This window comes from Parapedobacter sp. SGR-10, assembly GCF_011030405.1.
Classification (GTDB): Bacteria; Bacteroidota; Bacteroidia; order Sphingobacteriales; family Sphingobacteriaceae; genus Sphingobacterium.
This window is the reverse complement of sequence record NZ_JAAJTJ010000025.1, coordinates 1-57,671: the sequence shown is the minus strand read 5'-3', so window position 1 is coordinate 57,671 and position 57,671 is coordinate 1. Positions and strand designations below refer to the sequence as shown.

The window sequence follows — 57,671 nt, the reverse complement described above, 5'->3', positions numbered from 1 at the left end:
GCACTTTTCTATTTTTATATCCTTATAGCCAATGCTTTTCATTTGCCGACTATCAAAGGACAGGCATTGTTTCCATCAGAAGCGGTTTCTTGGATGGGAGCATTGACCTGTTTTATTGCACTTGTGTTTTTTCTATGGACAATGATTTCGTTCAGTAAAAGTTTTCGTGTCGGTTTGGTCGAAAACACTGAACAGGGATTGATTACAACAGGTGCTTTTGCCGTTAGCCGAAATCCTATTTATGTATCTTTCGCTATTATGCTTATCGGACAGTTCTTAATTTTTCCGAGCTGGATATTGCTGATATACATTGTTGTTGCTACTTTAAGATTTCATACGCAGGTATTAAAAGAAGAAAATTTCTTGCAAGAACAATACGGAGAAGCTTTTAATGCCTACTGTAAGAAAGTAAGGCGGTATTTTTAGAGCCTGTTTAAATTTGTATAGTAAAATTTAACGAAGTCACAGCCAAAATTTGCAAGTAGGCAAGGAAGCATAAAAAACGAGACGCTAAAAGCGTTGAGCCCCCATCAATCATTGGAAAGAAAAATGATGATGAAATTATTGGATAAATTTTAAACAGTCCCTAAGTATCTTTACTAAATTTTCTTTGTATATGGAACAACTGGAGCAGATTACAGAATTTAAATCTTCGCCCGAATTAGTCGAAAAACTACAACAGTACAGCATACGAAAAGAGTATAAAGCCGGAAGCATTATCCTGAATGAAAATGCCTCTATCCGTTCTATCCCCATTGTCACGAAAGGAACATTGAAAGTGATCCGAACGGAAGACGACGGCAAGGAAATTTTGCTGTATTATATCAAAGCTGGAGAAAGCTGCATCATGTCTTTTCTGGGTGGCATGCACAATGAAACCAGCAAAGTCAAAGCCGAGGTAGAAGAAGATGCCGAAATACTTTTTCTGCCTATGGATAAAGTAACGTTGTTCATCAAAGAATATCCGCAGTGGCTTGATTATATTTTTCGTTTGTATCACAAACGTTTTGAAGAGCTATTGGAAATTGTCAACGCCATAGCCTTCAAGAAAGTAGATGAACGGTTATTGGATTTACTGTACAAAAAACAGGAACTCACAGGCAATAATACGCTAAATATTACCCACGAACAACTCGCCAACGAACTGGGTACAGCAAGGGCCGTCGTATCACGTCTCTTGAAGCAGTTGGAAGAAAATGGAATGGTCAAACTGGGTAGAAACAAAATCGTGTTGGTGGAGAGTTGAAAGTGGAGAGTTGAAAGTGGAAAATCGTAAAAACACATTTTATGGAAAATGGAATAGCTGATAAAAGTCTAAGGTTTGCTATAAGAACAGTAAAGTTATATCAATATTTGTCTGAACAGAAAAAAGAATTTGTGCTATCAAAACAGTTCCTAAGAAGCGGAACAGCAATTGGAGCTTTGGTTAGAGAAGCTGAACACGCCCAGTCAAAGGCAGATTTCCTTAACAAGATGAACATTGCACTAAAAGAAGCCAATGAAACACTGTATTGGGTTATTTTACTTAGAGAAACCGCCTATTTGTCTGAAGACGAATTTCAATCCATACATAATGATGCTGAAGAGCTTGTAAAAATATTGGTCTCCATAGTAAAAACCACTAAACAAAAACTTAATAGAATTTAGTTGAAAGTTGAGAATGGAGAGTGGAAAACGGTCTGTTTTATCACTTTCAATTTTCAACTCTCCACTCTCAACTCTTATGTGACTAAAGTAGCTGTACAAGATCTTGGATTGATGCAAATTTGCAGTATCAATTCAAACAACTATGGATACAGCAGGATATTTAGCTTCCATTTTTATAGGCATAGCATTAGGTTTAATCGGTGGAGGAGGCAGTATCCTTACCGTTCCGGTATTGGTTTATCTCTTTAACCTAGATGTTGTCTTAGCAACTGCTTACTCTCTTTTTGTCGTCGGTACAACGAGCATTGTCGGTTCATTTTCTTTTTTCAAAAAAGGATTGATCAACATCAAAACCGCAATTGTTTTCGGTATCCCATCCATTATATCCGTCTTTCTCACAAGGGCATATATTGTTCCTGCTATTCCGCAGGAGGTTTTCAGTATTGGAAATTTCACCGTTACCAAGAACATGTTACTGATGTTGCTGTTTGCTGTGCTTATGATCTTCACTTCTTACAGTATGATCAAAAAAGAGAAAGACGTAACGGATGAAGCTCCACAAAAACAGCAGTTCAATTATCCCTTAATTCTTATGGAAGGAATACTTGTCGGCATACTGACAGGACTTGTAGGCGCAGGAGGAGGTTTTTTGATTATCCCAGCATTGGTATTGTTGAGCAAGCTACCCATGAAAGAAGCCGTGGGCACGTCATTGGTCATCATAGCCGCAAAATCATTGATCGGCTTCTTTGGCGAAAGTGGCGAAACGGTTATAGATTGGGTTTTTCTTTCAAAAGTTACCGTCTTTGCTATTATCGGTATTTTCACCGGAATGGGACTTTCCAAACGTATCAATGGAGATAAGCTAAAGCCCGCATTCGGGTGGTTCGTATTGGTCATGGGTATTTATATTGTCCTCAAAGAAACTGTTATCCGATAATCAAAAAAAACAAATATTATGTCACAAACACATTTTTACGAAGTAGACATACAATGGAAAGCAGGAAGGATCGGAAAGCTATCATCACCTGTTTTAGAAAAAACCATTGAATGTGCTACACCACCCGAATTTCCCCATGGTGTTGCGGGAATATGGTCGCCCGAACATCTATTTGTCGCATCGATCAACAGTTGCTATATGGCAACATTTCTGGCCATTGCCTATAACTTTAAAGTAGAAATAGAAGATTTTAGCTGTAAAACGACAGCAAAATTAGAAATGCTGGACGGAAAATACCTGATCACACAGGCGGAAATGTTTCCTACGATCACGTTAACCCATCCCGATAAGGATACAGATAAAGCCCAACGCATCGTTGAAAAAGCAAAAGCGGGGTGCTTGGTCACCAATTCGATGAAAACGGAAATACGGTTGATCCCAAGTATCAGCTAATGTGACCAAAGTAGCAGTACAGGATAAATAAGTAACTGAAATTTGTAATATCAAAAGAATAATTAACGACTAAAAATAAAAGAGTATGTTTTTTCAACACGTTTATGACAAGAGTTTAGCACAGGGCAGCTATGTAATAGGCTGCCAGGCTACGGGCGAAGCCATCGTGATAGATGCCCAACGTGATATAGATGTATATCTCGACATAGCAAAGCAGAACAATCTGCGTATCACACACATTACCGAAACGCACATACACGCAGACTTTCTTTGCGGCTCGAGAGAATTAGCAGCCGTTACAGGAGCAACGATGTATCTTTCGGACGAGGGTGGCGAAGACTGGCAGTATCAGTTCCCGCACAAAGGGCTGAAAGACGGCGATGTGATTAAAGTAGGCAACCTCACATTGGAGGTTGTGCACACGCCCGGACATACGCCCGAAAGCATCAGCTTCTTACTGACCGACCATTCGGCTACGGACAAGCCTGTCATGATATTCACAGGCGATTTTGTCTTTGTGGGTGATATTGGCCGTCCCGATCTGTTAGAAAAAGCCGCAGGGCTTATTGGGACAAAAGAAGTCGGGGCAAAACAGATGTTTCAGTCATTGAAAAAGTTTGCTGCCCTTCCCGAATATGTCCAAATATGGTCTGCACATGGAGCGGGCTCGGCTTGCGGAAAGGCTTTGGGAGCGGTGCACAGTTCTACCGTTGGTTACGAAAAAATCCGAAATTGGGCGTTCCAATATGGCGAAGACGAAAAAGGATTTACCGATTACCTGTTGGCCGATCAACCTGAGCCACCGAAATATTTTGCGATGATGAAGCACCTCAACAAAGTGCCACGTACTTTATTGATTGAAGTTCCGAAGCATCCAAGGCTATCCAAAGAACAGTTTCTCTCTGCCTACGAAAAAGGCATCAAGGTCATCGACACCCGAAATAAGGTAGATTTCGCTAAAGGCTTTATTCCCGGAACACTGAATATTCAGGGCAACAACTCATTTTCTACATGGTGCGGTTGGCTATTGAACTATCAGGAGCAGTTCATATTGGTAGCCGATGACAGCCAGATGGAAGATTTGACCCGTAAGCTGATGCGTATAGGCTTGGATAACATTTACGGCTACATATCAGATGTAAACGATCTGGGCATCGCGTTACAAACAGCGAGCGTAATTTCCTTGGACGAGTTTAAAACCTACATCGGTAAAGATAATGTACAGATAGTTGACGTTCGGGGAGCATCAGAGTATGAAACTGGGCATGTAGAGGGTGCTGATCATATTTTTGTGGGAACCATACAGGACCACTTGGATAAAATCAGTAGGAACAAACAGGTCGTCATTCACTGTCAGGCAGGCGACCGTTCGACTATAGCATATTCTATACTGGCTAAAAACGGTTTTGAAAACGTGAAGAATTTTTCCGGAGGATATGCACAGTGGAAAGTGGAAAGTTGAAAATGGAAAGTACAACATAATCCATAACTTTCAACTATCCACTTTCAATTTTCAACTAAATAAAAATGAAAAATTATTTAAAAAACTGGAACTTTATACGATTATTGCGATTGGCATTGGGTATTTTCATTACTGTGCAGGGTATTATGGCCAAAGAATGGTTGCTCGTAGGATTGGGTGGTTTATTCTCCCTGATGCCGTTGATGAATATAGGTTGTTGCGGTGTATCGGGATGCAATACATCCATCCCGAAAAGCAATAAAAAGATAGAAGATATATCGTATGAAGAAGTTCGTTAAGAAATATCTATTCACAATTATCGGTATATTTGTTGGAGCAACGGCAGGCTATTTGTATTGGAAATTTATCGGGTGCAGTACGGGCGGTTGTGCCATTACTTCCAATCCGGTTAACAGTACCCTGTATGGTGCAGTCATGGGCGGACTTCTATTTTCAACATTTAAAAACAGTGGAGAGAGGAAAATTGAAAGTGGAAAATGAATTTCACTAACTTTCAACTCTCCATTCTCAACTTTCAACTAAATAAATATGACATTTCAGGAAATAATCAGCAGCGATAAACCGGTATTAGTCGATTTTTATGCCGAATGGTGTGGTCCATGCAAAATGATGGCACCGATTTTAGAAGAATTAAAACAGCGCGTAGGTGATCATGCAAGCATCATCAAAATCGATGTGGACAAAAACCCACAGGCAGCAGCAGCCTACCAAGTACGTGGTGTACCTACACTCATCCTGTTTAAAAAAGGGGAAATACGCTGGCGGCAATCCGGTGTATATCCAGCAAATGAACTGGAAAGATTGATCAACGAAAACTTATAATAATGGAGAGTGGAAAATTGAAAGTGGAAAATGAATTTCACTAACTTTCAACTCTCCATTCTCAACTTTCAACTAAATAAAAATGATAGAATTTCTAAAACAACCTTGGCCTTGGTATGTAGCCGGGCCGTTAATAGGGCTTACTGTCCCCCTACTTTTAATCATTGGCAACAAATCATTCGGTATCAGTTCATCGCTTCGGCACATCTGTGCCTCTTGTATACCGGCCAATATTCCATTCTTCAAGTATGACTGGAGAAAAGAAGCATGGAATCTATTTTTTGTATTCGGCATATTTTTAGGCGGAGCAATCACCGTCAACCTATTGTCAAACCCGGTCCCTATTGAAGTCAATCCCAATTTAGCACAGGAGTTAGCGGGATATGGTATCACCAACTATGACAATTTAATTCCCGAAGATATCATCAACTGGCAATCTTTGTTTACGCTAAAAGGTTTTATCCTCATGGTTATTGGCGGTTTTTTGGTAGGCTTCGGTACACGTTATGCCGGAGGTTGTACAAGCGGACATGCCATTATGGGATTGTCCAATTTACAGTTGCCTTCGCTGATTGCCACAGTCTGTTTCATGATCGGAGGCTTCATCATGGCAAACCTCATTTTACCGATTATTCTCTCTTTATAGTTGAAAATTGAAAGTGGAGAATGGAAAGTTATTTAGCACTTTCAATTCTCAACTTTCAACTTTCCGTTAACACAAAATAGAAATGAAAAATATTGACAACAAAAATATAGGGATTGAAGAAAAACTTTCAACTTTCAATTCTCAACTTTCCACTGATAAAGAGCTTCGTGAGCTGGATGCCATGTGCGTGAACGAAAGCAGTTTAGAACACAAATGGTATCATAACCTCAAATACCTGTTGATTGGGATCATGTTCGGTATAGTATTCGTGAAATCGGAAGTAATAAGTTGGTTTCGCATACAGGAAATGTTCCATCTACAATCGTTCCATATGTACGGTATTATCGGAAGTGCAGTCATTACAGGTATGGTTTCCATTTTTCTGATAAAAAAATTCAATATCAAAACCATCTACGGCGAACCCATCAAAATCGCACCTAAAACATTCAACAAAGGACAGATCTATGGTGGTCTGATTTTCGGGTTTGGGTGGGCAATGACAGGAGCTTGCCCCGGTCCGTTGTTTGCACAGATCGGCACTGGCGCTACCGTTGTCGCCGTGACATTATTGAGTGCCATTGCAGGCACTTGGGTATATGGATTGATAAGGGAGAGACTTCCGCATTAAATTACGATTATGTAGCCGATACCGAACAGCTTTTCCGCCTTTTGTAGTCTGTTCCACCCAAAAAAGCCGAACCGTTTAAGCTGTGGTTAGCCAAAGTGGGCAGGAAAAGAATTTCTAACACTGTACAAACAAGAAAAAATCTGGCACTTATCGACAAATTATACCTCAATTCGCCGTTTTTCGGGTTAAAAAGTTATAAGTACAATTTTGTTACTTGCTCACTTACGTAAATAAATCTAATTTAGCATATTGATGAACAGGATCATATTAAATATAGCTATGATTTGTAAACGGTACTTTTTGGTATGCGCTACGACGTTTTTAGTATTGCTCACGTCCTGTGCTGTCAAAAGTAGTCTTAAAAGTCTTGCAGGTATTCCCACAAAAACAGAGCAGGGTTTACCTAAAGCCATACCTAATTTTTCGATAAATACTGTTGAGAAATGTACCGTTAGCTCACTCTCAGATATGCAAATCGTTCAAAAGAGTTTTCTCAATGCGAACGATTTATTGCCCGTGATTATTTTTACGGCAGCCTTTCTTTTTCTACTTAGCTTTGTGCCTGATAAGGCATCATCCCATCCCCTTTATGGAAACTTAAAAATACCCGGTACTTTACCCATATTTTTACGGCACCGAAAACTCATCATTTAATATCCTTTCCACTTCTCTTGTTCTCCTATTGAAACAAGGTGTCAATAGGCAACAATCCTATTGTTTTTAATAATTCATAAGAGTTTCCACATCTCACCTTAGAAACAGTTTAGATTTAGCAAAACTGAGCAAATTGTCATGTTGAGGCCTGCCGAAACATCTGTACACTATATCCTAACAGATGCTTCCTATCGTCAGCATGACAAAAGAATGCTTTGAATGATGTTTTTAAACAGTCCCTTAGGTGAGAGGCTCGGTTTCATTTTAAAATAATCTAAGGTCGCTTTGTTCGGCCTTTCCAAAAATTGTACAGTAATATGATAAAGCATATTAGGACAACCGCGGTATGGTGGTTATCCATTGTTGCCGTGTTTCCACTATATGCACAGCAGCAACAAGAAAATACTTTGGGCAGTCTGTGGTCTAAAGTCGAGGAAAACTATGTGGGTATCGGTGCGAAAACGGCTTCCGTTGATGCCGCCAAGCTCCATGAACGAGCTGTAAAAAGCAATATGCTGCCACAGGTAAAAGCACAGGCACAGAATACCTACGGAACCTACGAGGGAAGTGCCGGAGCATTCTTTCCGCAGGCAGGTTTCTTTAACGTGAGCGGTTCCACCGCAGGATTGGGCGGCAGTTCCACAACTGCCAATACCTTTGGTTCTGCTCTTGTGGAATGGGAGCTCTTTTCTTTCGGAAAACAGCAGAAGCAGAACGAAGCCGCCAGAGCATTATATAATAAATCGGTAAGCGATAAAGATGCCTATCTGCTCAATCTGAAAAAGCTATTGTCCGAACGGTACATTATCCTTTTATATAACGATGCCAAACTGGATTGGACGGAGAAAAATGCCGAACGCCTGAACGATATTCGCAAAATAACCTCGGGCCTGTCCGCATCGGGATTACGACCTGCGGCAGACAGCTTGCTCGCATCATCATCGTATGTTCAGGCGATGGGCGAATACGATAAATGGAGCGGTTTAAAAAACGCTTCGCTTATCAAGTTGCTGGAACTGTACGGCGATGGAGCCATTGATTATACGACTTCTGCCGGGCGGTTCGGCAATCCTTCGTCAATGGACTTAGACAGCGAAAGCATCCTAAGCCCCTCGCACCCTATTTTAAATGCGCTGGATGAGCAATCCGATTATTATATGCGGAGCGGTCAGGCACAAAAAAGGGCTTCCTTGCCGTCCATTGATATTTTGGGGGGCTATGCACATCGTGGTACGGGGATCGGCCCGAAAGGAACGGTATCGGGTGCTTGGAAAGACGGCTTTAGCAACACCACCAATAATTTTTTGGCAGGTATCGGCATTACGTGGAATATCACAAGCCTGCACACCAACCGGCTGAAAGGCGAACAACTGTTTAAAGAAGCGGAAAGCACCAAATTATTGCATTCGCAGTATGAACAGGCAATGCAGGCGGATTTGTCAGCCTCGCAGACCAAAATCCTGCAACAATACGAGCAGTTACAAAAGACGAAACTTGCCGTACAGCAGTCGCAGGATGCGTACAATATGTACCTCGCGAGGTACAAGAGCGGTCTGATTACGTTGAGCGAACTGTTGCAGATACGCATTTTGCTCGAACAGGCGGAAAACGCCCATATCGAGGCTTCCCGTGATTATTGGCTGTTGCTCGCTTACGAGGCAGAGCTTACTGCCGATTTCGATTTTTTGTTTAACAACCTTTAATTAATCGTATATGAACATTATAAGATTTGCGTTAAGGAAACCAATTGCGATTATGGTTGTCGTACTGTCGATAGCATTCTTTTCCTATAACACCGTAAAAAAGATAAACGTAGATATATTCCCCGAAGTGGAATTGCCTGCGATATACATCGCTATGCCCTACGGGGGATTATCCCCAGCCTATATGGACGGGTTTATGGCGAACGAGTTCCAAAAAGTGCTTTTATTCGTCAGTGGCGTAAAGAACATTGATTTTAAAAGTGTACAGGGATTGACCCTGATGAAGCTGACCTTTTACCAGGGCACGGATATGGCACAGGCTGCCGGAGAGGTATCTACCTTTACAAACCGGGCAATGGGCTTTCTGCCGCCCGGAGCGGTTCCGCCTATGGTCGTCCGGTTTGACGGTAGTTCGCTACCTGTCGGACAGTTGGTTTTCGAGAGTGAACAGCGTTCGGTCAATGAATTGCAGACACTCGCCATTACACGGATAAGACCGATGTTTACTGAAATTTCAGGGATTACTTCGCCAGCACCTTTTGGCGGTAACGTCCGTTCAATCGTGGTCAATATCAACCCCGAAGCCATGCAGGCCAACGGGCTAAGCCCCGAAGAAATAACGACCGCTATTACCAAGAACAGCCTGCCGTCGCCTGCCGGAAATATCCGTATAGGCGATGAAAACCTGATGGCTCCGATCAACTCGATTGCCAAGAACCCCGAAGAATTTCTGAACACACCTGTCAAAACAAGCGATAACAGAACGGTCTATGTCCGTGATGTCGCAAGCGTATTGGACGCAGCAGACCAGACCGTAGGTTATGCCATCGTTAACGGCAAAAGGTCCGTTTATCTGCCGATTATCAAAAAGGCGGATGCTTCCACATTGGATGCCGTAGAAAACCTAAAGGCTTCCATTCCGATGCTGAAAAACCAACTGCCCGAAGATGTGGACGTCCGCTATGAATTTGACCAATCGACGTATATCGAAAGGGCACTCTCCACCCTTATCCACGAGGGCATATTGGGAGCGGTTTTCACGGGATTGATGATATTATTGTTTTTGGGCGATAAACGGGGAGCATTGATTGTGGTATTGACTATTCCGATTGCCATTCTTTCAGCCGTTACGGTATTGCACCTTTTCGGGCAGACCATCAATATAATGACGTTGAGCGGTCTTGCCCTGTCCATCGGTATTCTCGTCGATGAAGCCACCGTAACGATAGAGAACATACACCAGCATTTTGAAATGGGCAAGCCCAAACAGCGAGCCATTTTGGACGCTTTGCTCGAAATCTCTATCCCTAAATTGCTGATTTTGCTCTGTATTCTTGCCGTACTGACACCAGCCTTTATCATGACAGGTATTCCAAAGGATATGTTTATGCCTTTGTCAATGGCAGTAGCATTCGCTATGATAGCATCATTTTTGGCATCACAGACCTTTGTGCCGATTTTGGCCAACTGGATGATGAAGAACAAGCATAACAAGGAAGCCAATACACCGAGAAAAAGGGCTTTCTTTGAAAAATTCCGTGTCAATTATTCCTACCGTATGCGAAAATGGGGAAAGAAATCACTTGTACTCTTCATAGGTTATGTAGCCGTTGCCGGAGGCATTGCCGCACTGTTGCTGAATGTGGTCGGAACAGATGTCATGCCTGTTTCCAACAACGGCGATTTTCAGTTACGTATTCAGGCTCCGCAGGGGAGCAGGCTCGAAAAGACCGAGAAAATCGTCAGTGAAATTACCGATGAAATCCGTGGGATTATTCCCGAAAACGGTATCAACCTTACCTCTGCATTTGTAGGAACTCATTCCGCAGGAACACCTATAAACCCTATCTTCCTCTTTACGAGTGCTTCACACGAGGCTGTTTTGCAGGTCTCCGTCAATCAAAAAGTTTATACAGGATCCATAGAAGATCTGAAAGAAAAAATAAGGGTAAAATTAAAAGAAAAGCACCCTGATGTCGCTTTCAATTTCGAGCCAATGGAATTGACCGAAAAGATTATGGGACAGGGCGCAATGACACCGATTGAGGTAAAAATAGGTGCAAGGCAGATCAACGGCGCTTTTGCACACGCATCGAAGATCGAAGAAAATTTGAAGAAAGTACCTTACCTGCGTGATGTCCGAATTGCAGAAGCGGTTGCTTATCCTACATTGGAAATCAACGTAGACCGCGACCTCGCAGGACAGTTTGGGCTGACCATGCAGGACGTAACCCGAAGCCTTGTAACCGCTACTTCGTCTACACGGTACACGGATAAAAACCTTTGGATCGATCCTAATTCGGGATTGGTGTTCCAAACGCAGGTGCAGATCCCGGAGGCGACCATGAAGTCGGAAGAAATGCTACGGTCAATTCCATTAAAGAAAGGCAGTCTTCGTCCTGTACTGGAAGACGTGGCGACCATACGCAAGGTTACGTCTCCTGCACAGGTGAACCGTAAAGGCCCAAATCGCTACGTTACCGTTGTGGCCAACGTGTACGGTAAAGACTTGGGAACGGCTTCGAGGGCAGTCAAGCAAGCCATTAAAGATGCCGGAGAACCGCCACGAGGCACAACCGTTTGGACTGAGGGAACATTACAGCTATTGGACGATACGTTAGGCAGTCTTTTGGCAGGTCTGGGTGTAGCCATTATTGTGATTTTCCTAATGTTGTCAGCCTATTATCAATCGTTTAAAGTACCGTTGGTCATCCTTTCGGTACTACCTGCCGTAATTGCGGGAAGTCTGATCCTACTCTACCTTACAGGCAGTACGCTCAACCTGCAATCCTATATGGGTATCATTATGTCGCTCGGCGTATCGGTATCAAATGCCGTGCTGTTGGTCAATCAAGCGGAATATTATCGTAAGAAATTAGCATTGAAACCCGCCAATGCCGCAAGGCTTGCCGCTTCTTCCCGATTAAGACCCGTGTTGATGACCGCCGCAGCAATGTTTGCAGGTATGTTGCCAATGGCAATGGGGATAGGCGACGGAGCCGAGCAGGTTGCACCATTGGGCAGGGCGGTTATCGGTGGGCTTATCGCTTCCACAGTTACCATTCTGTTATTGGTTCCGCATTTCTTTTCCTCTCTAATGTCGAGGACTTCCATTGTCAGTCCGTCATTAGACCCTGACGATGACGAAAGCAGATATTATGCAGAGCAATCAGAGCAACAAACGATATAATAAACTTTAAAACAATAAATACAATGTATCACAGCATTTCAATAAATAGAAAATCAACAGCATTATTGGCTATGGCAACCTCGTTGGTATGGGTTCTTTCTGCCTGTTCGCAAAAGGAGGAGAAAAAGGAACAGCCACAGAACGAGGAAACGAAATCGGTTAGTTACCCTACGGCTCCTGTACAGTTCATCAATCCCGAATATGAAATATCGGTTCCGGCAGAGCTGAAACCTTACGAACAGGTAGCGGTATACGCAAAGGTCAGCGGATTTGTACAGCGGTTGTACGTGGACAGAGGCGACCGAGTTCGCAAAGGACAGCTTTTGGCAGTATTAGAAGCTCCCGAAATGGAACAGCAGTACCTTTCGAGCAAATCATCGGAACAAAAGGTATATAACGATTATCTGTACGCAAAACAGGCGTATGACCGATTGGTTGACGCTTCCAAAACAACGGGAGCAGTAGCGGATATTGAATTAGACAGAGCCAAAAGTGCAATGGAAAGTGCCAAATCGGCTTATGATGCTTCCAAAGCAGGTACGGCACATTCCTCACAGTTACAGCAGTATTTGCGTATCACAGCACCGTTTGACGGTGTGATTACGCAGAGGAATGTTTCGGTCGGAGCATTGGCAGGAACGGGAAGCAACACGCCCTTGTTTATGATGGCACAGGGCAATAAGCTCCGCCTAACTTTATCCCTGCCTGAAAAACACGCCGCATCGGTAAGACAGGGAATGCCTGCCACATTTACCGTAAGCTCACAGCCCGACAAGGTATTTGATGTCGTACTTTCCCGTACATCGGGCTTGCTCGACCAACAAGACCGCTCCCTTACATTGGAGTTTGACGTGGACAATCCGTCAGGCGAATTGCAGGGAGGCGATTATGCACAGGTTAAGTTGAAGTTACAGCGTAAAAATCCCTCACATTGGGTACAGAGCAAATCGGTCTTAAATACCCAATCAGGCACTTTCGTACTCACATTGAATGACAACGAGATAAAAAGGGTTCTCGTAAACGAGGGCATTCGTTTAGATACGCTGACAGAAGTCTTTGGAAATCTTTCGCCCGAAGACAACATCATTCTGAAACCATCGGAAGAAATCAAAGAGGGGAAAACCGAGCTTTAGCGAGCTCATCGAAGATAATTAAACTAATAAAACATTAAGGATATGAAAGTAAGATTGAATAAAAGAGCAATGCTCACGTACATTTTAGTAACAATGGGAGGCTTCTGTTTTGCGGGCTGTAACAACAATGAGCAAAATAAAAACGTGGAGCAATCCGTACCAACCGCAATAGCGGAAGAAGAAACAACATCATTACCGGAACAGACCGGTAATGATGTAGCATTTAAAGACAAGGACGGAAAAACCGTATCGTTAAAGTCCTTAAAAGGCAAGGTCGTATTCATCAATTTTTGGGCGACGTGGTGTCCGCCCTGTATTCACGAAATGCCCTCTATCAACGAGTTGAAAAAAACGTTCAAAGGCAATGACAACATTGTTTTTTTAATGGTAGATGTGGACAATAACATCAAAAAATCCAAAGCTTTTATGAAAAATAGAAAATTTGATCTACCGGTATACACGCCAGCCAGCGATATTCCAAAAGATTATTTGGAAAGTTCTATTCCGACTACGGTTATTCTTGACAAAAATGGGGTTATGGTAGGCCGTATAGAGGGTAGCAGGGACTATGCTGATCCGAAGATGATAAAGGCTTTACATGAACTGGCCGAAAGTGATTAACTTAGCTAACACGTAATTTTAAGGAGTATGTCAAACAATAAAAGTATCTCAAAAGAAAAACAGTCTGCAAATAAGTTTTGGCAGTATATTCGGAAAAATAGTTTTTCTATAGTTATGGGTACTGTTCTGCTCACTATGTTCGTCAGCCCGGATGCAAAATCATTCGTACTTCGACAATTAATGGCAACAGGGCTTTTTAATGCAAGCATGGACAAAAAAAGTGCGGATACATCGTCTGCCAATGATTTTGATTTTACGGACGAGAAGGGAAATATTCAAAATACTTCGTCCTTGCGGGGAAAAGTGGTATTCATTAATTTTTGGGCCTCGTGGTGTCCACCTTGTCGAGCAGAATTTCCGTCCATTGAAAAGCTATACACCCAATTCAACGACAACTCGGATATGTTCTTTCTGACAATCAATGAGGACAGCGATCTTCCCAAAGGGCGAGCCTATTTGGATAAAGAGAATTTTTCAGTTCCGTTATATACAACGGTTGGTAATGTTCCGCAAGAGGTGTACTCCGGAGCATTACCCACCACAGTGGTACTCGATAAAAAAGGGAAAATCAGATTTCATCATACAGGATTTGCTAACTACGCCTCCACAAAATTTATCCAACAAATGGAAGAATTGATTCGGGAATAACAATCATCGTATAATATAAAAACTTTACCCCTCATTCCCCTGTCAAAAACACTTTTATTTGCTTAAATTTGCATTCTTATTTTTATCAAGTCAATAATGAGTTTAGCAAAGACGTACAATCCCAAAGAAGCTGAAAACAAATGGTATGCCTATTGGATGGAAAAAGGTTTTTTTCGTTCCACGCCCGACCATCGTGAACCGTACACCATCGTGATGCCTCCACCCAACGTGACGGGCGTCCTGCATATGGGACACATGCTGAACAATACCATACAGGATGTACTGATACGTCGTGCCCGCATGCAAGGCAAGAATGCCTGTTGGGTGCCTGGTACGGACCATGCCTCCATTGCTACCGAGGCCAAGGTCGTCGCTATGCTCAAAGAGCAGGGTATCGACAAAAAATCCTTGACACGTGACATTTTTCTGAAACATGCCTGGGAATGGAAAGAAAAATATGGTGGTATCATTCTGAAACAATTGGAGAAATTGGGGGCTTCCTGCGATTGGGAGCGCACCAAATTTACGATGGATCCTGACCTTTCGGATGCTGTGATCGATACCTTTATCCGCTTTTACAAAGAAGGATACATCTACCGTGGTGTACGCATGGTCAATTGGGATCCCCAGGGCAAAACAGCGCTATCCGACGAAGAAGTCATCCGTAAAGAAGTCAACCAAAAGCTTTATTACGTTCGCTATAAAATCAAGGACAGCAACGAATATATCGTGATTGCAACCACCCGCCCCGAGACGATCATGGCCGATACTGCTATCTGTATCAACCCCAACGACGAACGCTATACACACCTAAAAGGCAAAACCGTATTGGTTCCGCTCATTGATCGTGAAATCCCGGTTATCGAAGATGACTATGTGGAGATGGAATTTGGTACAGGCTGTCTGAAAGTGACGCCAGCACACGACTTGAACGATTACGAACTGGGCCAAAAGCACAACCTCGAAGTGATCGACATCCTCAACGACGACGGAACACTTAACGAGAAAGCTCAAATCCTGATCGGCGAAGATCGCTTCATAGCCCGCAAGACAGTAGCCAAGTTGTTGGAAGAAGCTGGGCAGATCGAAAAGATCGAAGACTATAAGTCCCAGGTTGGATTCTCCGAGCGTACCGATGCCGCGATCGAGCCCAAACTGTCCATGCAATGGTTCTGCAAGATGGAAGAATTGGCCAAACCGGCTTTGGAATATGTAGAAAACGGCACCATCAAACTCATTCCCGAAAAATTCTTTGCCTCCTACAAGCATTGGATGGAAAATGTCAAGGACTGGTGTATCTCCCGTCAGCTGTGGTGGGGACAGCGTATACCGGCTTGGTACAATGAAAAGAATGAATGGGTCGTGGCCAAGACGGAAGAAGAGGCCGTACAGGAATTTGAAAAACAAGGAAAATCCGCTCAAGGCATCCGCCAAGAAGAAGATGTATTGGATACCTGGTTTTCTTCCGGTCTATGGCCGATGTCCGTATTTGACGGAGTACGAAATCCCGACAACGAGGACTTTAAATATTATTACCCGACCAATGATCTGGTTACAGCGCCCGAAATCCTGTTTTTCTGGGTGGCACGTATGATCATCATGGGACACGATTATACACAGCAACCTCCGTTTCGCAATGTTTACCTGACAGGGATCGTACGTGACAAACTGGGTCGCAAGATGTCCAAATCTTTGGGCAACTCGCCCGACCCTATCGAACTGATGGAGCAATATGGCACCGATGGGGTGCGTGTAGGTATGCTCCTGTCCTCCCCTGCCGGCAATGACCTCATGTTTGATATATCCTATTGCGAGCAGGGACGCAACTTTGCCAACAAAATATGGAATGCTTTCCGTCTGGTCAAAGGATGGGAAACGATAGAAGCTCCGGCCACTGTCGCACAAAAAAGTGCTGCATATTGGTTTGAAAACCGTTTCAACCAAGCCGTCGTCGAAATAGACGAACATTTCAAAAGCTACCGTTTATCGGATGCTTTAATGGCTACGTACAAGTTGATATGGGACGATTTCTGTGCATGGTATCTTGAACTGGTCAAACCAGCCTACCAGGCACCTATCGAATCCGAAACCCTCGCTACCGTCAAGCTGTACTTCCAGAAAGTATTGGCATTGGCACATCCATTCATGCCTTTCCTGACCGAGGAACTATGGCACGATGAGCTATTTGGCGAGCGCCAGCCCAAAGACTGTGTCATCGTAGCGACTTACCCGGAGATACGACCTTTTGACGAGGCCATCATCAAGGAATTTGAGATCGTACAGCAGATCATTTCCGAAGTACGCAATATCCGTAACTCCAAAGGTATATCGCCCAAAGTTGCTTTGCCTTTGGCCATCAACACTACAGACGTGGACTTGACCAAGTTCCGGGACGGCATCACCAAACTGGCCAATATCGCCGACTTATCTTTTGTACAGGAGAAAGTGACCGGAACAGTAAGTTTTCTAGCCGGAAAAAGTGAATGCTATGTCAGGCTGGACAACGAAAACGTCGATATTGAAGCCGAACGCGAACGCATCACCAAAGAAATCGAATACCTAAAAGGCTTCTTGGTATCGGTAGAGAAGAAGCTTTCCAACGAGCGTTTCGTACAGAATGCCAAACCGGAAATCGTACAAAACGAACAAAACAAAAAGGCGGATGCCGAAGCCAAAATCAAGATTTTGAAAGAGAGCCTAGCCGGGTTGGAATAGATAGTAGAGACGCAATGCCTGTCTATCCGACAGGTAGACATTGCGTCTCTACCTATTAACCTATTTCTTCTCATTGATCAATAGATCCGTCTTATATCGTACATAGTGCTCATATGTGCCGTTCATCCACATTAAGATGGGTTTTCCCGTATAACCATCCACCACATAGGGACGAATATTATTGGCCGACGAATTGGCCGTAACCGCTTTTTTATTCCATCTTCTTCCCTTTAGCTGCCAATGTTCGATTTCAAACACGCCATTCACCTGACGGGACAAAAATACATTTTGAGGATGATGGTGATCCAACACTACCCCACCGGAATAATGTTCTTCCAATACCTTGCCACTTTTCTCAGGCTTCGTAATGTAGCCTCCGGAATTTAACAATTCCTGATCCTGCCATTGCCTGCCATCCCAACGGGCATAGTGATAGATATGATCACTCACCGAAGGATAACGGGCATATGCCACAACAGGATATCCTTTCTTATCCAATGCAATATCCCATATCCACGATCGGGTCTTGCCCTTATCCGAATCATACAGCTTATTTATACGAGCTATATCCAACGGAGTCTCGGTAAATGCGGCAATAGGTTCCCCTCCGGTCTGATGAAACTTTCCTTTTTCATAGTACATGTGGTACACAGATGACAAACCCAGTTTTGGATGCCCATCAGTAAACAGAAAATGGATTTTTGATTTATTGTCCGAGACAATCTTCAAATATGGTATTTTATTATAACTCCCACCACTGTTTAAATAGCTTTGCGCATTTGACCATGTTTCTCCCAAATCGTCACTAAACGCATAATTCTGTTTCCAATTTACCTCTTTTCCCTGTTTTTCGTGGCTTCTGAAAAACATATAAATACGATTGTTTTCATCCGAAAGCATCACCGGATTGGAGTAACAGATTCGGTCTTTAAGACCAAAAGTCAGTACCCTTTCTTCCTCCCAAGCACTTATATCCTCGGAATTTTTGCTTTTACGCATAAAAAATCTACCATTGTGCTCGGTATAAAATGTCAAGATCTTACCATCGGGCAAAAACAAAATTGACGGCACGTTGTGATCATCTATCTGCAACTTTTCGTGCAAGACAAAAGTTTCTACCACCTTGCTACGCATATCGCGGGCGCTGATGACCACATCCCCTTTTGAATTAATGTAGCCATAATAGATACGTTCCTGCTTTGCTTTATAATAGACGGCTCGAGGATCCGCATACCAACACCAGGTGCCGTCTTCAGCTGCAATGCGATAGGTAGATGCAACAGGCGCATTAGCTTGTGCGGTTACGTTAACGAAATAACATAAACCTATAAAAAACAAGAAGATAGGCTTTACATTTACGGTACAGTACATATTAAAGTTTTCTTTCATAAGATTTGTATTTTAGGCTACAGTTTTATTCAACTACGATTAAAGTGCTTCAGATTAGATTTTTAATCTCCTACGTTTAAAAGTACAACTTTTTTCAAAAAAATCATAGACTTATATAGACGGCAACCCCAATTCCTTCAAAAATTCATTGTGCCTGTCCGTAGCTTCTTTTATCTTTTTGTTGATATCGACTAGTTCTTCGTTTACCTTTTTTAAATCTATCTTTTCTTCTTCAACCGCTGTGCTTACATTTCGCTCCGACCCTCGCAACTAAAATATGGTCACCATTATAACTTGGGTTTTTTGATTTACCAATAATTCCTGTAGAACCATAAAGCTCAAATTCTCCTCCTTCGTAATTTTTGTCTTTTCCAGACGAAATATTAAAACAAAAATTTCCTAATTCACTCTCCTCCCACTCTCCCTCATTCTTAAATTCAGGAAAACGCAAATCGGGTATTAGTTTTTGCCTACTCATTCTCCACCGCCTTTAAAATGTTTTCTACCGAGTTTTTATCTATTTTAGAAAAGGCAAACCATTTTTTACCCAAATCTTTGAGCGATGCCCCCAAATGAAACACGTCTTTGTGGTCAATAATCAAAAAGCGGTCATGACTTTTGGTAAAGGTCTTGAGCTCAAAATAGCCGTATTGTGTGTTAGCTTTTTCAATGTCTAAGGTCAATTGTTTGCTTGTGTTTTTAGAGAGCAATAACACCTTTACGTTTTTATTTTTCTTGGCTAAATGCGTAAGGGTATTTTCATCAATATAGTTGTCGATTAACACAATACTTTTTTTTGCCGAGCGAATAATTTTCGAAGCCAATCCGTAAGCATCAAACACTTGTCCGTCAAAAAACACGCCTTGGTTGGGCAGTTCAGCTGATTTGATTTGAAAAGAAATCTCGTTCACTCGACCCGCAAGATGTTCTACTGTGTTTTCAATGCGGTTCATTCGTTGATTAAGTGCATATCCTTTGAGTAAATAATCTCTTAAAACATTGGTCGCCCATATTCTAAACTGCGTACCTTGTTTGGACTTTACACGATAACCTACTGAAATGATGATATCAAGGTTGTAATATTCTAACTTACGTTTTACGTTTCTGTTTCCTTCTTTTTGAACCGTCAAGGATTCCTTGACAGTTGCCTTTTTTTCCAACTCGCCTTCTTTAAAACAGTTATTAATGTGCAGACTGATATTTTGCTTAGTTTGCCCAAAAAGTGCAGCTATTTGTACTTGAGTCAACCAAACGGTTTCTTCGTCAATTCTTACCTCAATGTGTTCGGCAAGTTCGTTTGGTTTGTATAATATTATTTCGTCTTTCATTTCCTAACTCTATTATTTTGAGTGTCGCCACGGTAAAACTGCTATGCGCTGTAGCGGCTTTGCATCTTCTTGAGCATAACACTCATGAAAGCGTTTCCTTATTCATAAGCCTTCAATCCACTGATTTCACGTCCATCGGCTTGTTTTTTCAACAATGGGATCAAGTCGGTCATCAGTTCCTCCTCTTTGATACTACGCTCCTTCCAGCTCAGTTCCAACGGCTCCAATAAATCGGTAAGCTTCTCACCATCAAAAATCAATCGACCAATAATATTTTCCGTAAAATTCATCAAATCGGCTGTCTGCAATTGATGCCTGTGGGCAATTTTGGCCAACTCTTTTTGATATTTTTCTATTTTAAAGGTCTGGTAACCTTGTTTGAGCTTATCGACATCCTGTCCAGTGTGCCAATCCAAGCTATGGATATAATCTGTCAGATCCTCCTGCTCTTCCATCAGATTTGCCGTAGAACTCAACAAACGGATGATTTCGCCCTTGGTCATTTTCTGCTTCGAAGGCTTCATTTGCAGATTATTTGCGACCAGGTTCATGATATAATCGTAGTCTATCACCGCAGAAGCAAACAGTACAAACTCAAAATCCAACTGTTGTATATCAGCAGGGGCATTGTCCCCTTCCCTATCCTGTATGGCTTTAAATTGTTTAGCCGTTTCTATATAGGAGCTCCTGAACGACTGCAAGCGATCGCCTGGCAGGATATATTCGATTTGTCGTTTTTGATTTTCGTCCAGATCGGTGTATTGGTCGAGTTGGGTTTTAAGCCGCTGTACTTCTTTGAAGTTTTTGACAAAAGCAATCTTGGCACTATCTCCCCTTAAGTTATGCACTTCTTCGGGTTCGCACGCCAGGTTATTTGCTTTCATAAAGTCACCCAAGGTTTCTACGGCTTCTTTATACTTCTCAATGACCACAGATGCCGGCTCGACCATCCATATCTTGAATGCCTTTTCGGTACTTTCTCCGGAGAACAATGCAATAGCCTGATTTACCTGCTCTTGTTGCGAACGGAAGTCCATGATATTTCCATACGGCTTGGTATCGTTTAGCACACGGTTGGTACGGGAAAATGCCTAGATCAATCCATGGTATTTTAGGTTTTTGTCTACATACAGCGTATTCAAAAACTTGGAATCAAAACCTGTCAACAGCATATCCACGACAATGGTAATATCTATTTTATTATTGTGCGGGTAATCTTTGTTACTGTATTTTTGGTCTTTGATACGTGCCTGCACATCCTGATAATATACATCAAACTCACTGATGCTGTGGTTGGTTCCGTATTGCTTATTGTAATCACGGATAATCTCGATCAACGCCCACTTCTTTTCTTCCGGATTCTGCTTATTGTCTTCTTTCTCCTGCATTAAATCCTCCTGTATCTGCTGAATATCTTTATTTCCTTCAGCAGGAGGCGAGAATACACAGGCAATATTGAGCGGAACATAGTTCCTATCGGATTTTTTCCTTAATTTCTGTGTCTCTTTAAACAAACGATAGTATTCTATCGCATTATTGATAGAAGCTGTGGCCAGAATGGTATTGAATTTTCGATGATTCGTCGCCGAATCATGTTTTTCCAAAATGGCTTCCACTACAGCCTGTTGGGCAATGGCTTCCCCCGGCTTGGGATCTATATCTCCTTTGCCCTTGTAATAGTCTATATGAAAGCGCAACACATTTTTGTCTTCAATAGCATGCGTAATCGTATAGGCATGCAATTGCTTCTCAAAAATAGATTCGGTAGTTTTATAGCTTGCCTCTTCTCCTTCCCGAATCGTATAGGAGGAGTTGTCCGAAAAAATGGGGGTTCCTGTAAAACCAAACAATTGTGCGTTCGGGAAGAACTCTTTTATCGCTTTGTGGTTTTCTCCGAACTGCGAACGATGGCATTCGTCAAAGATAAATACGATCCGGCTATCCTGAAGTACTTGCAACCGTTCTTTGTAATTGTTTTTGCTTGAATCGTCCAATGCCAATCCCAATTTTTGAATAGTGGTCACGATTACCTTGTCCGCATAAGCCGTAGACAACAATCTTCTGACCAATGTTTCGGTATTCGTATTTTCCTCCACGCTTCCTTCCTGAAACTTATTGAACTCTTCCCTGGTTTGCCTGTCGAGGTCTTTTCTATCCACGACAAACAGGCATTTGTCAATATCCGGGTTTTCTTTCAGCAATGTAGAAGCCTTAAAGGAAGTCAATGTTTTTCCGCTTCCTGTTGTATGCCATATATAACCGTTACCACGATTCTGGTTGATACATTCTACAATAGCCTTAACTGCATATATCTGGTAAGGACGCATGACGAGCAGTTTCTGTTCGCTTTCCACCAGTACCATGTACTTGCTGACCATTTCGCCCAAAGTACATTTGGTCAAAAACTTTTCGGCAAATAAATCCAGATGTGTAATTTTCCTATTGTTCTCATCCGCCAACTGATACACAGGCAAAAACTGTTCATCGGCATTGAATTGAAAATGTTGGTTTTTATTGTTTGCGAAGTAATAGATCAAGGTATTTTAGCATCTCCTTATGTTTGTCCTGTCCATGTTTCCTCGAAGATGAACGTTGTTCAGGCGTTTTTGCAGACGGAATGAGACAATTTGTGTCAAATAGTACCAAATCGTCTCAAATAGTCTCAAAATTTCATTTTATCGGATCCCTGTCTTTACGTTTGTCTTGTTCATACATCTCGCGAGAAGGGATACCTGCCGGCAAGTAGGGAACAAAAATGGTAAAGGAAAACACCAATGGAAAGAGCTCACCAAGGTGTAACAATCCAATACCAACAAACATTATGGTTTAACTTTTAAATTTTAGTATCATGTCTATTAAATTTAATGTTCAAGGAATCGGCAATCCGCAGGATGCGAATGCCCCTAAAAAGTTCTATGCCCGTCCGATCAGCAGTGGTGAGATCACTTTGGAAGATCTCGCCTCGGACATCTCACACGCTTCGTCTATCAACGAGGCTGATGTGATGGCAGTACTCTACAGTCTCGTACGCGAAATCCCGCGCAATCTCTCTCATGGCTATATTGTCCGTTTGGGCGGTCTAGGTTCGTTCCGTTTGGGAACAGGCAGTCTCGGCAGCGACACCGCAGAAGAAGTGACAGCGGCTAATATCCACCGCAAACGTGTACTGTTCCATAACGGCAAGCGTATTAAAAACGCCCTAAGCAGTTTAACTTTCCAGAAAAACGAGTCCTAAGATCAAAGCTAGGACAAACAGACAGGCCGGCATCCAAAGATGCCGGCTTTTTTTTGTGCCCAAACGCCTCAAAATGACTACGGCAATTCCAGAAAAACAAGGTTTGTTTTTACAAAAAGAAACTTCGTTTTTCCAAAACGGCCACCGCCGTTTCCCCAAAACAAACCTTGAGTCGAAAAAGTTGTCACGGCCATTTCTAGACCTTACTTTTTTCATCGGACAGATACCAAAAAATATTTTCGTGAAAAATTTTCCTTTTAAAAAAACTAAAAAATCAAGAAGTAAATCACGAAAACAAAACAATACCTAACACAATCCCAACAATCATAATAACGTATAACAAGATTTCGTTTTTAGCGAACCTTTTATATCTCGTCCAAAAGGAATAGTCTTCTTTCTGTTGTTGATTTTTCATAATTATTGCTTATAACTCTACCCCTAACTGTGCTTTCACGGCCTGTAAATGAACTTCTTCTTGGGTAGTGAGGGCAAACACAGCATAACGCAAAGCCGAGGCGGAATGTCTTTCAACCGCTTGTTCAAAAAGTTTATCCCACACCCTTCCTCCATTTCGCTCGTATACAGTGATAAGTTCTCGGAGACTATCCTCGCCAAATGCAGCAATATGTCCTGCAAAATCCATAGAAGGGTCATTCCCCTGCCCTTCAGACCAATCGATTATACCAGTCACTGTAGCTTCGGTATTGACCAATATGTGTCCCGCATACAAATCGCCATGCACAAAAACCGTAAAATCTGGCCACAACAAGTCGTTATCTACCCATTGAAGCCAACGCTTTTCCAATGAATGAGCCATTCCCAATTCTCGCTTGACCAACTGAATCTGTTCCAAAAGCTCTTGACGGCTTGTAGCAATAGTCGAAGATTTGACACCTTTCTTAGCCAATTCATCAAGAGAGATTCGATGCAGTTCGACCAATGTGTCGGCCAATGAAGTCACATATCTGGGATCTTGCATATCCATATTCCAGGTCACGGCATAGGTCCGGGCATCGAATGTCAACGCCGGCGGATCAGGCAATAGTGGATATGCAATAAATTCATCGCTCACAATCTGCCAATCGGGAACAGCTACCGAAAGATATTCTTGTGCCAATTGCAGTATATTCTGCTCCCCCCGAATCTGCGCAGACATATCGGGGCGCCGAGGGATACGCAACACCCATTGGTCGCCATTGAGATCCGTCGCAAAACCAACACTAAAATCTATACCCATCTCGTTGAAATGAATATCATCGGTAATATGTAGGCCATGACGGGCCGCCAAGGCCACTATTTCGTTATTCTTCATCGTAAATAAATAATAAACCACAAAGACGAGAAAATTCAGCTATTTTTCCCAACTACTTCCCGATACAAAACTTTCCAAAAATAGTACCCAAAATATCCCTGTCTATATCGATATCACCTGTGATACTCGATATATGACGTAAAGCCGTACGCACCTGATGGGCAAGCAAATCACCAGACATACCGGAAGTTATACCCAATTCAACTTCTTCAAGGGCACCATACGCCAGCTGCAAGGCTTCCAGATGACGTGTATTGGTAATGATCTGCTGACCTGCTAACTGTGTATCTTTGATCACATCGACCAGAATATTTTTCAAGGGCTGGACACTTTGCGGATCTTTGGCCGAGATGGCGACTATCGTATCCGTATATGCCGTAAATAACGCAGATTTAAGAGCTTTATCCATTTCGTTTTCAAAGTAGCCTCCCTTAAGATCAATTTTGTTACGGACAAGTACAACTTTCAAACCATCAAAATACAAAGATTTGACCTGATCGATCACTTCATCCGCCGTATTGTCATATTCGTCATACAGGTATAGCAAGACTTTGGCTTGTCTGACTTTTTCTTTGGCTTTGATCACTCCGATAGCTTCGATGGTATCCTGCGTGTCACGAAGCCCGGCTGTATCGATAAAACGAAAGGTGATTCCGTCGATATTGAGTGTCTCTTCAATCGTATCACGGGTTGTACCTGCAATATCGCTTACGATGGCCCTTTCTTCATCCAATAAAGTATTGAGCAAAGTAGATTTTCCGGCATTGGGCTTCCCAATGATAGCTACGGGTACACCGTTCTTAATGGCATTGCCGTATGCAAAAGAATCCATCAAGCGGCGAATATGTGTCCTTAGCTCTGCTACCAATTGTAGAAACTGATCCCGATCTGCAAATTCTACATCTTCCTCCGAAAAATCCAATTCCAATTCCAATAATGCAGTGAAGTTAATGAGCTTGTCACGCATTTCCTGCAATTTATTACTTATCCCACCACGCATTTGGTTCATGGCCACTTCATGCGAGGCTCTATTCTCTGCAGCAATCAGGTCAGCTACCGCTTCGGCTTGTGCCAAATCCATACTACCATTGAGAAAGGCCCGTAAGGTAAATTCTCCAGGATTGGCCGCACGTGCCCCCTCGCGGATCAGCAACTGGATGACGCGTTCTATGATATATTTAGAATTGTGTGTAGATATTTCGACTACATCTTCCTTCGTATACGAATACGGGGCAACAAAAAGAGAGACCAACACTTCATCCACAATAGTTTCTCCATCCCGGATAGTACCAAAATGAATAGTATGTGAGACCTGTTGAGCCAAATCCTTTCCCTTAAATACCCTATTCGTAATGGAAATAGCTTGAGGACCCGACAACCGTATCACTGCTATGGCGCCATTCGCACCCGGTGAAGTAGCCAAAGCCACAATGGTATCTTGAGAAAGCAATGCTGATGTAGACATGCCACAAAAGTATAAAAAAAGCTGAACACAGTGAAGTCCCGAAAAACGAAGTGAATCGGGATAAAACGGGAAAAGCGAAATAAGGCTACGTTCATAACATTATTATAAGGATTAAGGATGATTGATTTATTCCTCCCCTTTTTCCTGACAAAACAACCCCACCATTACAAACCATCTTACCAAACACACATCTCTAACTCACCAATCTATAAAAACCACATTTAGAACTGAAATAAACACAAAACAAATATACTTGCAAAACAAAACACACCATGAAAACACCATAAAAACCTAAATTTAAAACGAAATCACCAACACAAATCAATATTTTTCATCAAAAACACAAAAACATTCAATTTTTTATATGATTTTTTCAAAAAAAATTACAAAAATTCAAAAACATAACTTATTTTTGAATCGAAATAAGAAAAAAAACTCAAACATTATCAAAATAACCCAAATGTCAAACATCAGATTTGCATCAGTAAATGCAGCCGCAGCAAGACATGTATCTGCAGAAGAAAAAGTAGAGACAAAAAGAGCGTTAAACATTTATGGCAAGAACGTATTTACCATTGCCAAAATGAAGGACTATCTCCCGAAGACAACCTACAAAGAGTTGACCAAAGCCATTGAAGAAGGCGAACCCATTACACGTGAAGTAGCAGAATTTATTTCCCAAGCCATGAAAACATGGGCTATCAGCAACGGTGTATCGCATTATACCCATTGGTTTCAACCCTTGACAGGATCTACGGCCGAAAAACATGACGCTTTCTTCGAACCGGATGATAATGGAGAAGCTATCGAAAAATTCACGGCCGATGCTTTGGTTCAACAAGAACCCGATGCATCGTCCTTTCCTAACGGGGGTATCCGCAACACATTCGAAGCCAGAGGTTATACCGCTTGGGATCCTTCATCTCCGGCGTTTATCTACGAGACTACTGCCGGCAAGACACTTTGTATCCCTACAGTATTCGTTTCATACACAGGTGAATCATTGGACTACAAAGCACCATTGTTGAAAGCAATCAATGCAGTAGACAAAGCTGCTACCGATGTCGCACAATATTTTGACAAATCAGTCACTAAAGTAAATGCGTCGTTAGGTATCGAGCAGGAATATTTCTTGGTTGATCTGGCACTATACTATGCCCGTCCGGATCTACAACTGACCGGACGTACCTTATTCGGACACATGTCTGCCAAAGGACAACAGTTGGAAGACCATTATTTCGGTGCGATTCCAGAGCGTGTATTAGCCTTTATGGTAGATCTGGAAAACGAAGCCTTAAAACTAGGCATACCTTTGAAAACCCGTCACAACGAGGTCGCTCCTTCTCAATTTGAGTGTGCACCGATGTACGAAGAAATCAATTTGGCCATCGACCACAACCAATTGCTGATGAACCTAATGGAACAAGTGGCTATCCGCCACAATTTCAAGGTATTGTTGCACGAAAAGCCATACAGTGGTGTCAACGGATCGGGCAAGCACAATAACTGGTCGTTGATCGCCAACACAGGCGTAAACCTGCTTTCGCCAGGGAAAACACCGAAAAACAACCTGATGTTCCTGACATTCTTTGTCAATACGATCAAAGCAGTTTACGAACATGCAGACCTGCTTCGTGCCTCTATCGCAAGCCATAGCAATGACCACCGTCTTGGAGCCAACGAGGCACCTCCGGCGATCATTTCCATCTTCTTGGGTTCTCAATTGGACGAGTTACTCGAAGAAGTTGAATCTGCACGTGTAGCGAAAAAAGTAAAAGCCGAAGCCAATCTATGGCATGGTATCCCTAAGATTCCGGAACTGAAATTGGACAACACAGACCGTAACCGCACCTCTCCTTTTGCATTCACGGGCAATAAATTTGAGTTCCGTGCTGTGGGATCTTCCGCGAACTCGGCTTTACCGATGACGATATTGAACGCGATCGTCGCGGCACAATTGATCGAATTCAAGACGGAAGTAGACAAACAGATCAAAAAGGGCACCAAGAAAGACCTGGCTATATTGAACGTCATTCGTAAATACATCAAAGATTCGAAAGCCATCCGCTTCGAAGGCAACGGATACAGCGAGGAATGGGCACAGGAAGCAGAAGCCAGAGGTTTGTCCAACATCAAGTCCACACCGAAAGCATTGGATGTGTATGTGACAGAAGAATCACTGGATCTGTTCGAAAAGCTGGGCATCTATTCAAAACGCGAGTCCGAAGCACGCCACGAGATCCTGTTGGAAAATTTCTACAAAAAACTGCAAATAGAAGCTCGTGTGATAGGCGAAGTCGTCAACAGTCAGATTGCCCCGGCTTGTTTTACGTACCAAAACGAACTGATCGAAAATGTCAAAGGCCTAAAAGACCTCGGACTGTCCAAAGAGGCATATTCCTCACAGATCAATCTGGTAGAACGTATCTCCAAACATGCCAACACCATCCTAGAGAAGTCGGAAGAAATGCGCCAAGCACGCAAGAAAGCCAATACAATCGAAGATGTAAGGGAGAAAGCTATTGCTTATGATGAAATCGTCAAACCTTACTTTGACGAGATCCGCTACCACGTCAACAAACTGGAAAAAATCGTCGACGATGCCAAATGGCCACTTCCAAAGTTGCGTGAATTGCTGTTCATCCACTAGTAACTAATCAATCACTTATATGCCAAGCTGCCCCCTAAAAAGGGCAGCTTTTTTGTTTCCCTCTCATTATCTACCCTTAGTGTCCGCTACGCTAAACACTAAGGATAGTAAGCAATAAAAAAGGGCCGCCTCAAAGAGACAGCCCATCATCTAACTAAATAAAGCGATGATTATTGCTTACTTATTAGCCACCAAAGTAACTTTAAAATTAATTTCTTTCGAAATCAAGTCATCTTGCTTACCTTCATAATTGACACCCCAATCTTCTCTGGCAATATTGAAATCAGCAGACGCTTTTACTGTCGTATCGGTGATCTCTTCTACCTTTGTGTCAAAAGAGATGTTTTTAGAAATTCCTTTGATCGTCAAGTTACCCGATACCACTACATCATTGGCAGTAGCACCTGCCTTGACCTCAGTGATATGAAAAGAAGCCTCAGGGAATTTAGCTACATCAAAGAAATCTTCACTTTTCAAATGTCCATCCAATTTCTCTTTCCATTCGCCTTCTTGGTCTTTGGAATCGATGGTCGTCATATCAAACACGAAATCTCCACCCGTGATAGTACCATTTTCTACAGCAATCGAACCCGATTTGATGTTCACAGTTCCGTAATGCGAACCTGACACTTTGTTTCCTGTCCATTGCAATTGGGACTGTGTCGCATCCACCGTGTAAGTTGAACCTTGCACTTCAGCTACTTCAACAGCCTCTGAAGTTTCTGCTTTTTTTCCTTCCGGATTACCCACGCATGAAGCTAATACCATAGCCGCTGCCGCAGAGAATAAAATAACTTTTTTCATTTTCGATCTTTTAGTAATAAATATGTGTTTAAACTTCTATTTCGTAACAAAAATAAAACAATATTGCTTTAGTCAAAGGTGCATTTTATTTATTAACATTCAGCAGACAATTCTTGTCTAATGGCCCGATGGTTGTGCATCCACTCGCTTGATGTTTGCTCCCAATGCCTTCAAACGCTCCTCGATATCCTGATATCCCCGCTCGATCTGTTCAATATTCAGAATCGTAGACTTTCCCTGTGCCGATAATGCTGCAATAAGCAAGGAAACGCCTGCACGGATATCCGGAGAAGACATTTGTATTCCTCTCAGTTGCGTTTGTTTGTTCAGGCCGATGACGGTTGCTCTGTGTGGATCACACAGGATGATCTGTGCCCCCATATCGATCAGCTTGTCAACAAAGAACAGACGGCTTTCGAACATTTTCTGGTGGATCAGCACATTTCCTTTGGCCTGTATAGCCGTAACCAATACAATACTTAATAAGTCCGGAGTAAAACCCGGCCAGGGCGCATCCGCAATAGTCAGTATAGAACCATCGATAAAAGTATCAATTTCGTACGAATCCTGTGCAGGAATAAAAATATCATCCCCCCTTAACTCCATTTTAATGCCCAAACGGGCAAATACCGAAGGAATAATACCTAATTCCTTATAACAAACATCCTTGATCGTAATTTCTGATCCGGTCATAGCCGCCAATCCGATAAATGATCCGATCTCGATCATATCGGGCAACATGCGGTGTGTGGTTCCTCCCAGTTCCTTTACCCCTTCGATGGTCAACAGATTCGAGCCTATGCCCGATATCTTTGCTCCCATACGGTTCAGCATCTTGCACAGTTGCTGTAGATAAGGTTCACAAGCCGCGTTGTACAAGGTCGTTGTGCCTTCCGCCAATACCGCAGCCATAACGATATTGGCTGTACCCGTGACCGAAGCTTCGTCCAAGAGAATATACGTTCCCTTCAACGCTCGTGCGTCAACATTGAAAAAATGTTTTTCAGCATCATAGACAAACTTAGCACCAAGCTTTTCAAAGCCCAGGAAATGTGTATCCAAGCGCCTGCGACCGATCTTGTCTCCTCCCGGTTTGGGAATAGCAGCTTTGCCAAAGCGTGCCAATAATGGCCCGACAATCATGATGGATCCCCGCAAGCCCCCACCTTTTTGCTTGAACTCGTCCGAAGTAAAATAATCTATATTGATATTTTTCGCCTCGAATTCATAGGTGTCTTTGCTCAACCTCGTCACAGTCACACCCAACGAACGTAACAGGTCGATCAAGTTGTTGACATCCTTGATATCAGGTATATTGCTGATGGTCATCTTTTCGGCTGTCAGCAGTACAGCAGACAGGATCTGTAAGGATTCATTTTTTGCTCCCTGGGGAATGATTTCCCCTTTCAAGCGCTTACCGCCTTGTATCTCGAATGCATTCATGGTGTGTCTCTTGATAAAAAAAACTTAAAAAAATGGAACTTGCAAAAACAGTTTGAGGCATGCAAATCCTACCCGGCTGTAGCCTTATTTTTTGTAATTACTGTGCTGAAAGCTTTTTTTACCGTTATTTTGATGCTGCTTCTTTTTATTATTGTTGGTGTTTTGCTTCTTGTTCGTAGCACTCTTCTGGTTACTCTGTGTATTTTGTGTGTTCTTCACACGGCTACCCGGAGGAGGTGTTTTAAAGTCTAGCTTGGTCAATACTGTATCTTCTGGTAGACGCAATATACCTCCAGACATATCAGCCAGATCAAGGATGATCTGCAGGTCATTGACCGAATCCTTATTCCATGTCAGGTAAGCCATCTTCATGAAATTCGCTATGGCCAAAGCCATCTTGGCCCTTGATTCCTCATCGGCTTGGGCCACGGCCTTTTGGATCATTTTCTCGGCGATATGTCCATAGTGCTTGAAGCGTATCCTGTTCTGTGGATACGGGATAGGTTCGGGTTTATGATGTATTTCACCTTTCTTGGGTATCGGATACGGCGAATCTACATCAATCTTAAAGTCCGAAATGATATAAAGATGGTCCCATAGCTTGTGCTTGAAGTCCGAAACATCCCTCAAATGTGGGTTCAGGACACCCATCATGTCGATCACGACCTGCGCCAATCGGTTTCTCTCCTCCTTAGAAGGTACCGTACAGATATAATCTACCATATTCTGCACATTTCTTCCATACTCCGCTAGAATAAGCTTAGGACGGGTACTGTTGTAATCAAAAGTCATATTACTGTGTTTTTACGTTTTGAAACGTTTTATTTTCTATTTTATTTTAAAATTATGATCGTTAAATAGGTTATGGAAGTCGTAACCATTATAACCTTTCATCACTACCATCACCTTATTTACTGCACGATTCTTAATTTGGCAAATTTAAGCAACAATTGCTTCTGTCCCAATTCTTTGAACTGAATTGTGGCCTTGATGTCAGGTTTGTTGCCCTCCAGCTCTACGACCTTACCAAAGCCGAAGCGTTCGTGCTCCACTTCCATCCCCACCTGCAAGCCACTGGTATCTGAAGGGGCAAATCCCGCAGTAGGTGTATGGGCCTTCGGCAAAATGGAAGTCGTCTTGACCAGTTTAGGCTTGGGTTTGGAAAAAGTATCCTTCTGCTGCCAGGCTATCCTTTCTGAGCTGAATCCCATATTATCTTCTGCCATAGGTACCCTCGGTTTGAAGTCCAGCTCCAGACATGAAGGGTTCAGCTCATCCAAAAAACGACTGGGCTCACAATTGTTGAGCGTGCCCCACCTATATCGCGAAGTCGCATAGGACAGGTGCAGCTTCTTCTCCGCACGCGTCACCGCCACATAAAACAGCCTCCTCTCCTCTTCCAATTCCGAACGTGAGTTCAGCGAAAGTTGAGAAGGAAAAAGATTTTCTTCCAGACCGACAATATACACATGCGGAAACTCCAACCCCTTGGACGAGTGTATAGTCATTAAAGACACGGTATCCGCATTGGGATTTTTGTCATTATCATCGTTGGTCAATAGGGCTACGTCCTGCAAGAAGATATCCAATCCATGCTCCTCTATGTCTTCTCGTTCGGAAAACTCCTTGATCCCATTGAGCAACTCCTGTATATTCTCGTAGCGGCTCAATCCTTCTACCGACTTATCCTCGTATAAGTCCTTCAAAATACCTGAATGTTGAGCTATGTGCATCGCCGTATCGAAAGCATTGTGGCTATGGCCTACGGCTTGAAAACTCTGTATCATCAAGGCAAAATTGCCTACAGCAGCCGCACTTCTCCCGTCCAAAAACGTCTGGGCATTGGATACGACATCCCACAAGCGAAGCTGGTTTTGATCTGCGGCTACAATGATCTTTTCGACCGTCGTGTCCCCTATTCCGCGACGCGGATAATTGATGACTCTCTTGAGTGCCTCTTCGTCATTAGGGTTATAGGTCAGACGGAAATAAGCAATCAGATCCTTGATTTCCTTGCGTTGGTAGAAAGAAGTACCTCCATATATCTTGTAGGGCACCCCCAACTTACGAAGTGCCTCTTCCATCGCACGGGACTGTGCATTCGTACGGTACAGAATAGCAAAATCCTTGTATTGTAAACTTTTTAGTGATTTTTCCTGCACAATGTTTTCTGCCACAATCTTGCCTTCCTCGTTGTCCGAAAATGCACGGGCTACCTTGATCTTATCGCCATCTTCGTTATCGGAAAATACATTTTTTTCCAACTGGTTTTTATTGTTGGCAATGATACTGTTGGCAGCCTTCACGATGGTTTTCGTCGAGCGGTAATTTTGTTCCAGCTTAAAGACCTTCACATCGGGATAGTCCTTTTGGAAGTTCAATATATTCTGGATATTTGCACCACGGAAAGCATAGATACTCTGTGCATCGTCACCTACCACACAGATATTCTCATTGACCGCAGCCAAGCGCTTCACGATCAGGTACTGCGAAAAATTGGTATCCTGGTACTCATCCACCATCAAATATTTGAACTGATGCTGGTATTTGTACAAGGTCTCTGGAAATTTATTCAACAGCACATTAGTCTTGAACAACAGATCGTCAAAATCCATCGCACCCGCACGATAGCAACGTTGGGCATAGGTCATATAGATCTGTCCGAGCATACTGCGACCATTCTCTCTGTCCTCTGCCAGAATAGCCTCATTTTTATTGTATTCCTGCGGAGAGATCAAGTTGTTTTTTGCAGAAGATATACGTCCAAACACATGATTGACATTATAGAGCTTGTCATCGAGGTTCATCTCCTTCAGGATAGACCGAAGCAAACTCTTGCTATCATCTGTATCGTATATTGTGAAATTGCGCGGATAACCAATCAATTCTGCCTCTACCCGGAGTATACGTGCAAACACGGAGTGGAAAGTGCCCATCCAGATATTTTTGGCCTCGCTTCCCACCACTTTCATGATACGCTCCCGCATCTCCTTGGCAGCCTTGTTCGTAAAGGTCAGCACCAAGATATGGAAAGGATCCACACCTTTTCGTATAAGGTGGGCTACCCGATACGTAATAACTCTCGTCTTACCCGATCCTGCACCGGCTACTATCATGACAGGACCTTCGGTCTGCTCTACCGCTGCACGCTGTGAGGGGTTTAATCCTGCTAAATAATCCAAAGTGTCGTGTTTTTTATATCCGTTAAGAAATAGACTGCAAAGATACAAAATACATTCTAGAAATGCACGGATGTTTGCTATCTCCTTGCTATAAACATATCTTTAGCCTAAATTTTCAAGCGTATGAGACCTATACAGATCCTCCTCGCCTGTCTTGTCTTTACAAAGATACTCGGACAGCCACGAACTTCCAAACTACCGGAAGGTTTTGTTTATGTCACAGACAAAATAGACAATATCTTAGTCGACCTACGATATTGTGGGCACCACAATTTTGTGGGTGCACCCGTAGATGGCTATCATGAACCCAAGCTCATATTGACCGAAAAAGCTACAGAGGCACTGCAAAAGGTACAGCAAGAGCTCAACGGATCGGGATTAGGGCTGAAGGTTTTTGACGGCTATCGTCCGCAGACAGCGGTCAATCACTTCAAACGCTGGGCATTACAAATCAACGATACGATCGCAAAACCTGTCTTCTACCCGGCCATAGACAAACGTCTTTTGTTCAAAGAAGGGTATATAGCCTCCCGCTCCGGACATAGCCGGGGAAGTACGATAGACCTGACCATCATCGATCTATCTTCAGGAGTAGAAATGGATATGGGTGGAACCTTTGATTTTTTTGGAGAAAAATCCGGACATGTCTTCAAAGGTATTTCAAAAAAGCAACAGGAAAACAGAAAGTTCCTCAAGGTTATTATGCAAAAACATGGCTTCCAGCCTTATGACAAAGAGTGGTGGCACTACACTTTGATCGACGAATCTTTTCCCGACACTTATTTCGACTTTCCAGTAGAGTAATTTGTTAAGGGTAATTAGAGGAATAATATAGCCCCCTTTATTCTTATCAAATTAAAATTGGCGATTATATACTTTAGCAACCAGCCCGTCATTTCGACGAAGAAGGAGGAGAAATCTATGGATGAATTGGATTAATGTACTATCTGGCCATAGATTTCTCTTCGTCGTACCTCCTCATCGAAATGACGACAAAGTTTGGTTAAAGAAATATATAATTACCTTAAAATTATAAATAATAATACTAAAAATATTAGTATTTTTGTTTTACGATGGAAGAAAAGAAACACATCAAAGGCCGTGGAGCACAGTACAACCCACATAACAAGTTCAAAAAGGACATGTATGGCCAATACCATGTCGAAGGCATCGATGAGTGGGAAGAAGAAAACAAGAAAACCATTTTCATACCTTCATTGGCCAAAACACTGGTACACAAAGTAGATAGCCCCGATGTAGGTATGGGCTACTCCGCCAATCCTTATCAAGGTTGCGAACACGGCTGTATTTACTGCTACGCGCGCAATTCGCACGAGTACTGGGACATGAGCGCCGGCTTGGATTTCGAACAAAAGATCATTGTCAAGACCAATGCCGTGCAGTTATTTAAAGCGTTTATTTCCAAAAAGAACTGGCACTTTGACCCTATCCATCTTTCCGGCAACACCGACTGCTACCAACCTGCAGAGCGAAAGTTTCAACTGACCCGACAGATCCTCCAAACGGCATTGGACTACCAACAACCCATCAGCATCATCACCAAAAACAGCCTCATCCTACGGGATATGGATATTTTGAGCGGCTTGGCTAAAGACAACCTAGTCAAAGTATTCCTGTCCGTGACCACATTGAATGAAAAAACAAGGCTAAAGTTGGAACCCCGTACGGCTACCGCCCAACAGCGATTAAAAGTCGTCGCCGAGCTAAGCGCTCACGGCATCCCCGTAGGAATCAACATGGCACCTATCGTCCCCGGACTGACAGACCATGAGATTCCGGTAGTCCTCAAAGCGGCAAAACAACATGGTGCAATCTGGGCACACTACATCATTGTACGCTTAAATGGACAAATCGGGGCGGTTTTCGAAGATTGGCTTCATGCTTCCTATCCGGATAGAGCACAAAAAATATGGCACAGCATCCAAAACTGCCACCACGGAAAGGTCAACAACTCCACTTTTGGCGAACGTATGCGAGGCGATGGTAAAATAGCTGAAATCATCCGGGACAATTTCAAGTTGCATTGCAAAAAAAACAAGTTGAATCTCATCCCATTTGAATATGGAAAACCAGACCGAAACAGAAATAAGTCTATACAGCTATCTTTGTTTTGAAATAGGAGAAAATATCTGTTAAGCCAAAACTGGCACACAAGTCCGCTCGTGTGTCTAAATAAGAAGCGTTAAAAAAATGTTAAAAATCCAGAACAGCCTATATTGGCATCGTATTTGTTACTTTTTCAGTAATTCATATTTAGGTTAATAATTGGTTTGGTTAAAAAATCCTGAGGCTCCCCGCTTCAGGATTTTTTTTGAAGCTTTCCAGTTACTTACACCTCTACGGGATAATACACCTTACCCAATACGTCCATATCATCCAGATTGATCTCCTCCTCGAAAATACCAAATACTGCTGACCCCGATCCGGACATCGCCGCATACAATGCTCCTTTTTTATAAAGCGTATGTTTGATCTTTTCCACCAAGGGATACTTTTCAAAGGTACCCAACTCAAAATCATTGACCAGATGATATTTCCATTCCTGTATTGGTAGCCGGATAGCCCTCCGCAGATCCGCGGTTGGTGTCTGGGGAGTGATGTACTGGTAAGCTTCTGCCGTCGAGATATGGATATCGGGTTTGATAAGAACTATATAATAGGCCGACAAGTCGACATGTACGGATTCAAACGTAGTACCTATACCCGAAGCAAACATGGGTTGGTTATCAATAAAAAAGGGACAATCTGCTCCCAGCTGTGTAGCGTATGCTTTCAACTCCGTATTCGAAAGCCCCAATTCGTTCATCCCGTTCAGCAGTTTCAATACATGCGCACCATCCGAAGATCCTCCCCCCAAGCCGGCTCCTATAGGAATATTTTTCAGCAGATCGATCGTGACAGGCTTTAGGTCAAAGTCTTGCTGCAAAAGACGATATGCCTTCTCACACAAATTTTGACCATCCGACGGAATGTCCAGCCCCTGCGTCCGAAAACGAAATTCTTTCGATACATTAACTTCTATCACATCGTACAGTTTTACAGGGTAAAATATGGTTTCGATGTTATGATACCCGTCCTGACGTTTTTCTGTGACCAAAAGGCCTAAATTGATCTTGGCGTTGGCAAATGTAAGCATGCTACAAGGTAATAATTATTCCATATACCTGTCAATAGGCTGAGGTGTTTTGATTTTTGGAAGAAAATGGGGCTTTTTTTGAGAAGTAGTTGATGATAAACGGGGGATTAAATTATGCATTTTTATGCGCCTCTATCGCCGGCGCAGGGCGACTTAGTTATGTGTTCGTGTTTTTTTTCATAGGCACACATGCTTTCGCTTCGCTCAGGTTGGTTTGTCCCAAAGTAAGCAAAAGACAAGACTGTGATTAATTTGTTCCAGCCGCCACGCTCCATTCCCGAAGCGTCATACAAGGTCTCTAACCCACGATCCCCTCGCGCTGGACTGTGTATGAACTTGCATACTGCAAAGTGTAAGGCCGTCAAGACAGGATCTCCACGGGCTTGCTGTCCAAATGAATCAAGGTCGGTGGAGGATAGTGCTTCTTACTCTGGCTTGCAGATAACGTATTGATGTGCAGGTAAAGCTAACCGTTGTGGACAGCGCTCGCCCATTTCACCAGCATCGGCAGGAATAGCCCTGCAACGGGAGGCTGTGTGGTGGGATGCCCCTGGCTCTGTTCAGTCCGACGTCGTGGGATGAGCTATGGGGATGTTCGGACCAAGGGCAGCAGTTGCGGGGCTATTGAGCTTGTGGATGTGCGACAAGATGCCTTGAAATGGGCCAGCACCTTGGATACTTTGGTGCCTCCAAGTATCTGGCCCGTCTGGCCAAGAAGACGGAGAGGTGGTGCGGTCGCCAAAAGATAGAACTGTATAGATTATACGGGCATTTTTCCTAACAGCAATAAAATAACATTACGGAAACAGCTTTAGAAATTTTTTCCGATCCACTTTATAAAGACGTGCAGCACGATAGGACACACCTGTCTGGCATTCGTCCAGTTCCTTCAGATATCCCAAGTTGATTATTTTTTTCCTAAAATTCCGTTTATCCAAAGGCTCGCCCAAGATAGCCTCGTACACCTGCTGCAACTGCGTCAATGTAAATTTTTCGGAGAGCAGTTCAAATGGCGTCAATGTATAAGAAAGATTTTTTTTCAGTTTTTTCAGTGCCAGCCGAAGGATCTCATTATGATCAAAAGCCAGTTCGGGCAAATCACTTGTTGCAAACCATTTGGCCTGTCTCATATAATTGGTCACGGGTTTGACCTTGTTTTTCACCTCATCATACCGTACAAATGCCATGTAAGCTACCGTGAGGATACGTCCTTCAGGATGTCGCTTTACCCCTGCAAATGCCGCCAATTGCTCCAGATAAATATCTTTCAATCCGGTCATTTCGTAAGTGATACGTTTCACCGCATCTTCCATTTCTTCGCCCTTCTCCACAAAAAAACCTGGCAACGCCCACCAATCCTTGTAAGGATATTCGTTCCTTTCGGTAAGTAACACTTTAAGATGACCTTCGTGAAAGGTGAAAATCACACAGTCAATGGTAAAATACGATAGCAAAACCTTGGTATTAAAGTTATTATTTCTGTAAAAACTAAGCAATAATGGGCAAAATTAGTAAAAGAAGCAAAAAAAATGATCAAAAAATTTAATAGTGTAAAAAATACACACTATATTCGTATTCCACAATTTGAACGAATCTTGAAAAGTATAAGGAAAATAGGTGTTTTTACTTCAGGAGGAGACGCTCCTGGAATGAACGCGGCCATACGGGCCGTCGTTCGTACAGCGGTATACGAAGGCTTACAAGTGACAGGTATCTATAGAGGGTACCAAGGCATGATAGAGGCTGACTTTGTTGAGATGAATCGTAGATCCGTCAGCTCTATCATTCAAAAGGGCGGTACCATATTGAAATCTGCACGGTGTCCCGAGTTTAGGACCAAAGAAGGCCGACAACAGGCCTACGACAATATACTCCGCCAAGGGATTGATGCCCTAGTGGCTATAGGCGGCGACGGAACCTTTACCGGAGCAGATCTTTTCTCCACAGAGTTTGACGTTCCCGTCATGTGTATCCCTGGCACGATCGACAATGATCTGTATGGATCGGACTATACATTGGGATATGATACAGCCAACAATACAGTCATCGAAGCCATCGACAAGATCAGGGATACAGCTTCTTCTCACAGCCGGGTATTTTTTGTCGAGGTCATGGGGCGAGACTCAGGTTGTATCGCACTGAATGCCGGTGTGGGAGGTGGAGCCGAATCCATCTTGCTACCCGAAATAGATTCGGGCATAGAAGGACTGATCGAAGAACTTTCTTTGGCCAGAGAGAGACAGAAAAGCTCGATGATCGTCATCGTGGCCGAAGGCGACAAAAACGGGGGTGCATACAACGTCGCCAAGGCTGTGAAAGAAAAATTTGAGTATTTTGACGTAAAAGTTAGTATATTAGGACATTTGCAGCGCGGAGGCGCCCCCAGTAGCTTTGATCGGGTACTTGCGACCAGAATGGGCTACAAAGCTGTCAAAGAATTGCTAAAAGGCAATAACCGCTCTACTGTAGGTCTCCGTGGGACGGAGATCATAACTACTCCACTGGAAGAAGCGCTCTCCAACAAGGAATTCAAATTGGATGAAGAATTATTGGAAATTGCCAATATAATGAACAAGTAACAGATGATTTTAGTTATTTTCACAGGATCTCGATACGCCGACTGGCGGTTGGCCGAAAAAGGAAGGGTACTGCACGGTTTCAGGACTGCCGGTATCAATTCGTATATCCAGGATGAAAATTTCATCAATCAGTTATTAAATAAAAACACGGAATTGCTCTACAATGCCGAAAAGATCAAACGTATCTTTTTCTTCGGTGCGGGAGCTTCTTCCAAAGAAAGACAAGAAAAAATAGCCAAGGTATTCTCTTCGTTTTTCAAAAATGCCAGAGTCAAGATTTCCCACGATCTGGTAGCCTCAGCACTCTCTACTTTTGGAGATGAGAAAGGCATAATAGGTATTATAGGGTCTGGATCCAATGCTGCCTATTACACAGGCAGAAAGATCGTCGACAACAATTACGGATTGGGCTATATCCTGGCCGACGAGGGTTCTACCAATTGGCTGGCCCGAATGATGCTGAAAGATCTGCTCACGGACGCCATGCCCTCCGGCATCAAGGAAAAACTACTGGAAAAGCACCCTATCGATAGAAAACTCATTCTCGAACGTGTGTACAATAGCCCTAACCCCAATATCTTTTTGACCTCTCTGGCCGATTTTATTTTCGACAACAAAAGCGACCCTTACATTGCAGCATTGGTCAAGAGAGGGCTTAATCTGTTTGTAGACACGTACCTTCTCCCCTTGGCAGATCAATACCCCGATTCAACCATAAACTTTACCGGATCGGTAGCCCACAATTTTCCCGATTATTTGAGAGAGATCGGAAGCGAAAATGGTCTGCACATCGAGACAATCATCCGAGAACCCATACAGAACTTAATAAAATATTATATAAATAAAAATTAGTAAAATGAAAATTGGAATTAATGGATTTGGTCGTATTGGCCGACTAGCATTTAGAGCAGCAGTAAAACGTCAGGACATCGAAGTTGTCGGGATCAACGACTTGGTAGAGCCGGATTATATGGCATACATGTTAAAATATGACTCTACACATGGTCAATTTGACGGTACTGTCGAAGTAAAAGACGGCAATCTCGTCGTCAATGGAAAAACAATCCGTGTCACAGCCGAAAAAGATCCTGCAAACTTGAAGTGGAATGAAGTAGGTGCTGAGGTGATCATCGAATCAACAGGCCTTTTCTTGACACAAGAAACCGCACAGAAACACATTGAAGCCGGTGCAAAAAAAGTCATCATGTCTGCACCGGCAAAAGACGACACCCCTACTTTTGTCATCGGTGTCAACCACAACGAACTAAAAGCTGACCAACATATCGTGTCCAACGCTTCATGTACGACAAACTGCCTAGCACCTATAGCTAAAGTATTGAACGATAAATTTGGTATCGTCGAAGGACTGATGACTACCGTACACGCTGTGACAGCTACACAAAAAACAGTAGATGGCCCTTCCGTAAAGGATTGGAGAGGTGGACGCGGTGCTTACCAAAATATCATTCCATCATCTACAGGAGCAGCCAAAGCTGTAGGATTGGTATTGCCGGCACTAAAAGGAAAATTGACAGGTATGTCTTTCCGTGTACCGACAGCCGACGTATCTGTAGTAGACCTGACGGTACGTTTGGAAAAAAGTGCTTCGTACGAAACCATCAAAGCCGCGATGAAAGAAGCTTCGGAAGGCGAGCTGAAAGGTATATTGGGCTATACAGAGGATGATGTCGTATCGACAGATTTCTTAGGCGACGCGCGCACTTCTATCTTTGATGCCAAAGCCGGAATCTCATTGAATGACAACTTTGCCAAAGTGGTTTCTTGGTATGACAACGAATGGGGTTATTCCAACAAAATCATTGACCTTGCACAAGCAGTAGGCAAGTTTATTTAATAAACAAAGAGTCCCGAAAATTCGGGACTCTTTGTTTATTAATAATTCTGATGTATATACGTGACGATACGTGCCAATTCACGACGTACCACCGAAGCAGGTAGCACGAAATTATTGTTCAGAAAAGAAAATGCAAACCGCCGTCCCGACTTGGTGAGCAGATATCCCGATTGGCAATAGACTGAACTTAGTGTACCTGTCTTTGCCCATACATAAGGACCACTTTTATCTACTGTATAGGTCCGTTTGAGCGTTCCATCCACACCTCCTGCCGGAAAGAACATCCGCAATAGATACTCATCCCCAATTTCCTTTTCCAGCGTAAGCAATAGCGAGATCATACTATTTGGGGTGACCTTATTGTAAGTAGATAGACCACTGCCGTCAAAGAGACGGATCGAATCATTAAATTGGGCATAATACTGCTCATTCATTTCGTAGCGTAGCGAATCCGTCAAAAACGCATGAAATCGTTGGTGAGCAGCAACCATCGTCAGATGTTCGGCCAAAAAATTATCACTCGGCAACATCATCTCCCGAAGGACCCTATTTTTGGGAACAGAATATAAGGTCTTCACATCATCGGGTCGCAGATAGGAAGGCAACAGGACCACTTCCCTACCCAACGTGTCCGAAAGCAACTGTACAAACAGTGAATCTGACCAAAGGAAAGGCTTACGCGTTCTATAACTTTTGGGTATATTGGCATTGGATAGCTCAAATACATTGCTCCCTATCTGCCTGTCGATCGCAAAATGCCGGGTTGAAAACTTCCGCATAGCAAGAGCATGTTCGAAATAGCTTGGCATGGCCTTTATGCGACCTTCATCACTCCTAAAATACACCAGGTTACCATATATTGGAAAAGGAACGATATCCGTCTGATAATCATACTTGTAGTCCTCTATCGCCCAACCATTCCTGTAGCTCCCATCCACATTATCTTGTGGTACATAGTAGAGTGTTTTATCCGAATATTTCAAGAAATCATACACACGGCGATTGTCCAGCTTGGGGTGTAGGAATGTCGGATCTCCTGTTCCCCAAAAGATCAGTGAGTCTCCCCTTTCCACATATTCGATTCCCGGAATGGAATCACCAATATGCTTGAGCGCCGTAAACAACGTAAAGACCTTTGTATTCGATGCCGGAGTAAAGTATCTATCGGCATTCCGCCCATAGACCATGCGGTTACTGTCCAGATCATAGAGATTGAATCCATAATAATGTTTGTTGAGGATAGAAGACTGTACAAGCTCCTTGTCCAAAGCCTCAAACTCCTGTCCAAAGGAACTCCCCGGCCACAAAAGCAGCGAAGACGAGAAAACAATATAAAAGATACGAAACATCCGGCCAAAGTAAGAAAATAATTAAATAAACCCAACCTCAGACAGCCCTTATCAATACAAACCATGGCATTCCACATCTCGACAATAAACCGTATCTTTGCGCCATGATTAATGTATCCAATCTATCTCTTCGTTTCGGTAAACGTGTACTGTTCGAAGACGTCAATTTGAAATTTACGCCCGGCAATTGTTATGGTATCATCGGAGCCAACGGTGCAGGCAAATCTACATTTTTGAAAATTGTTTCGGGAGAAATAGACCCCAGTACAGGTTCGGTGTCCTTCACACCAGGAGAACGCATGTCCGTACTGAAACAAAACCACTACGAATTTGATGAATTCTCGGTCATTGAGACCGTCATGATGGGCAATCAAGATCTGTACAAGGTCATGAAAGAAAAAGATGCCATCTATATGAAGGAAGACTTTTCCGATGCAGATGGTGAACGTGCAGGAGAACTGGAAAGTATTTTTGCTGAAATGGATGGATGGAATGCCGAGAGCAATGCCGCCACCCTATTGAGCAACCTGGGCATACAGGAAGAACTGCATTACAAATTGGTCCAAGAATTGGACGGTAACGAGAAAGTCCGTGTCCTCTTGGCACAAGCTCTTTTCGGAAATCCCGACATCCTTATTCTCGATGAGCCTACCAACGATTTGGATATAAACACGATTGCCTGGCTGGAAGATTTCCTGGCCAGCTACGAAGCCATTGTATTGGTCGTCTCCCACGACCGTCATTTCTTGGACTCGGTCTGTACACATATCGTAGACATAGACTTCAGTAAGATGACCATATACACCGGAAACTATACTTTCTGGTATGAGTCATCCCAACTGGCGTTGAAACAACGTACCGACCAGAACAAAAAGATGGAGGACAAGGTCAAGGAGTTGCAAGAATTTATCCGCCGCTTCTCGGCCAATGCTTCCAAGTCCAAACAGGCTACATCTCGAAAGAAAGCCCTCGACAAGATCAACATTGAAGAAATCAAACCATCCAACCGTAAATATCCAGCCATCATGTTCAATCAGATGGATCGGGAACCGGGTGATCAGATTTTACATGTAGAAGGTCTGGGCAAAACGGTAAACGGCGAGGTTTATTTCAAGGATATTACCTTTATGATCAACAAAGGGGATAAGATCGCTGTACTTGCACCCAATAACCTGGTCACCACAGCTTTTTATGATATCATCACAGGACGTGATACAGATTATTCGGGCAACTACAAGTGGGGAATCACGATCACGCCAACCGATATGCCGATCGACAACTCTTCTTATTTCGAAGGCAACAGCGAAAATCTCGTGGACTGGTTGAGAAATTACACGTCCAAACCGGAAGCAGATGAGCAGTTCATTCGTGGATTTTTGGGAAAAATGTTATTTTCGGGTGAAGAAGTCATGAAAAAAGTATCTGTACTATCCGGTGGAGAAAAGATGCGTTGTATGTTTTCAAAAATGATGTTGCAAGGAGCCAACTTCTTGATTTTTGACGAACCGACCAACCACTTGGATCTGGAATCCATCACCGCTTTGAACAACGGCATGAAAGATTTCCGCGGTTCTATCCTGTTTACCTCGCGTGACCACGAGTTGACCGAAACCGTTGCCAATCGCATTATTGAATTGACACCAAACGGTATCATCGATAAGCTGATGACCTACGACGAGTATATCAATTCAGATGTTGTCACGGCACAACGTGAAGAGATGTACAGGACAAAGTAATACAATTCAAACCTATAAGGTTCTTGAAAACCTTATAGGTTTATTATACGGAATACCATGAAATTCGGAAAAGTAGACGATCCTTCGCAGATTGATTTCAGCATACCGCCGACCGCACCGGAAACGCTAGCTCTGCTGCGCAAGCACAAGAGCGACAGACCTATGGAAGTCTATGTGGGCTGCGCCAAATGGAACAAAACCGATCTCAAAGGTTTCTATCCCAGAGGTACCAAGGACGAATTGGCTTACTATTCCCGACAATTCAATGCCATTGAGCTGAATGCCACATTCTACAATTCGCCCTCCAAACAACAGGTAGAAACATGGAAATCGAAAACACCGGCAGATTTCAAGTTTTTCCCCAAGATACCACAATCCATCAGCCACTATAGCCGATTGCTGAATACAGAGGAACGGGTCAAGGAATTCGTGGACGCCACTTCCTTGTTTGACGAACAGTTGGGTATGGCCTTTCTGCAAATGATCGACAATTTCAAACCGAACAATTTTGATCGCCTGGAAAATTTCCTAACAGCCTTCCCCAAAGGTTATCCATTGGCCGTAGAGGTACGCAACGAAGAATGGTTTTCCAATATCGAAATTGCTGAAAAGTACTATAAATTACTAGAAGACACCGATAAAACCAATGTACTCGTAGACACCGCCGGACGTAGGGATATGATGCACATGCGGTTGACGACACCCACAGCCTTCATCCGCTACGTCGGTGCAAACCACCCTTCGGACTATACACGGCTCGAAGATTGGATAGATACAATTATCGAGTGGAAAGAAGCCGGATTGCAACAACTGTATTTCTTCATCCATCAAAATGTAGAAGTCGAATCTCCTCTCCTCGCCGCTTACTTTATCGAGCGGCTGAACAAAGCTATCGGCACCAATCTGCACATTCCGCAGAAACCCGATTCAGGAAAAGCACCTACATTGTTTTAATAAGATATATCCGTAGAGACGCAATGCATTGTGTCTCTACCAAAACTGTTCCCCCTTCCTAATCCCACAAAAACAAAACCTTTTCCCACTTTCTTTGTTTTATACATACCTAGCAAAATATACAGTAAACAGCTATCTAAACCGTTTACTTATCTTGTATTTTCAAACTGTATGCGTAATAAAAGAACAATAATAATCTCAAACCGACTCCCTGTCCGTATTGAACGGCACGAACAAGAACTACATTTTATCCCAAGCGAAGGAGGTCTGGCCACCGGCCTCGGTTCCATCTACCGGCAAGAAGGCAACATATGGATAGGCTGGCCAGGCTTCGTGGCCCAAAACGAACAAGAAGAGGCTCTCGTCCATCAAAAACTAAGCGAACTCAATCTGGTCCCTGTATTTCTCACCGAAGAGGAAATCCAAGGGTACTATGAGGGTTTTTCCAATGAAGTGCTGTGGCCCATCTTTCACTATCAACCCTCCTATGCCGTTTACGACAAGGACAATTGGATAGCCTATCAAAAAGTCAACGAAAAATTTGCACACGTACTCTCAAACCAGCACCCTGAAGATAAAGATGAGGTGTGGATACACGATTACCAATTGATGCTGTTGCCCCAACTCGTTCGCAAAACCCATCCCCATCTGGCTATAGGCTATTTTCAGCATATCCCCTTCCCTCCCGACGAGGTCTTTCGAAGCATCCCGTGGCGGGACGAATTGCTCAAAGGCCTTCTGGGAGCCGATCTGATTGCTTTCCATACCTACAACGACACCCAACATTTTCTCAATGCCTGTACACACATCTTAGGACTGTCCATACAAAACAACTGCCTGCACAGCAATGGCCGCAGTGTGTTCGTCGAGGTCTATCCCATGGGCATAGACTTTGACAAATTCAATGATCTGGCCCAGAGTGAAGCTGTACAGACGCGGGCCAGGGAAATCAAGGAATTCTACCGAAACCGAAAATTTATCTTGAGCATAGACCGATTGGACTACAGCAAGGGTATCATCGAACGCCTGCAAGCCTACGAAAGTCTATTGCAGGAATATCCGGACCTGCATGAACAGGTCATGCTCTATATGCTGGTCGTCCCTTCGCGTGATACTGTACCTCAGTACAAATTGCTGCGCGACGATATAGATCGTATGGTCGGACATATCAACGCTGTCTATGGAACCAATACATGGATTCCCATCGCCTATTTCTACAATTCTTTTCCGGTCGAGGAACTTTCCGCCCTCTATGTTGCCGCCGACATCTGTCTGGTCACATCGCTCCGCGACGGCATGAACCTGGTCAGCAAAGAATACATCGCCAGCAAGGCGCATAGCGCCGGCGTACTCGTCCTCAGCGAATTGGCGGGAGCATCCAAAGAGTTGTTAGGGCCTCTCCTCGTCAATCCCCATTCCATTGAGCAGATCAGGGAAGCATTGAAAACAGCCATAGAAATGCCCGAAGAGGAACAGCGTACACGCTTGAAGGATAGCCTGGATATTGTCCAAAAATTCAATATCCGACATTGGGTAAAGATATTTTTCAACCGTCTGCGAGAAATCAAAGGCATACAAAAGCAGGAAATGGCCCGACAGGTTAGAGCCGAAATCCGTGAATCTATTCTACAACATTACAAAGAATCCAAAAAACGGCTGTTTTTCCTTGATTATGATGGCACGCTGATCGGTTTTCACAACGATGCCGAAGCGGCCTCACCTACGGCAAACCTGTATCATACCCTCGATCTGCTGCAAGCAGATCCGGCCAATCAAATCGTCATCATCAGCGGTCGTCCACATGAGACCCTCCAACGTTGGTTTGGAGACAGGGATTATTACCTGGTGGCCGAACATGGCGCATGGACCAACTATCCCGATTTTCATTGGCATACCAAAGACCATATCTCCACCCGTTGGAAAATCCCCGTACAGCATATCATGAACAAGTTTGCCAACCGTACCGCCGGAGCCTTTGTCGAAGAGAAAAACTACTCTCTGGCATGGCATTACCGTAAAGTACAGACCGGACTTGGCCAGTCCCGTTCGCAGGAGCTTATGGATAGCTTACGCTACCTCATACCCCATCATGGCCTTCAACTATTGATGGGCAATAGAGTCATCGAAGTCAAAAACAGCGAACTCAACAAAGGCAGGGCAGCGATGGAAATCGTCAACAGCTACCATGCCGACTTCATTTTTGCCATAGGTGACGATGCGACCGACGAAGATATGTTTCAAGAACTCCCCGACACAGCCATTACCGTGAAAGTGGGCAGCAAAAAATCAGCAGCACAGTATTACGTCGAGGATCAGGAAGAAGCTCTTCTGCTGATCGAACATATCGCCAGTATCAGCAGACAGCCCGGCAACACCGAGACAACGTCCATTAATCATTAAAATCAAAAAGATGCAAACACCGAATAAACATGTCTACAACAGTGGAATTGTAGGAAACTGTGCCTATATCGCACATGTCGAAAAGAATACGAACATCAGTTGGCTGTGTTGGCCATCATTTCAGGATTCCTTTGTGTTCGGCGGACTGCTTGACAAAGGGATGGGCGGTCAGTTTTCTATTTTACCCCATACGGACATTCTGGACAGCACACAGTATTATCTGGAAAATACAAATATTCTATGCACTGTCATTGAAAGCAAGGAAGGCAGCTATCGGGTCACGGACTTTGCCCCCCGCTTCGAACAGTACGAACGCTATTTCAAACCCCTCATGCTCATCCGAAAGATAGAGCCTGTCAGCGGACATCCCCGTATCCGGGTCACATGTACACCAAAGTACCACTACGGACAGCAGGATTTTGAGAAATACCGGGGCAGCAACCACATACAATTCGAACATGGAGACATCAAAATGCGCTTGGCTACCAATATGCCGGTGAGCCATTTCTTTGATGATATCCCCTATGTACTGAGCAAGCCTATCTACCTTGTGCTCACCTACGGCAGCCCTTTTGAAGCGCCTATCGAACGCACATCGGAGGATTTTCTCGTACGCACCAAACTGTATTGGCAAAAATGGGTAAAAAATGCCTCTATACCCTCGTTTTATCAAAAAGAAGTCATCCGTTCGGCTTTGGTACTCAAACTCCATCAATATGAAGATACAGGAGCCATCATCGCGGCGAGCACCACGAGCCTTCCCGAATCTCCGGGAGCGGGGCGCAACTGGGATTACCGCTATTGCTGGTTAAGGGACAGTTATTATGTACTGACAGCCTTGAGCCATATCGGTCATTTTGAAGAAATGGAAAAATATGCTTCCTACATCGCCAACATCACGCAGACCGACACCGGAAGGCTCCAACCCCTCTACGGTATCATGGGAGAGAACACATTGACCGAAGATATCCTAGACTATCTGCAAGGATATCTCGGCAACCAACCGATCCGTATCGGCAACCAAGCCTACGAGCATATCCAAAACGATGTGTATGGACAGGCACTTATCGCCTTATTGCCACTATTTACCGATCATCGCTTTCGGCATCAAAACCTGTCCGTCACCAAAACCTGGACGACCTATATCCTACAAAAGATAGAAAATACCATAGACGAGAAAGATGCCGGGATATGGGAATTCCGCAATTTTGAAAACCGTCATTGCTACTCCAACCTTTTCCAGTGGGCTGGTGCTACAGCAGCACTCAAGATCGCCAGGCAGTATGGGTTTGATGATATGTTGGAAAAGGCCCGAATGCTACAACAAAAGGCCATACAGCACATCGAAAGCTGCTATGATCCCCAACGACAGGTCTACACCAATGCAACGGATAGCGACAATCTCGATGCCTCGACATTGCAGCTCATTATGATGAACTACCTGGATCCTAGCAGCGAAAAGGCAAAAAGACATCTGGAGCAATTGGAAAAAGAGCTCAAAGGCGAGCATGGACTCTTTTATCGTTATCTCCACCGTGATGATTTCGGTAAGCCCAAGGCGACCTTTTTGGTCTGCGCCTTTTGGTATGTCGAAGCATTGGCCTGTGTAGGCCGATTGAGTGAAGCACAAGATGTCTTCAAGCAACTGCTCTCCTTTGCCAACCACCTCATGCTCTTCAGCGAGGACGTCAACGAGCAGGATGGCAGCCAATGGGGCAATTTCCCGCAGGCCTACAGCCATGTCGGGTTGGTCAATGCTGCCTATCGCATTGCGATGAAACTGGATAGCCCGGTATTTTTTGAGAGCCTGTATGAATAAGGACTATATAACCTTGCGAAGTTTTCTAACACTTCGCAAGGTTATGTCTACTCCACTTTCACAAACAAATAAATTTCCCTAATTTGGAGGAGATTTGCAAAACCATGGCTAAGATTTTACTGCTTTTTCTATACATACCATTTGCTTGCGTTCCTCTCTATGCCCAACAGAAAGTAGAAGATACACAAGATTGCGAACAGGTGACCAAGACAGCCTTAGAACAGCTTGTCCCTATTTTTCAGAAAAATGATTTTGAAAACCTGGAAAGTGTTCTTAATACGATCCAAAGCACCTGCGGCGAAAATGAGCTTACCGAGCGCCTGCGTATCCTATGTACATTGATCGAGAAAAAACCAACAGATAGTATTATTGGAAATTACATCCTAAAAGGGCACAAAAACACATTGGAGGTACGGTGGAAAAGTTCAGCGGACAAAAACTATGCACAGATATATACAGAGCACAAGACTGTATTTAACTTCATTCCGTTAAGGCATACCATTGATTCACTGACCAAAATCAAGGCTCTGGCCTTATTAAACTCACCATATTACGAACTTAATGAATTGGAGAGGCCTATTGTTCTTTTATTGGCAGATCATGTAGATGAGATTTATCAAGTCCGGCACGAAAAAGTTCCAAAATCAGCCTATAGGAATAAAAGCTCCAATGGTATTAGCTTCTATGCCGGAGCCGAGTTGCCATTGACAAGTATGTACCCCCTGTTTAAGACAAGTCCTACCTTTGGCATATTCTTTTCTTCCAGACTTTCCAATCCTGTCCTTGTTGAATTAGGAATGAAAATACGCTTTAACAACAAAGAAAACAATGAATTTGAGTATTTGCTGCACAACGAAGTAGAAGTAACATCCTCTGAGTACAGTGTTAATCTAGGTGGAACGGTAGGCTACAAGGTTTTTGATAACAACAAAATTATTGTCTCTCCCAAGATAGGTCTATTTTGGGACATGACAGAAACAGGAGTAGGACGGTTAACCACAACGCATTACACGGATGAATATGGGGATCCCTACGAAGAAGAGTCCGTACAGATGTATCACATCAATACGATGCGTACTACTGTCGCTTTGGCTGCCATGCACCATCTCTCCGGAAAAACCTATATCGGATTGGAAGCAGCCTATCATTATGTCCCTTACCATTGGGATAAGCACCTCTTGACACGTATGCAATACAATTACGGCAGTCTGCAATTATTTTTTAGATTTTGATAAGACGGAGATTTGCAAAATTGCCAAAACTTAGCAAGTCTATATTAATCCGTAACTTTATACAAAAAAACAAGCTATGAACCGTAAAAACACAATCTCCGAGCCCCCTTATCTTCCTGTCGCTTGGGAATACCGGGAAGTCATCGAAGAAGCCATCCAAAAGGGCACCCAAGGCAAGATATTCTTTTTCAATCAGGACAATCAGGTCGATGAAGCAATCGGTATGGCCATAAAATTGGCCGAAGAAAAAAACAAAGGCGTATTTGTTGTGTTAGATACAGGAATCAAAATAAGAATCGACAGGATCATTACGTTATTTGGCAAGATAGGTGCGGCATATCACGAGTATGATGCATACGCCAATGCCTGTATGGACTGTACCGGAGGAGTTGAATAATGGATTTAAAATCAAATGAGCCATTCTGGCTGGTCAAAAATGGACTGCTGCACAGCTATCCTTCCCTACACGACGATCTCACGTGCGAAGTACTGGTCGTGGGTGGGGGGATTACAGGGAGTCTCATTGCCCATCAATGCGTCAAAGACGGGTATGCGACAGTATTGATAGACAAGCGTGAGGTATGCAACGGGAGTTCGTCTGCCACCACTTCCATGTTGCAGTACGAAATAGATACACCCCTATACAAACTGATAGAGATGATTGGTGAAAAAGGGGCAGTGGCCAGTTACGATGCCTGTAGCAAAGCCATAGATGATCTGGGCAAGATTTCCAAAAAGATAAAATCCGAAGCCGGGTTTACAAAAAAGAATTCGCTGTATTATGCCGCCCGAAAAAAAGATATAGCCTGGCTCAAAAAAGAATTTGAGGCACGGAAAAATATCGGCTACGATGTGAAATGGCTGTCGGAAAATGAGATCCTCACAAAATACGACATACACGGTTCCTATGGCGGCATACTGTCCACACAAGGAGGAAGTGTAGATGCATTTCGCCTGGCCCATGAACTGTTACGATACAATAAAAAAAGGGGCTTACATATATTCGACAAGACTGAATTGGTAGATGTGACCTACAAAAAGGGATATAACCAATGTACAACTGCCTCAGGAGCCATTATCAAGGCCAAAAAGATCGTGTACTGTGTAGGCTACGAAAGCGCTCTTATGATCCCGGAAAAATTTGTCAATCTATTGAGCTCATTTGCCATCGTTTCGGAAATCAACAAAAAACTATACCTACAACACAAAGATATATTGATCTGGAATACATCAGAACCTTATCTCTATATGCGTACGACAGACGACGGACGCTTTTTGATCGGAGGCGAAGACGAGGAATTTCAAAACCCTCCAAAACGGGATGAGATGATCGGCAAAAAAGAACAAAAACTAAAAACAGCTTTTCACAAGATATTCCCCGACAAAGAGTTCCATGCTGACTTTGCCTGGGCAGGCACTTTTGGCGAAACTAAAGACGGACTCCCATATATCGGCGAGCACAAGGATTTCAAGAACTCCTATTTCGTATGTGGCTTTGGGGGCAACGGCATCACCTTTTCTGTCACAGGAATGGAAATGGTCTCAAAATGGCTACAAGGCAAAAAACACCCGCTTTCCGAATACTTCAGGTTTGGAAGATAGATTACAAAAGAAGGCCCGACAGGATTCTCAAATCCTGTCGGGCATCTCCTTCAATCATCTTATTTTTTACCAATAAATGGTATACAGCGCTGTCACGATAATGATAACGACCGCTGACCCAATAATAAATGCCGGATGCGCCTTGAACATTTTCGAATCGACTTCCAATCCATTAGGCACTACTCCTCTTGCATTGTCGATCTTACTGATGATGACCATACCGATGACACACAGCAAGAAAACAATCGCCATACGATCTATAAAAGGAATTTCGTACACACCCTGCGCATTAGGTACGGCAAAATTGATAGCCGACAAGAATTCCAGATCCATCAATTGACCTGAAAATTTCAACACGACAGAAAATATAAAACCACCGACGGTCGCAAAAAGAGCGGCATTGGATGTCGTCTTTTTCCAGAAGAAACCGAGCAAAAACATCGCAAAGATACCCGGTGAAACAAATCCCGTGTACTCCTGTATGTATTGGAAGCCCTGCTTGCCCTCACCCATCAGTGCATCTCCTACAATCAGCGCCAATAATGTCCCCAGCAACAGGGATACGACGACCGTGACTTTACCCACATTGACCAGTCGGGTCTCGCTGGCATTCTTATTGAAAGCCTTTTGATAGATATCCAATGTAAATATCGTAGCGATACTATTGGCCTTACCCGCAAGCGAAGCGACGATAGCCGCTGTCAATGCTGCAAATGACAGACCTTTCAATCCGGTAGGCAATAAGGTCAGCAGAGCCGGATAAGCCTTGTTTGGATCCTGCACACCTGCACTCGTCAACAGACTGTCGGCACTGATCGCTCCCATATCATTCTTGATAATGTAATACACCGCAATACCCGGTATCACGACGATCAATGGCATCAAGAGCTTTAGGAAAGCAGCAAACAATAAACCATTACGAGCTGTAGGGAGGGATGCCCCCAATGCACGCTGTGTGATATATTGATTACACCCCCAATAACTCAGGTTGGCGATCCAAAGCCCACCGATCAATACGCTCAGCCCCGGAAGATCCATATAATTTTTATTGTCGGGTTCAAAAATCATATCAAAGTGTTCCGACGCTCCTTTCTGCAGATTGTTAAACCCGGCCCAAAGTCCATTCCCTTCGGAAATAATATCCAAAGCAATATACACTGCCACAAGTCCACCAATGATCAATACCAACACCTGGATGACATCCGTATAACCGATTACCTTCATCCCTCCGAGCGTGATGAAAATCGCAAATATAGACAACAAGATAATACATGTACCGATACTGATCCCCGATATGCCACTGATGGCCACCGCACCCAGGTACAGGATAGACATTAGATTGACCACAATATACAGCGCCAACCAAAATATAGCCATGATCATGGCGACGGTCCCGTTATAACGCTGATTCAAAAACTGCGGCATCGTGAAGATCTTGTTCTTGAGATAGACGGGCATAAAGAAGATAGCCACGATAATCAATGTAATCGCTGCCATCCATTCGTAGGCCGCTATGGCCAGCCCCATCTGATAGCCCGATCCGCTCATCCCGATAAACTGCTCGGCCGAAATATTGGAAGCGATCAGCGAAGCCCCGATAGCCCACCAAGTCAACGATCCTTCCGCCAAAAAATAGTCCTTCGAATCGACCTGTGCAGCCTTCTTACGGTAGTAGATATACAAACCATAAGCGACAACAATAATGAAGTACAATCCGAAAACAATAAAGTCTTTTGTTGTTAGAAAACTGTTCATATAATAACACTGTGTTTATAATTGGGATAAATGTAAGAAACAGAAATGAATAATTGTTATAATTACACTTATTTTTTGGAAAAAGTTTAAAAAGCATTCAAAAAGCCATCGGATCCGGAATACGACCCGATGACTTTTTGCTCTTAAAAAGTTATTCTCCACTTTCTTTGGCGGCCAGATACCGTTCAGCCTCCAATGCGGCCATACAACCCGTACCTGCTGCCGTGACTGCCTGGCGATACACATTGTCCTGCACATCCCCGCAGGCGAAAACACCGGGGATATTCGTTGCCGTCACATTCGGCTTTGTAATCAGGTATCCCGTTTCATCCATATCCAATATACCTTTGAACAGTTCGGTATTCGGCGTATGACCTATGGCCACGAAGAAACCTGTGATATCCAACACGTTCTCTTCCTGCGTCTTGTTGTTCTTTACGCGTACACCGGTCACGACCTGTCCATCACCTAGGATTTCCTGTGTTTCGGTATTATAATGGATTTCGATATTGGGTGTGTTCAGCACACGGTGTATCATAGCTTTGGAAGCGCGGAATTCATCCCGACGAACGAGCATATGCACCTTATTACACAATTTGGCAAGATATGTCGCCTCTTCAGCAGCTGTGTCTCCAGCTCCGACAATAGCGACGTCCTGCCCTTTGAAAAAGAAGCCATCACACACGGCACAGGCAGATACCCCAAAGCCATTGTATTTCTCCTCCGATTCCAAGCCAAGCCATTTGGCCGTAGCACCTGTCGCGATGATGACCGTATCCGCCGTCACAGTCTTCGTACCGTCGATCACGACCGTATGTATTCCCCCATCCTTCGAAAAGTCTACTTTAGTGGCATAACCAAAACGAACTTCAGTACCGAAACGTTCGGCCTGGGCACGAAAATCTTCCATCATCACCGGACCTGTAATGCCTTGCGGGTATCCCGGAAAATTATCTACTTCTGTGGTTTGTGTCAATTGACCTCCGGGAACGATCCCTGTATAAACAACAGGCTTGAGATCAGCCCGTGCCGCATAAATCGCTGCTGTATAGCCTGCTGGACCAGACCCTATGATCAAACACTTTAAATGTTCTATTTCTTGTTCTGCATTCATATCTCTTTGGTGACGTATTTTTATTTTCCGAATTTAGATTGTAAGTCTTTCAGCATATCCACCGTAATGGGCTTGGCTGGTTCCTTTTTTTGTGCCTTTTCCGTACGCTGTACAGGAACGGTTGTCACAGGCTTATTTTCCTTTTTACCGTCCCGAAACTGCTTCCACAGATTTTCCAACACCTTTTTGGTGTACAACGGAAAATCCCCGTTCTGCATCCATGCATAGTAACTGGGCTCTACTTCGAACACTTCGGAGACAGGTCTCCCCTTGTGTTTACCAAAATTGATGACCACCCGCCCATCCTCATTGTACACCAGCCTACCCGCAAAATCTACGGGCTTGGATAAGTTGGTAAAATCGTGCAAGGCCTGTACATCATTGACAACAGGGTAAGATACCTCCCCGTGTTTGTCTTCGAAAGGTGCACCTTCATATTTGACCAATTGGGCTTTCAGCACCTCGTAGGTCGCACGCACATCCGCCTCGGCCTGATGCGCATTGTCCAGATTTTTGTCGCAATAAAAACGATAAGCTGCCTTCAATGTACGTTGTTCCATTTGATGGAATATATTCTGCACGTCGATAAACGAACGTCCCTCCAACGAAAAGTTCACACCTGCCCGTAGAAATTCTTCCATGAGCATAGGTACATCAAACTTGTTGGAATTGTAGCCGGCTAAATCCGCATCTTCTAAAAAGAGTGCAACTTCTTCAGCCAGATCCTTGAACGTCGGGGCGTCTTTAATATCCTCGTCGTAGATCCCATGAAACATGGAAGACTCCGGAGGAATAGGTCTTCCGGGGTTGACTTTCTTATTATAGACCTGCTCCGAACCATCCGGCATCACTTTCAGGATCGCGATCTCTACGATATTGTCCACAGCTACATGCACACCTGTCGTCTCCAGGTCGAAAAAAGCCAATGGTCTTTTGAGTTGTAATTTCATGGGGTAATAATAACCAGAATATTTAAGCCGCTAATCTACGAATAAGCTTCCGTAACACCATGAAAACAATGTAAAATATTAGAGGAATCGGCTCTTAATTTCTGACAAGAAGAAATGGACGTATAACCTATACAGTTCTATCTTTTGGCGACCGCACCACCTCTCCGTCTTCTTGGCCAGACTGGCCAGGTACTTGGAAGCACCCAAGTACCCAAGGTGCTTGCCCATTTCAAGGCATCCTGTCCCACAATTCCAACGCTCAATAGCCCTGCAACTGCTGCCCTTGGTTTTGTCTCCCTAGGGCTTTTGCCCTCAATCCCATCGACAAAACTGAACGGAGCCAGGGGCATCCCGCCGCATAGCCTCCCGTTGCAGGGCTATTCCTGCCGATGCTGGTGAAATGGGCGGGCGCTATCCACAAAAGTTAACTTTACCTGCACATCAATACGTTGTCTGCAAGCCAGAGTAAGAAGCACTAACCTCCACCGACCTTGATTCATTTGGACAACAAGCCCGTGGAGATCCCGTCTTGACGGCCTTACACTTTGCAGTATGCAAGCCATACACAGTCCAGAGCGGAGGGTTGTGTGTCGGAGACCTTGTATGGCGCTTCGGGAGTGGAGCGTGGTGGCTGGAACAAATTAATCACAGTCTTGTCTTTTGCTTACTTTGGGACAAGCCAAAGTAAGTCGCCCTGCGCCGGCGATAGAGGCGCATCAAATAAATCTCCATTTAATTTAGACCATTGCCCTGTCAAAAATGTGCAACATGCATCTTAAAGCCTACTAAGGTTTCCAAAAACTATAAGTTTAATACTCCACAGAAATAATCGAGGACAAAGGAATCAACACGCCATTCTTAATCTGTATATATTTATCCGTCAAAGACCATACCGTCGTTTCTACCCGCTTAGGGCCATCGTCTGTCTGAAAAACGATACAGACTTTTGCCTTAAATTCATTACCCAAACGCTGGGCATCATATAATTTGTTGCTGAGCTCTTCTGCTCTGTTACGCTCAGCGGCCACTATCTTGTAATTGCTTATACTTTCTTTTTCTATCAACGTACCTATCATAA

At 43.5% G+C, this 57,671-nt stretch carries 51 protein-coding genes (1 of these 51 running past the window's edge); 32 read left to right on the top strand and 19 right to left on the bottom strand.

The genetic code is table 11. The features are described 5' to 3' along the window. From G5B00_RS14860 to G5B00_RS14780, 17 genes are all read left to right on the top strand, one after another. Window positions 1-426, top strand: partial view of a methyltransferase family protein gene (locus G5B00_RS14860; protein WP_205966438.1) — the 3' portion only. The gene continues 144 nt to the left of window position 1, outside the view; the window shows 426 of its 570 coding nt (coding positions 145-570); its start codon lies off the left edge, out of view; the stop codon is at window positions 424-426. A 190-nt stretch (window positions 427-616) separates the two neighbouring features. Next, window positions 617-1,246: a Crp/Fnr family transcriptional regulator gene (locus tag G5B00_RS14855; protein ID WP_163877114.1), complete on the top strand. Its 630-nt coding sequence runs from the start codon at window positions 617-619 to the stop codon at window positions 1,244-1,246. 41 nt (window positions 1,247-1,287) lie between these two features. Continuing rightward, window positions 1,288-1,647, top strand: a complete 360-nt coding sequence (locus G5B00_RS14850; RefSeq protein ID WP_163877110.1) for a four helix bundle protein — start codon at window positions 1,288-1,290, stop codon at window positions 1,645-1,647. Between the two features lie 142 nt (window positions 1,648-1,789). After that, window positions 1,790-2,587, top strand: coding sequence for a sulfite exporter TauE/SafE family protein (locus tag G5B00_RS14845; RefSeq protein WP_163877107.1), 798 nt, complete (start codon window positions 1,790-1,792; stop codon window positions 2,585-2,587). A gap of 18 nt (window positions 2,588-2,605) precedes the next feature. Continuing rightward, the gene (locus G5B00_RS14840; RefSeq protein WP_163877104.1) at window positions 2,606-3,040 is read left to right on the top strand and encodes an OsmC family protein; all 435 of its coding nucleotides are present in this window, start codon (window positions 2,606-2,608) and stop codon (window positions 3,038-3,040) included. Window positions 3,041-3,125: 85 nt separating this feature from the next. Beyond that, on the top strand, window positions 3,126-4,502 hold the full coding sequence (locus tag G5B00_RS14835) for an MBL fold metallo-hydrolase (protein WP_163877101.1): 1,377 nt from the start codon (window positions 3,126-3,128) through the stop codon (window positions 4,500-4,502). A 65-nt stretch (window positions 4,503-4,567) separates the two neighbouring features. Next, window positions 4,568-4,801 carry a hypothetical protein gene (locus G5B00_RS14830; RefSeq protein WP_163877098.1) on the top strand — a complete coding sequence of 78 codons (234 nt, stop codon included), beginning with the start codon at window positions 4,568-4,570 and terminating at the stop codon, window positions 4,799-4,801. Further along, window positions 4,785-5,003 carry a DUF6132 family protein gene (locus G5B00_RS14825; protein WP_163877095.1) on the top strand — a complete coding sequence of 73 codons (219 nt, stop codon included), beginning with the start codon at window positions 4,785-4,787 and terminating at the stop codon, window positions 5,001-5,003. Before G5B00_RS14830 ends, G5B00_RS14825 begins: the two co-directional genes overlap by 17 nt. Window positions 5,004-5,051: 48 nt before the next feature. Next, a complete protein-coding gene (trxA, locus tag G5B00_RS14820) occupies window positions 5,052-5,345 on the top strand; it encodes a thioredoxin (protein WP_163877092.1) in 294 nt (97 codons plus the stop codon). Window positions 5,346-5,427: 82 nt separating this feature from the next. After that, on the top strand, window positions 5,428-5,991 hold the full coding sequence (locus G5B00_RS14815; RefSeq protein WP_163877089.1) for a YeeE/YedE family protein: 564 nt from the start codon (window positions 5,428-5,430) through the stop codon (window positions 5,989-5,991). A 181-nt stretch (window positions 5,992-6,172) separates the two neighbouring features. Continuing rightward, the gene (locus G5B00_RS14810; protein ID WP_205966440.1) at window positions 6,173-6,619 is read left to right on the top strand and encodes a DUF6691 family protein; all 447 of its coding nucleotides are present in this window, start codon (window positions 6,173-6,175) and stop codon (window positions 6,617-6,619) included. Window positions 6,620-7,590: 971 nt separating this feature from the next. Then, window positions 7,591-8,976: a TolC family protein gene (locus tag G5B00_RS14805; protein WP_163877082.1), complete on the top strand. Its 1,386-nt coding sequence runs from the start codon at window positions 7,591-7,593 to the stop codon at window positions 8,974-8,976. 10 nt (window positions 8,977-8,986) lie between these two features. Beyond that, window positions 8,987-12,166: an efflux RND transporter permease subunit gene (locus G5B00_RS14800; protein WP_163877080.1), complete on the top strand. Its 3,180-nt coding sequence runs from the start codon at window positions 8,987-8,989 to the stop codon at window positions 12,164-12,166. A 23-nt stretch (window positions 12,167-12,189) separates the two neighbouring features. Continuing rightward, complete coding sequence (locus G5B00_RS14795; RefSeq protein ID WP_163877077.1) at window positions 12,190-13,299, top strand: efflux RND transporter periplasmic adaptor subunit; 1,110 nt, start codon at window positions 12,190-12,192, stop codon at window positions 13,297-13,299. Window positions 13,300-13,341: 42 nt separating this feature from the next. Then, window positions 13,342-13,920 carry a TlpA family protein disulfide reductase gene (locus G5B00_RS14790; protein ID WP_240894524.1) on the top strand — a complete coding sequence of 193 codons (579 nt, stop codon included), beginning with the start codon at window positions 13,342-13,344 and terminating at the stop codon, window positions 13,918-13,920. Between the two features lie 27 nt (window positions 13,921-13,947). Beyond that, window positions 13,948-14,568 carry a TlpA family protein disulfide reductase gene (locus tag G5B00_RS14785; protein WP_163877075.1) on the top strand — a complete coding sequence of 207 codons (621 nt, stop codon included), beginning with the start codon at window positions 13,948-13,950 and terminating at the stop codon, window positions 14,566-14,568. A gap of 96 nt (window positions 14,569-14,664) precedes the next feature. Further along, window positions 14,665-17,283, top strand: a complete 2,619-nt coding sequence (locus G5B00_RS14780) for a valine--tRNA ligase (RefSeq protein ID WP_163877073.1) — start codon at window positions 14,665-14,667, stop codon at window positions 17,281-17,283. A 60-nt stretch (window positions 17,284-17,343) separates the two neighbouring features. Here G5B00_RS14780 and G5B00_RS14775 read toward each other — a convergent pair whose 3' ends face one another. From G5B00_RS14775 to G5B00_RS18040, 5 genes are all read right to left on the bottom strand, one after another. Next, window positions 17,344-18,672, bottom strand: coding sequence for a BNR-4 repeat-containing protein (locus tag G5B00_RS14775; protein WP_163877070.1), 1,329 nt, complete (start codon window positions 18,670-18,672; stop codon window positions 17,344-17,346). Window positions 18,673-18,904: 232 nt separating this feature from the next. Beyond that, the gene (locus G5B00_RS14770; RefSeq protein ID WP_163877067.1) at window positions 18,905-19,150 is read right to left on the bottom strand and encodes a hypothetical protein; all 246 of its coding nucleotides are present in this window, start codon (window positions 19,148-19,150) and stop codon (window positions 18,905-18,907) included. After that, window positions 19,143-20,000 (bottom strand): RhuM family protein, encoded by an 858-nt coding sequence (gene rhuM, locus G5B00_RS14765; protein ID WP_163877065.1) that lies wholly within the window; start codon window positions 19,998-20,000, stop codon window positions 19,143-19,145. Before rhuM ends, G5B00_RS14770 begins: the two co-directional genes overlap by 8 nt. Window positions 20,001-20,098: 98 nt before the next feature. Beyond that, window positions 20,099-21,070 carry a type I restriction endonuclease subunit R, EcoR124 family gene (locus G5B00_RS18045; RefSeq protein ID WP_205966437.1) on the bottom strand — a complete coding sequence of 324 codons (972 nt, stop codon included), beginning with the start codon at window positions 21,068-21,070 and terminating at the stop codon, window positions 20,099-20,101. A 21-nt stretch (window positions 21,071-21,091) separates the two neighbouring features. Further along, on the bottom strand, window positions 21,092-22,537 hold the full coding sequence (locus G5B00_RS18040; RefSeq protein ID WP_205966436.1) for a UvrB domain 3-containing protein: 1,446 nt from the start codon (window positions 22,535-22,537) through the stop codon (window positions 21,092-21,094). A gap of 311 nt (window positions 22,538-22,848) precedes the next feature. On the opposite strand from G5B00_RS18040, the gene G5B00_RS14755 reads away from it, so the two are divergent. Further along, window positions 22,849-23,235, top strand: a complete 387-nt coding sequence (locus G5B00_RS14755; RefSeq protein ID WP_163877062.1) for an HU family DNA-binding protein — start codon at window positions 22,849-22,851, stop codon at window positions 23,233-23,235. Window positions 23,236-23,659: 424 nt separating this feature from the next. Here G5B00_RS14755 and G5B00_RS14750 read toward each other — a convergent pair whose 3' ends face one another. Both G5B00_RS14750 and mnmE read right to left on the bottom strand, forming a co-directional pair. After that, window positions 23,660-24,547: a macrolide 2'-phosphotransferase gene (locus G5B00_RS14750; RefSeq protein WP_163877060.1), complete on the bottom strand. Its 888-nt coding sequence runs from the start codon at window positions 24,545-24,547 to the stop codon at window positions 23,660-23,662. 52 nt (window positions 24,548-24,599) lie between these two features. Beyond that, window positions 24,600-26,012 carry a tRNA uridine-5-carboxymethylaminomethyl(34) synthesis GTPase MnmE gene (gene mnmE, locus G5B00_RS14745; protein WP_163877057.1) on the bottom strand — a complete coding sequence of 471 codons (1,413 nt, stop codon included), beginning with the start codon at window positions 26,010-26,012 and terminating at the stop codon, window positions 24,600-24,602. 460 nt (window positions 26,013-26,472) lie between these two features. Here mnmE and G5B00_RS14740 point away from each other — a divergent pair, with 460 nt between their 5' ends. Then, window positions 26,473-28,662 carry a glutamine synthetase III gene (locus G5B00_RS14740; protein WP_163877054.1) on the top strand — a complete coding sequence of 730 codons (2,190 nt, stop codon included), beginning with the start codon at window positions 26,473-26,475 and terminating at the stop codon, window positions 28,660-28,662. A gap of 177 nt (window positions 28,663-28,839) precedes the next feature. Here G5B00_RS14740 and G5B00_RS14735 read toward each other — a convergent pair whose 3' ends face one another. The 4 genes from G5B00_RS14735 to G5B00_RS14720 form a co-directional block, all read right to left on the bottom strand. Beyond that, complete coding sequence (locus tag G5B00_RS14735) at window positions 28,840-29,466, bottom strand: YceI family protein (protein WP_163877051.1); 627 nt, start codon at window positions 29,464-29,466, stop codon at window positions 28,840-28,842. A gap of 117 nt (window positions 29,467-29,583) precedes the next feature. After that, window positions 29,584-30,909 (bottom strand): UDP-N-acetylglucosamine 1-carboxyvinyltransferase, encoded by a 1,326-nt coding sequence (murA, locus tag G5B00_RS14730; RefSeq protein WP_163877048.1) that lies wholly within the window; start codon window positions 30,907-30,909, stop codon window positions 29,584-29,586. Window positions 30,910-30,993: 84 nt separating this feature from the next. Next, a complete protein-coding gene (locus G5B00_RS14725) occupies window positions 30,994-31,701 on the bottom strand; it encodes a DUF4290 domain-containing protein (protein ID WP_163877045.1) in 708 nt (235 codons plus the stop codon). Window positions 31,702-31,820: 119 nt separating this feature from the next. After that, on the bottom strand, window positions 31,821-34,091 hold the full coding sequence (locus G5B00_RS14720; RefSeq protein WP_163877042.1) for an ATP-dependent helicase: 2,271 nt from the start codon (window positions 34,089-34,091) through the stop codon (window positions 31,821-31,823). A 123-nt stretch (window positions 34,092-34,214) separates the two neighbouring features. On the opposite strand from G5B00_RS14720, the gene G5B00_RS14715 reads away from it, so the two are divergent. Together G5B00_RS14715 and G5B00_RS14710 are read left to right on the top strand one after the other, a co-directional pair. Further along, on the top strand, window positions 34,215-34,895 hold the full coding sequence (locus G5B00_RS14715) for a M15 family metallopeptidase (protein ID WP_163877039.1): 681 nt from the start codon (window positions 34,215-34,217) through the stop codon (window positions 34,893-34,895). Window positions 34,896-35,164: 269 nt separating this feature from the next. Continuing rightward, complete coding sequence (locus tag G5B00_RS14710) at window positions 35,165-36,226, top strand: PA0069 family radical SAM protein (protein ID WP_163877036.1); 1,062 nt, start codon at window positions 35,165-35,167, stop codon at window positions 36,224-36,226. A gap of 215 nt (window positions 36,227-36,441) precedes the next feature. Here G5B00_RS14710 and ispE read toward each other — a convergent pair whose 3' ends face one another. Continuing rightward, window positions 36,442-37,248, bottom strand: coding sequence for a 4-(cytidine 5'-diphospho)-2-C-methyl-D-erythritol kinase (gene ispE / locus G5B00_RS14705; protein WP_163877034.1), 807 nt, complete (start codon window positions 37,246-37,248; stop codon window positions 36,442-36,444). 473 nt (window positions 37,249-37,721) lie between these two features. Between ispE and G5B00_RS14700 the strand changes: the two genes are divergently transcribed. After that, entirely contained in the window at window positions 37,722-37,997 is a 276-nt protein-coding gene (locus G5B00_RS14700; RefSeq protein WP_163877032.1) for a hypothetical protein, read from the top strand. 48 nt (window positions 37,998-38,045) lie between these two features. Here G5B00_RS14700 and G5B00_RS14695 read toward each other — a convergent pair whose 3' ends face one another. Then, window positions 38,046-38,675, bottom strand: a complete 630-nt coding sequence (locus G5B00_RS14695; protein WP_317168852.1) for an NUDIX hydrolase — start codon at window positions 38,673-38,675, stop codon at window positions 38,046-38,048. Between the two features lie 168 nt (window positions 38,676-38,843). Here G5B00_RS14695 and pfkA point away from each other — a divergent pair, with 168 nt between their 5' ends. The 3 genes from pfkA to gap are packed head-to-tail and all read left to right on the top strand — an operon-like array spanning window position 38,844 to window position 41,682. Continuing rightward, the gene (gene pfkA, locus G5B00_RS14690; RefSeq protein ID WP_163877144.1) at window positions 38,844-39,827 is read left to right on the top strand and encodes a 6-phosphofructokinase; all 984 of its coding nucleotides are present in this window, start codon (window positions 38,844-38,846) and stop codon (window positions 39,825-39,827) included. A gap of 3 nt (window positions 39,828-39,830) precedes the next feature. Then, a complete protein-coding gene (locus G5B00_RS14685; protein ID WP_163877026.1) occupies window positions 39,831-40,679 on the top strand; it encodes a hypothetical protein in 849 nt (282 codons plus the stop codon). A gap of 4 nt (window positions 40,680-40,683) precedes the next feature. Further along, window positions 40,684-41,682, top strand: coding sequence for a type I glyceraldehyde-3-phosphate dehydrogenase (gene gap, locus G5B00_RS14680; protein ID WP_163877024.1), 999 nt, complete (start codon window positions 40,684-40,686; stop codon window positions 41,680-41,682). 38 nt (window positions 41,683-41,720) lie between these two features. On the opposite strand, the gene G5B00_RS14675 is transcribed toward gap, so the two are convergent. After that, window positions 41,721-43,031, bottom strand: coding sequence for a D-alanyl-D-alanine carboxypeptidase (locus tag G5B00_RS14675; RefSeq protein WP_163877022.1), 1,311 nt, complete (start codon window positions 43,029-43,031; stop codon window positions 41,721-41,723). Window positions 43,032-43,135: 104 nt separating this feature from the next. Between G5B00_RS14675 and G5B00_RS14670 the strand changes: the two genes are divergently transcribed. The 7 genes from G5B00_RS14670 (at window position 43,136) to G5B00_RS14640 (ending at window position 52,774) form a co-directional block, all read left to right on the top strand. Then, on the top strand, window positions 43,136-44,767 hold the full coding sequence (locus G5B00_RS14670; RefSeq protein ID WP_163877019.1) for an ABC-F family ATP-binding cassette domain-containing protein: 1,632 nt from the start codon (window positions 43,136-43,138) through the stop codon (window positions 44,765-44,767). 57 nt (window positions 44,768-44,824) lie between these two features. After that, window positions 44,825-45,721 carry a DUF72 domain-containing protein gene (locus tag G5B00_RS14665; protein ID WP_163877015.1) on the top strand — a complete coding sequence of 299 codons (897 nt, stop codon included), beginning with the start codon at window positions 44,825-44,827 and terminating at the stop codon, window positions 45,719-45,721. 171 nt (window positions 45,722-45,892) lie between these two features. After that, window positions 45,893-48,121 (top strand): bifunctional alpha,alpha-trehalose-phosphate synthase (UDP-forming)/trehalose-phosphatase, encoded by a 2,229-nt coding sequence (locus tag G5B00_RS14660; RefSeq protein ID WP_163877012.1) that lies wholly within the window; start codon window positions 45,893-45,895, stop codon window positions 48,119-48,121. A gap of 10 nt (window positions 48,122-48,131) precedes the next feature. Further along, the gene (locus G5B00_RS14655) at window positions 48,132-49,940 is read left to right on the top strand and encodes a glycoside hydrolase family 15 protein (protein WP_163877009.1); all 1,809 of its coding nucleotides are present in this window, start codon (window positions 48,132-48,134) and stop codon (window positions 49,938-49,940) included. Window positions 49,941-50,044: 104 nt separating this feature from the next. Further along, entirely contained in the window at window positions 50,045-51,172 is a 1,128-nt protein-coding gene (locus G5B00_RS14650; RefSeq protein ID WP_163877006.1) for a hypothetical protein, read from the top strand. A gap of 76 nt (window positions 51,173-51,248) precedes the next feature. Further along, a complete protein-coding gene (locus tag G5B00_RS14645; protein ID WP_163877003.1) occupies window positions 51,249-51,569 on the top strand; it encodes a hypothetical protein in 321 nt (106 codons plus the stop codon). Then, a complete protein-coding gene (locus G5B00_RS14640; RefSeq protein ID WP_163877000.1) occupies window positions 51,569-52,774 on the top strand; it encodes an NAD(P)/FAD-dependent oxidoreductase in 1,206 nt (401 codons plus the stop codon). The genes G5B00_RS14645 and G5B00_RS14640 overlap by 1 nt, the downstream gene beginning before the upstream one ends. Window positions 52,775-52,840: 66 nt before the next feature. Here the strand turns inward: G5B00_RS14640 and G5B00_RS14635 are convergent, their stop codons facing one another. The 5 genes from G5B00_RS14635 to G5B00_RS14615 form a co-directional block, all read right to left on the bottom strand. After that, window positions 52,841-54,529 (bottom strand): sodium:solute symporter family transporter, encoded by a 1,689-nt coding sequence (locus G5B00_RS14635; RefSeq protein WP_163876997.1) that lies wholly within the window; start codon window positions 54,527-54,529, stop codon window positions 52,841-52,843. 151 nt (window positions 54,530-54,680) lie between these two features. Next, complete coding sequence (trxB, locus tag G5B00_RS14630) at window positions 54,681-55,643, bottom strand: thioredoxin-disulfide reductase (protein WP_163876994.1); 963 nt, start codon at window positions 55,641-55,643, stop codon at window positions 54,681-54,683. A 20-nt stretch (window positions 55,644-55,663) separates the two neighbouring features. Further along, window positions 55,664-56,593 carry a 3'-5' exonuclease gene (locus G5B00_RS14625; protein WP_163876991.1) on the bottom strand — a complete coding sequence of 310 codons (930 nt, stop codon included), beginning with the start codon at window positions 56,591-56,593 and terminating at the stop codon, window positions 55,664-55,666. Between the two features lie 137 nt (window positions 56,594-56,730). Continuing rightward, window positions 56,731-56,943, bottom strand: coding sequence for a hypothetical protein (locus G5B00_RS14620; protein ID WP_163876989.1), 213 nt, complete (start codon window positions 56,941-56,943; stop codon window positions 56,731-56,733). 459 nt (window positions 56,944-57,402) lie between these two features. Next, window positions 57,403-57,671: hypothetical protein (locus G5B00_RS14615; RefSeq protein ID WP_163876986.1), on the bottom strand; the 269-nt coding region annotated here is incomplete at its 5' end.

Excerpts from the sequence above, each read along its gene's own strand:
- G5B00_RS14855 (WP_163877114.1), top strand. The coding sequence starts at position 617 with ATGGAACAACTGGAGCAGATTACAGAATTTAAATCTTCGCCCGAATTA.
- G5B00_RS14850 (WP_163877110.1), top strand. The coding sequence starts at position 1,288 with ATGGAAAATGGAATAGCTGATAAAAGTCTAAGGTTTGCTATAAGAACA.
- G5B00_RS14845 (WP_163877107.1), top strand. The coding sequence starts at position 1,790 with ATGGATACAGCAGGATATTTAGCTTCCATTTTTATAGGCATAGCATTA.
- G5B00_RS14840 (WP_163877104.1), top strand. The coding sequence starts at position 2,606 with ATGTCACAAACACATTTTTACGAAGTAGACATACAATGGAAAGCAGGA.
- G5B00_RS14835 (WP_163877101.1), top strand. The coding sequence starts at position 3,126 with ATGTTTTTTCAACACGTTTATGACAAGAGTTTAGCACAGGGCAGCTAT.
- G5B00_RS14830 (WP_163877098.1), top strand. The coding sequence starts at position 4,568 with ATGAAAAATTATTTAAAAAACTGGAACTTTATACGATTATTGCGATTG.
- G5B00_RS14825 (WP_163877095.1), top strand. The coding sequence starts at position 4,785 with ATGAAGAAGTTCGTTAAGAAATATCTATTCACAATTATCGGTATATTT.
- trxA (WP_163877092.1), top strand. The coding sequence starts at position 5,052 with ATGACATTTCAGGAAATAATCAGCAGCGATAAACCGGTATTAGTCGAT.
- G5B00_RS14815 (WP_163877089.1), top strand. The coding sequence starts at position 5,428 with ATGATAGAATTTCTAAAACAACCTTGGCCTTGGTATGTAGCCGGGCCG.
- G5B00_RS14810 (WP_205966440.1), top strand. The coding sequence starts at position 6,173 with ATGTGCGTGAACGAAAGCAGTTTAGAACACAAATGGTATCATAACCTC.
- G5B00_RS14805 (WP_163877082.1), top strand. The coding sequence starts at position 7,591 with ATGATAAAGCATATTAGGACAACCGCGGTATGGTGGTTATCCATTGTT.
- G5B00_RS14800 (WP_163877080.1), top strand. The coding sequence starts at position 8,987 with ATGAACATTATAAGATTTGCGTTAAGGAAACCAATTGCGATTATGGTT.
- G5B00_RS14795 (WP_163877077.1), top strand. The coding sequence starts at position 12,190 with ATGTATCACAGCATTTCAATAAATAGAAAATCAACAGCATTATTGGCT.
- G5B00_RS14790 (WP_240894524.1), top strand. The coding sequence starts at position 13,342 with ATGAAAGTAAGATTGAATAAAAGAGCAATGCTCACGTACATTTTAGTA.
- G5B00_RS14785 (WP_163877075.1), top strand. The coding sequence starts at position 13,948 with ATGTCAAACAATAAAAGTATCTCAAAAGAAAAACAGTCTGCAAATAAG.
- G5B00_RS14780 (WP_163877073.1), top strand. The coding sequence starts at position 14,665 with ATGAGTTTAGCAAAGACGTACAATCCCAAAGAAGCTGAAAACAAATGG.
- G5B00_RS14775 (WP_163877070.1), bottom strand. The coding sequence starts at position 18,672 with ATGAAAGAAAACTTTAATATGTACTGTACCGTAAATGTAAAGCCTATC.
- G5B00_RS14770 (WP_163877067.1), bottom strand. The coding sequence starts at position 19,150 with ATGAGTAGGCAAAAACTAATACCCGATTTGCGTTTTCCTGAATTTAAG.
- rhuM (WP_163877065.1), bottom strand. The coding sequence starts at position 20,000 with ATGAAAGACGAAATAATATTATACAAACCAAACGAACTTGCCGAACAC.
- G5B00_RS14755 (WP_163877062.1), top strand. The coding sequence starts at position 22,849 with ATGTCTATTAAATTTAATGTTCAAGGAATCGGCAATCCGCAGGATGCG.
- G5B00_RS14750 (WP_163877060.1), bottom strand. The coding sequence starts at position 24,547 with ATGAAGAATAACGAAATAGTGGCCTTGGCGGCCCGTCATGGCCTACAT.
- mnmE (WP_163877057.1), bottom strand. The coding sequence starts at position 26,012 with ATGTCTACATCAGCATTGCTTTCTCAAGATACCATTGTGGCTTTGGCT.
- G5B00_RS14740 (WP_163877054.1), top strand. The coding sequence starts at position 26,473 with ATGTCAAACATCAGATTTGCATCAGTAAATGCAGCCGCAGCAAGACAT.
- G5B00_RS14735 (WP_163877051.1), bottom strand. The coding sequence starts at position 29,466 with ATGAAAAAAGTTATTTTATTCTCTGCGGCAGCGGCTATGGTATTAGCT.
- murA (WP_163877048.1), bottom strand. The coding sequence starts at position 30,909 with ATGAATGCATTCGAGATACAAGGCGGTAAGCGCTTGAAAGGGGAAATC.
- G5B00_RS14725 (WP_163877045.1), bottom strand. The coding sequence starts at position 31,701 with ATGACTTTTGATTACAACAGTACCCGTCCTAAGCTTATTCTAGCGGAG.
- G5B00_RS14715 (WP_163877039.1), top strand. The coding sequence starts at position 34,215 with ATGAGACCTATACAGATCCTCCTCGCCTGTCTTGTCTTTACAAAGATA.
- G5B00_RS14710 (WP_163877036.1), top strand. The coding sequence starts at position 35,165 with ATGGAAGAAAAGAAACACATCAAAGGCCGTGGAGCACAGTACAACCCA.
- ispE (WP_163877034.1), bottom strand. The coding sequence starts at position 37,248 with ATGCTTACATTTGCCAACGCCAAGATCAATTTAGGCCTTTTGGTCACA.
- G5B00_RS14685 (WP_163877026.1), top strand. The coding sequence starts at position 39,831 with ATGATTTTAGTTATTTTCACAGGATCTCGATACGCCGACTGGCGGTTG.
- gap (WP_163877024.1), top strand. The coding sequence starts at position 40,684 with ATGAAAATTGGAATTAATGGATTTGGTCGTATTGGCCGACTAGCATTT.
- G5B00_RS14675 (WP_163877022.1), bottom strand. The coding sequence starts at position 43,031 with ATGTTTCGTATCTTTTATATTGTTTTCTCGTCTTCGCTGCTTTTGTGG.
- G5B00_RS14670 (WP_163877019.1), top strand. The coding sequence starts at position 43,136 with ATGATTAATGTATCCAATCTATCTCTTCGTTTCGGTAAACGTGTACTG.
- G5B00_RS14665 (WP_163877015.1), top strand. The coding sequence starts at position 44,825 with ATGAAATTCGGAAAAGTAGACGATCCTTCGCAGATTGATTTCAGCATA.
- G5B00_RS14660 (WP_163877012.1), top strand. The coding sequence starts at position 45,893 with ATGCGTAATAAAAGAACAATAATAATCTCAAACCGACTCCCTGTCCGT.
- G5B00_RS14655 (WP_163877009.1), top strand. The coding sequence starts at position 48,132 with ATGCAAACACCGAATAAACATGTCTACAACAGTGGAATTGTAGGAAAC.
- G5B00_RS14650 (WP_163877006.1), top strand. The coding sequence starts at position 50,045 with ATGGCTAAGATTTTACTGCTTTTTCTATACATACCATTTGCTTGCGTT.
- G5B00_RS14645 (WP_163877003.1), top strand. The coding sequence starts at position 51,249 with ATGAACCGTAAAAACACAATCTCCGAGCCCCCTTATCTTCCTGTCGCT.
- G5B00_RS14640 (WP_163877000.1), top strand. The coding sequence starts at position 51,569 with ATGGATTTAAAATCAAATGAGCCATTCTGGCTGGTCAAAAATGGACTG.
- G5B00_RS14635 (WP_163876997.1), bottom strand. The coding sequence starts at position 54,529 with ATGAACAGTTTTCTAACAACAAAAGACTTTATTGTTTTCGGATTGTAC.
- trxB (WP_163876994.1), bottom strand. The coding sequence starts at position 55,643 with ATGAATGCAGAACAAGAAATAGAACATTTAAAGTGTTTGATCATAGGG.
- G5B00_RS14625 (WP_163876991.1), bottom strand. The coding sequence starts at position 56,593 with ATGAAATTACAACTCAAAAGACCATTGGCTTTTTTCGACCTGGAGACG.
- G5B00_RS14620 (WP_163876989.1), bottom strand. The coding sequence starts at position 56,943 with ATGCCCCTGGCTCCGTTCAGTTTTGTCGATGGGATTGAGGGCAAAAGC.